This is a genomic window from Trichocoleus sp. FACHB-591, assembly GCF_014695845.1.
In the GTDB taxonomy this organism is placed as follows: Bacteria; Cyanobacteriota; Cyanobacteriia; order FACHB-46; family FACHB-46; genus Trichocoleus.
The window spans coordinates 1-56,923 of the sequence record NZ_JACJPA010000096.1 but is presented as its reverse complement, the minus strand read 5'-3'; the positions used below and the strand labels follow the sequence as shown (position 1 = coordinate 56,923).

Sequence of the window (56,923 nt, the reverse complement as noted above, 5' to 3'; positions counted from 1 at the left end):
CCGGAAAGCTGCTCCAGCACTTTCAGATCAAAACGCCACAGATTAGTTATCACGACCACAATCGCCTCAGCCGTCTTCCAGAGATGATTAGTCGGTTACAGCAAGGCCAAGCGATCGCCCTTGTCACTGATGCTGGGATGCCCGGAATTTCCGATCCTGGCTATGAATTGGTGAAAGCTTGCGCGGAGGAGGGGGTGCCAGTGGTGCCCATTCCTGGCCCCAGTGCTGCGATTACCGCGTTGAGTGCTTCTGGCCTACCGAGCGATCGCTTCGTGTTTGAGGGATTTTTACCGGCGAAAGGCTCAGAACGCCGCACCCGCCTAGAAACCTTAAAACCGGAATCCCGCACGCTGATTTTTTACGAAGCTCCCCATCGTCTGCAACAAACCCTCCAGGATTTCGCAGCGACCTTCGGCGGCGATCGCGAGATTGCTTTAGGGCGAGAATTAACCAAGCTCCACGAAGAAATCTGGCGTGGCACCATGACCGAGGCGATCGCTTACTACAGCACCCGCGAAGCTCACGGAGAATTTACGCTAGTGGTCATGGGTGCAGAGCCAACAGAACTGGTACTGACCGAAGACGCCTTAAAAGCAGAGCTACAAGTGCTAATTGGGCAGGGAATTTCGCGATCGCAAGCCAGCCGCCAACTTGCCCAACAAACTGCCTTACCTCGTCGCCAACTCTACCAACTAGCACTGACCATTCCAGAACCTACAGACAACGAAAGTGCTACTCAATCCTCGGTTTGAGCTGCTTTTGCTTCGTCTTCCAGCGCTTGAATTGCCAACAACAGCTCTTCTTCTTGAGCTTCAAAGTCTTCTTCCGACACTTCGCCCATATCAAAGGCTAATTGCAGAGTGAGCAGTCGCTTACTGAGGTTTTCTTTATCGTCCCACTCAGCATTCACTCGTTCTTGAATTTGTGAGCCCAGCCAGGTTATACCTGCGAGGGGACCAGTAATCGGTGCTAATAGTAAGTCAAAAAACATAGCCAGCCTAATTTAATTGGCAAGTTGGGCGAAGTTATAGGGAGCGGTGAAGTTGTTGTAGCGGATGCGTAACCGCCCCTCAAACTGCAAATCCAGTGCTTCTACTTTTTCACTAAATGCAGCTTCATCATCCCAAGCAATCAAATAAGCCGCGTTGTAGATCATGGCTTCTGTTAGCGGATCATTTTCCAGTGCGCTGCTAGCTAGAGGATTCAAGGTAGATCGAAATACTCGAATAATGCTTTGCTTGCGAGCTTCTACGGCTTGTTCGATCGCCTGACCAATCCGAATTACCTCATCCATACTGAGGGATTTACCTTCTAAGCGATCGCGCTCGGAGCGTAGCTGCTCATCTTGAGCTAACAGAGCTTGTACCTCAGCCTCAGCGTCCCAAAATATTTTTACACCAACTTCTCTGCGGCCATCAAGTTTGTGGAACAGTTGTTCTAATTGGGGCCCCTGAGTTGCAGTGAGTTGTTCTGTGACGGTACGCCAATCTTCTACAATTAAACCAAATTGCAAAGGGAGCAGGGTTCGGTGGCCTGTATGCATTGCTTGTTCTAGCACTTTCTCGTGGTCTAGCAAGTTGCGCCGGCTGGCTAAATAACGCTCTTGCTGGGCCTCGGAGTAGAGAAACGTGAATCCATCTAAAACATGGGTATGAACAGGCTGTTTATCTAAACCCTGGGCTTCTAATTGTTGGGGGCCAGGGGTGGGGAAAATTCCATACAAATACAATCCAGTTCCCATCTGTTTTACCTATTGCAATGTTTAAGGATTAAGTGCAATGAATACTATTTTTTATAGCGGCTGTGAGGTTAGCACTAGCTTGAGTTTGGCTTGAATTAAATTCAGTTGAGCCAGTCCTAAATCTACGCTGCCTTCAACGACCACACCTGTATTCAGGAGGCGATCTAGCAACTCTAGAATTGAGGGATTAGTAGAAGTCTCGCCCGGATAGTAGCCTCCAGCTTTAGGCAACAGATTGCCAATTTCTCCCAAGTCAACATTTAAGTCTGCGGGATCCACTTCAAAGATTTCGCAAAGGTGCACCACTTGTTCTTCTAACTTACGGAGACTGCCAGCAGCTCGGTCTAAATCCTCGTCGCTCAGGCGTCCTGCTTCCATCCGCCGAATCACCTGAGCTTCCATCAGTTGCCGCACTAGCTCGACCACAGTCAGCAGCAACGGCGCTAAACCAGCATCTTTAGTTGATCGCTGAGGCTCTAGCAATAAGGGGGGCGGGGGGTCTGATAATGGCATGGCTTGACCCTAAGGCTACGAGTTTAGTATGCCCAGCGCGATCGCCATCCTCCCATTTCACTCTTATCCACAAAACTCTTACCCACAAAAAAAGTGGGCATGAAGCCCACTCGGAGAGGGAGAGTCTATGGCAAAGGAAAAACTATGTTTTTAAGCGGGAGCTGTGGGTAATGCGGTGGGAGCGGTGCGTAAGGCTCGCAATTCTGTTTCTAGCCCCTCAATCCGCTGGAGGAGTTGCTGATTGGCCTCCATCAGGCTGTGGGTTTGGCTGCTGAGATGAGGATCGCTTTCCCACCAATTGATGCCAATCTCCTTCGCCTTGTCTACCGAAGAAATTAGCAAGCGAATCCGAATGCTCAGCAGTTCGGTAGAGCCAACTGAAACGGAAATGTCTCCCGCAATCACAATGCCTTTATCTAAAACTCGTTCTAGAACATCGGCTAAGGTTGAGCCTTGAGTAGCGGTGGCGATCGCACCACGGTTAGAACTGCTAGGGGCGGGCATTTGGGGGAAAGTAGTCACAGTGGGGCTTCCTCAGGAAGTGACGTAGAGGCGATTGTTGCGTTGAGCTAGGATTCCCTTTTGAGCTAGGGAACGTAACGCATTCACCGCCTGAAATCGATTCATGCTTAAAGCTGCTTCAATTTCTGAGACTCTTGCTCCCTCAGCTTGGCGCAGATAGGTATAGACTTCTGCCTCATCTAACCCCAGTTGGTCTTGGTCGTTAATTTCGGGTTCCGCGATCGCAGCGGCAGGTTCAGTTGCAGCTTGAGGAGCGGCCTGGGGTTCAGCAGCCTTTACGGTGGCTGGCTCGGCTGCAGCTGAGGTGGCAGCAATAGTCACGGTGCAATCGGCATACTCTGAGCGGGGTGGTGCAGTTACGGGTGTGGGTACGATCGCCTTAGGTTCGCGGCAAACGAGTTCGTTGAGGAGTTCCCAAAGCAGGGTGGTAGATTCTTGGAGGGGCAAACTGGTGCGAGAAAGCAGCACATCCATGCAGATATCGCGGAAGTCAGCATCTTCTGCCATGACAGGAATATTATGCTCTTGGCAAACTTTGGCGATCGTGATGCCAGAGCGTAAACCAGAAGATTTCTCAGCCCCTGATTTGAGGCGAAAAGCTTTGACCAACTGAGTGATGAGGATGGCACTTTCCCGCTCAATCTCGGTTTTCTGTACCAAAATCTCTTGCTGAGTCAGCTCATCGGGTTCTGGCATGTTGATTGTGACCAGACGATCCATCAAGGCATCTTGGGTGGAATGCACCCCGCAGTATTCTTCTGGATTGGAGGTGAAGATAGCCCGGAATTGAGGATTGACTCGCACATATTCAGGACGATTGCCGCTGGGTGGCAGAGCCAAAATCTTTTCTTCTAAAGCGGAAAGTAAAACGTTGTTGACTTCCGGGCGAGAGCGGTTGAACTCGTCGTAGACCAAGGTGAAACCTTCGCGGCAAGCTAAGGTGAGGCGAGAGTCTACCCAGTTTTGCTTGAGTTCATCCTCGACTTTAACAACGCTATGGATAAAGTTGTCTACAACTTTTTTACGGGTATAACCCAACTGATTACCAATTAGGTCTGAAGTCTTGAACTCGTCATCGCCAAAGACCAACATGATGGGCCGAGTCAAAAGATCAGCCAAGTGTAAAGCGAGAGTGGTTTTACCTGTGCCAGCAGGGCCACGCAGATGCACGGAAAATCCAGATTGCAGGTAGCGCAAAGCTCTAGCAGCCACACGCTCGACGGCGGGAGTGCTGACAAATCGACGGGGGCGGGCTTGTAGGACAGTACTCACAGGTTAAATTCCTCTTGGGTGTAATAGACGCGATCGCGCTGCGTAATTAAACCTTTGGTGATTAAGGAGCGGAGCACATCGACGGCCTGAATTCGATTGATCGTTAAAGCAGTTTCTAGCTCTGCTAAACGGGCTCCTTGAACTTGATGGATGTAGTTGTAAACTTCTTTTTCGATGTCTACAGGTGTGGGTTGAGCAGGGGGAATTGGAGCGCTAGTAGGCTCTGAATTTGACCTCTGCCCGTCTGTGGCCCCCCTCTCCTGTAGGAGAGGGGACGGGGGAGAGGTTTGGCTTTGAGTTAATTGATTTTCTAAATCTGCGCCCCAAACAGAAGTTCGCAAGTTGGTGCAATATTGCTGTAGTTCAGTGCGAAAGGTGGCGAAGCGTTGGAATAGAGCTGCGACACGGGCTTGGCGATCGCTTCTACTTTGGCTGAGGGTTTGTTGCATTTGTTGGGCTCGGTCTTCTCGCAGTAGCTCCAGCTCCCACAAATAGCTCTGCACATCAGCACTAAGTTTCTCGACAAAGGTAGTGAGTTCTTTTGCTTGTTGGGTTCGCATTAAAACCCGTTCATGCTGACTGGTTGATAAAAGCGCTTGAGTTTCTTGTTGCAGCGTAGAAACTCGTGTTTGGATCTCCTGGCGCAGCAGGGTAACACTGGCATTTAGCTTGGAGTGGAATTGGCATAGTTCTTGGGCTAATTGCTCAGCCATCAGCGATCGCTCTATGGCAGTGAGTGATAAAAACTCAGCCGTCTGCTGTTGGAGTTGCTGTACAAAACTATCTAGTTGCTCAGCTAGCTCCTCAGCTTGGATTTGACGCTCTAAGCGACTGTAAGCCAAAAAATTCTGGGTTTCTTGTTGCAACGCCTGAACTGATTGTTGCAGTTGCAGCCGGAACAGATGTTGGTTGGCTTGCCGAAGTTCATTCTCTTCAGTTAGATCAGCGCGAAATGCAGCGAGGTTGTGGTGGACCTGAGCTGCTCGTATTTGGCGTTGTTGCCGCGTTGCCGCTAAAGCTGCTTGTACTTGTTGCTGGCGCTGAGCTAGTTGCTGCTGGCGCTGCCGCCGCTGTTCTTGCCATAAGTTTCTCAGAGCAACCATTGCGAGTTTCCTTCCACAAGCCGAGAGATCAGCCGAAATAAAAATGGGCGAAGTGAAAAAAGGGGAGTCAGCAAGACCCCCCAAGCTAGCTACTAAGCAGCAGGAACCGCAGCTTGAGTGGTCAAACCCACTGCTTCGGCATACTTTAGGTAGGTTTCAACGGAAGCAATTACAACCCGTGCTTCGATTGCCAACAGTTCGATTCCTACTAGGGAAACGCGAACCCAAGCATCAATGACAATGCCTTTGTCGAGGATGCGATCAATTACTTCAGCCAAGCTAGAGGAGGAGTTTACTTTTTCAACAGCCATGATGATTTCCTAAGTGTATTAATTGGTAAATTTCTGGGGCTTGACACGCCACAGCCTTCTCATAGCAAGGGTTTGATGGAGCTGTGGGTACAAGGCTAGAATAAGTATTTAAGGTATTAAAAAGGCCAGCATAAACACGGAAAATCTGCCTTAGCAATTTTTGCTGTTGAGAGAAGTACTGAGGACAGTGCGTGAAGCTCGGAAAAGCTTTTGCAATGAGTTGATTCAGGGATGCGATCGCTCTTTAGCGCTCAATGCAGCAATTTCAACTCGTTGAATTGATTAATTTGGGAATTGTAAATTAGGGATTTATTACTAGAAAATAATCTAAACCTGCCAATATTTTTATTCATGTAAATTGATGATTAGTAGCAAATTGCAGGAAAAAGTTTGGCTTCTTCTGCGATCGCTAAGCAATACTGAGTTTTTGAATTGAGGGTTAAGCAATCGCCCCTACCCCCAACAGTAGGCAGCACTTCATTACTAAAATGCTGCCTGACTGAACATACTCGCCTAGAGGAAATTGCGCTCCATGCTCCTGAGGGGAAAGGGGGACGGAGTTGGTGTGAGGAGTTATGGAGTTTGTCTTTGGGTGGCGAGAGCTTGATAAGCAGCGGCAAACTCATCGTTACTAATCCGAATTTGGGTAGGATCGGCAGGTCCTGTGGCTCGGTAATGGCGAATGGCTTCTAAAGCGGCTTGATTACTCAGAAGGGATAAATCTGCACCGTTCCAGCCTTCCGTTTGTGCGGCCCAAGATGCTAGGTCTACACCTTGCAAGGGGCGATCTTGGTTATGTACTTGCAGAATGGCGAGGCGACTAGCTTGATCCGGTAGATCTACTTTGAGTTGCAAATCTAATCGTCCCGCTCGTAGGAGGGCAGGGTCGAGGGCATCTGGGCGGTTGGTCGCTCCAATCAGCAACACGTTGGGGCAGCCTTGCAAACCATCCAGCTCCGTCAGCAGTTGACCGACGACGCGATCGCTCACACCAGAATCTCCGTTGAAGCGGCCTCGTGCTGGAGCCAGGGTGTCAATCTCGTCGACAAATACAACACAAGGAGCCGCTTGACGAGCTTTGCCAAATAATTCCCGCACTGCTTGTTCTGCAGCACCGACCCAACGGCTCAGCAGCTCTGGGCCATTAACGGCGATGAAGTTGGCTCTGGCTTGAGAAGCTACGGCTTTAGCAAGAAGAGTTTTACCTGTACCTGGTGGTCCCCAAAGCAGAATGCCACGGGGCGCTTTGGCTCCTGTTTGTTGGTAGAGTTCTGGGTAAAGCAGTGCCCCTTCCACGGATTCTTGCAGCGTTTGCTTGAGGTCGTCCAAGCCGCCAATGTCATCCCAAGCCACGTCCGGCGACTCAATCTCTACCGAGCGCAGAACGGCGGGTTTGACTTCTTTGATGGCTTGCAGGAAGTCTTGCTGTGTTAAGGTCATTTCTTCAGGCAGGGGTTCGTCCAAAGACGGGACTAAGCGGCGCAAGGCACTATAGGCAGCTTTTTGGCAAAGGGCTTTGAGGTCTGCGCCCACTAGGCCAACTGCTAAGTCAGCGATCGCATCTAAATTAACCGAATCCTCCAAGGGCATCGACTGAGTGAGAATCTGCAAAATTTCTAATCGGCCATCGCGATCGGGCACTCGGAATTGGACTTCGCGATCGAAGCGACCGGGACGACGCAGCGCTGGGTCTAGATGATCCGGGCGATTGGTGGCAGCGAGGACAATCACACCTTCGGCTTTGGCGAAGCCATCCATGAGGCCCAACAGTTGTGCGACCAGACGCTTCTCAACTTCCCCTTCCACTTTGCTGCGATCGGGAGCAAGGCTATCAATTTCGTCAATAAATACCAAGCAAGGGGCTGATTTGGCGGCTTTTTCAAAAATGGCTCGCAATCGACCTTCGGCTTCCCCATAATATTTGCCCATGACTTCTGGGCCAACGATCGCAATGTAGTTGACTCCTAAGTCCTCGGCTAAGGCGCGGGCAGTTAGAGTCTTGCCCGTTCCGGGTGACCCTACTAACAAAACTCCCTTGGTAGGTTCTAATCCTAGACGCTGTAACAATTCTGGGCGCTTGAGGGGAATTTCTACTAGTTCGCGTAATTCCTTGAGGACAGGTGCTAAGCCGCCCACGGTTTGTAGCGGTGGAGCTTTGGGCTCGCGGGTCGGTGGCGTGACGGTGGCTTCGGGGGTGGAGGCTGGTGTCGCATCAGCACTAGGAGAAGTGACAGGCCCACGACGCACGCCCATACCTGAGGGGATGTTTCCTTGTCGGGGAATACTACTTAAACTGCGGGAGCGAAATTGAATATCTGTTTTGATTTCTCCCTGTTCCGCCTTTTCTTCCAGGGCTTTGGCAAGTTCTATCAGTTGCTCGAACCCTTTGAATAAGTTGTCCATGCGTGTGCTGCCAGTTGGGTGATGCCAGTTAGGTGATGCAAGATAGCGATCGGTTCCAGGCCCATTGATTCAGGTGTAACAATCTTTACGAGCCTATGCATCAGTATGATTCCCTGCAACTCGCTCTCTTTAGCGGTAAAGGGGGTGTCGGTAAAACCACGCTTTCTTGCGGTTTCGCTCGCCGCTGGGCCAAACAGTTTCCTGAGCAAACAATTCTTTTAGTTTCCACTGATCCAGCTCATTCCTTAGGCGATGTGCTGCAAATAAAAACCAGTAATACGTCTCATGCGTTAGCAGATTTACCTAACTTGCGAGTGCGATCGCTGGATGCGGCTGCTCTCCTGCAAGACTTCAAAGCTCGGTACGGTCAAGTCTTGGAGCTTTTGGTAGAGCGGGGTAGCTTTGTTCAGGGAGAAGATTTATCTCCCCTTTGGAACTTAAGTTGGCCCGGACTTGATGAGTTGATGGGCATTCTAGAAATCCAGCGTTTACTGCGAGAAGGTGAAGCCGATCGCGTGGTGGTGGATATGGCACCTAGCGGCCATACGATTAACTTGTTTAAGTTGATGGATTTCTTGGACGAGTTGCTGGCAGCCCTAGAACTGTTTCAAGAAAAGCATCGAGTTCTCAGCCAAAGTTTTACCGGACGCTACACCGCCGATGATGCCGATGCTTTTCTCCATGAGATGAAGGCAGAGCTATTGGCTGGGCGACAGCTTTTGCAAAACCCTGACTGCACCGCTTGTTTGGTAGTGGCGATCGCGGAACCCATGAGCTTTTTGGAAACCCAGCGGTTTCTAGAGGCACTGAACCAACTGCAAATTCCCCTGGGTGGATTGCTGGTGAATCACATTCTCACGCTGCTTGAGGATGGCGATCACTACTCTGAGCAGCAGGAGATTCTAGGGAAATTTCAAGCCCTGGGTGCTCAGCCGATTTTCACTGTACCTCAGCAACTTGAAGAACCTGTTGGCTCAGTCGCACTCGATCATCTGGTGGCTCAGATCGCGCCTTTAGAAGTTGTGGTTTCCACTCCGCCAGTGGTGGTGCAATGGCCTACCAAGGTTTCTCCCAGTTTCGAGGATTTTATGGCGGCAGGTCGGCAACTTTTATTCATTGGGGGCAAAGGAGGAGTGGGCAAAACCACAGTCGCCGCCGCGATCGCTTGGGGCATGGCTGAACAACATCCTGATCGCCAAGTGCGAGTGATTTCCATAGATCCCGCCCATTCCTTGGGTGATGCCTTTGGGCAACCGTTAGGACACCAACCGACAGCATTAACTTCCAACTTAACCGGACAAGAGATTGATGCCAGCCAAGTCTTAGAGCAGTTCCGGGAAGAGTATCTGTGGGAACTGGCGGAGATGATGAGTGGAGATAGTACCGAGGGCGATCGCACATTGAGTATTGCCTACGGCCCCGAAGCATGGCGACGGATTGCCGCTCAAGCGTTACCAGGCATTGATGAGATGTTGTCGCTAATTACAGTGATCGATTTATTGGAGCGGCAAGAGCAAGATTTGATTATTTTGGATACGGCTCCGACTGGACATTTGCTCAGATTTCTAGAAATGCCAACGGCTCTGGGAGATTGGCTAGCCTGGATTTTTAAGCTGTGGATCAAGTATCAAGACGTGCTGGGGCGAACTAAGTTTATGGGGCGTCTGCGATCGCTACGGCAACGAGTGATGCAAGCGCAAAAACGGCTTCAAGACCCGAAATATACCGAGTTTATTTTGGTGTTACAAGCGCAATCGGCCATTGTGGCGGAGGGCCAGCGTTTAGCTCAGTCCTTGGCGGAGATGGGGGTGCCTCAACGCTACGTGGTTCACAACCGTTTTGCACCAGAACTCCAACTGCCTGCGGATGCTTTACCTCAGCACACCACCATTTATCTGCCAGTCTTGCCTCGCTCGGTTACTCCCCTGACGAGGATTCAAGGTGCGGCGGAGTTATTGTTCTAAAGCCCAAGCTAGACAAAATGATAGGGAGGGAGCGCTTCGCTGAGAGTCAGTTCCCAGTGGGGACAGTGGATTTGCCAAGTTTGCAAGTGTTCGTAAAGTTGGGGGCCTTCCTGGGCGCTTACCAACAGATACACTCGTTGACTGCCATCTTGAGCTTCACCCAAGACTGGACCCGGATAGATTTGGGCGATCGCTTGCACTAAGGACTGCCACTCAGCCGTCTGTTGCTGTTGTTGCTCATACTGACTTTGGAAACGACGTTTTTTGGCTAAAAAATATTCTCGCCCCTGAGCCTCTGTGGGCAAGGTGGCTTCGATCTCTAAAACTAAGGGGATTAACTTTAGGGTGTATTCAGCTTTGCCAGTCACCCTTGCTAACTTCTCCAGATATTCCTGGCTGTGGGTTTGCAGATGGGCTAGCAATCCCTCAGTGGACAAAAACCGAGTGCCAAACCGCAGGGGCAGTAAAGCGGTCTGCTCAAACAATTCTCGGATCACGCGATCGTGTGTCAACACTGCTTGGACTAACTGAGCGTCATGATCTTGTAGCGTTTCAAAAGACAACTCAGGTTCAATTAGGGCAGAGAGGCGATCGCAAGTCACTAGCTCCAAAGCACTCACAATTCCAGACGGTAGTTCGATGGCACTTGTGGGTGTATTGAGGAAAGCATAGGTGTACATCGGCATCTAGGCGAGCTTGAAGCAGCCAGGTTACTTTGGGCAGGGCCGTGGGCAAAGGCGGCATTTTCCTGCTTTATTTATCCACTTTAAGCCCCTAGGTGACGGAATCTGAAATCAGCTCAAAACCAATTTTGAGTTGCAGGTGTCCGGCGGACCAATCATCGCTCACGGGTGGTTGTAGGGCGATGGGAGTGCCTTGAAGTAGCTGTTGCAGAAGTGGTGTATTAGCCTCAATCGGCTTAAGTAGTTGGGTGAGGAAGGTGGCTGCGGGTTGCAAGTCTTTCCCACCTACGCCGGAACTGACCCGAATTAAGGTTTGGGCCGCCAAAGCATTGGGAAGGGTTTTGAGCACTTGTCCAGTTGACAGATCGAATAGCCAGTTTAGGTGAGGAGCGCTGATTGCGAGTACGGCAAACAACCGCAGAGTTCCTGTCAGCCAAGGCTCATCAGGTTGCAGTACCTCCGCTGGTACGCCGCCTACAAGGTGCATGGTTTGATAAGAACTGCTGGTGAGCTGCCAAAGCAGTTGAGGGAGCCAGCCATCCACACAAATTTCTGGCTGAAGCGGCCCATCCGGTGCTAGCTCAGTAGCATTGGGTATCATCTTGGCGATCGCCTCAGCAGTTGCCACAATGCTGGGTAGCAGGACGCCAGAGAGATCAGTCGCTGCTGAATCGGCTTCAGGTGCAGCAGTTGCATGAGCGATCGCCACACTCAGGGGTTGTAGCTGAGTTTGAAAGTAGGCTTGCGCGATCGCTGGCTCGGTTAGCTTGACTTTTAAGGCTGTCCCAAACGCTGATATTCCGTTGGGAGCTGTGAGATCCGTCAGGGTTGTGCCCTCGGTAAATTCAAACGCAAACTGCAACTGTAAAGTGCCAGACTGCCAAGCTTGTCCAGATTGGAGGCAATCGACTGCGGTAGGCTCAGTAAAACGCTGCATTTCTGGCGTCACGGTCTGCATTTGCTGGAGCAACTGCTGGGTAAAGCGCTGTGCCCAAGTGGGTTGATTGCAGAAATTTTCGCCCTCAGTCTGAACCAGCGCTTGATGCGTCAGATTGTTGACAGGTGGCTGATTGGTGGCTAAATCTAATGCCCATTCTTCGTGGGGCAACTTCAGCGTTAGCAGGGCTACAAGACGTAAAGCTCCAGTTTGCCAACCCTGCCCAGGCTGAAACACTTTTGCCTCAACGCCACAGAGCAGGCGCATTAAGTCGTAGGAACTTTTGGCAATGTACCAAAGCCACTGCGGAATTAAGTCTTCAATCAAGAAATAGTCTGGTAGGGTCGCAGTTGCAGCGGGTGCGACTGGCCCAGAAGATGAACCTAGAGAGCTAGTTTGTAGCGCTTCCAAGACTTCGTAGGCTTCTTCTGTGACGTAGGGAATCAAGTTCTCAATTGTTGGCTCTAAGTCGCTCGGCCAGCCACTCTGGGGCGATCGCAACTTGGCGACAATTGCCACCAATTGCTGCATCGCTTCTAAAACGGGCTGAGCAACTGGCTGAGCTAAGACTAGTGGCTGCGAGTTGCCCTCAATGGCGATTGGCTCGCTCAACTTCAAAACTGTTTTGGCGATCGCGGCAAAGTCAAATGCGGGGTCAAACTCCTCGGTTTCAGCCACCAACTCTCCTTCTAGGCACTCGATTGCCTCAGAAGCTAGCATCGGTACCACTAGAGAAGATTGAGGTTGGATCATGGCTGTCTCTGCTGGAGTATCTAGAGGTTGAAGTGGCGCTGGAATCGCGGATCGAGATAATGCTGTTTCTGATGATTGCAAGGCAGACAGAGCGTTTGCAGGTTGCTAATGTCGTTAGACCCGCCTCGCGCCAGTGGAATAATGTGGTCAATACTGAGATGCACCTCTAATTGAGTCTGCCCACAGCTTCGGCATTGATAGCGATCGCGCTCAAACACATATTTCCGGACTTCTGGCGGAATCCGAATGCGAGGAGTTTTGCTCATAATGTTGTGCTTACGGCTTTGCTCACGAAGGATCTTGCCAAACATCGTTAGGAATCGCCTGACGAATATCATCCAAGGGTGACTTCATTTCATCGGGAAGAAATTCCAAGCTGACTCGGATTTTGCCTTTACGCCAACCCTGACCATCAAACTTTAAGGCTTCACATTCCATGCCTTCAGCAAAGACACTAATTGCTTGATCGGAAGGTAAAGATTTCTCGGCGATCGCTTCGATAAATTCAATCACTCTGAGAGTCCGTGGCAATTCCAAATAGTCCGAAATGTCCTCGGAGTAAATAGAAAGGACTTCATCATATTTCAAGGCTTGAAATTTATTGTTCTCGCTATTGTCCATAAGTTAATCGCGATCGCCCTCTTCTGACATCTGCTGACGAATATCATCAAGCGGTGAATCTGTTTCATCTGGACAAAAAACCAAGCCAAGCTTGATCTTCCCCTTTCTCCAACCTTTTCCAGGACTTAAAACCTCACAACTCATTCCCTCTATCAACCATTTTTTCGTTATTTCCTCGGCAATTCTCCCAAAAAAGCCTTCTTTTAAAACTTTGATAAATTCATAGACTTTGAAAGTTGTATGTGCAACAACCATTTGATCGGAACTATTTACAGAAACTACTTCTGAATCTTCCAACTTCTCGAACTGACTCATTTCAATACCTTTATTAACTAATCATTTGACGAATATCATCAAGGGATGATTTTGATTCACCGTTTAACGATTTGCCATCTTCGATTAGTTCTTCAGCTTCATCCGGGCAGAATTCTACAGAAACCTTGACTCGCATCTTGCCCTTTCGCCAGTTTTGTGATCCGAACCTTAAAGCCTCACAACTTAAACCTTCATTTAGAAGCTTTTTCCTTGCCGTAACATAAGAACTATCAAATTCTATTAATATATTTCTAATTCCCTGTTCTAACTCAGACTTCTTAAAGGTATGAGGCATCTTAAACATGCCTTCTTCATACACAATGCTTGTATCATAATCGTCATAAACATTTAAAGATAAGACCTCGCCTGAACTTAAAGGTTCAAATTTTTTATTCATACTCAACAAATCCTCTCTATGAGATTGGTACTAGAACTCAGATATTGCTGTCAATGTGCTCACGGATGTCATCTAAGGGTGAGTCTGATTCTGTTTTGTCGGGAATAAACTCAACACATATCCTGATTTTGCCTTTTCTCCAGTCAGCTCAGGTTGCAGGAGATCACACACTACTCCCTTTCCAAAAAAGTGATTGATTTCGGGTTCTGACAGACCATATGCAAATCCTTGCCTAATTTTTGCAAGTAAGTCTTTGACTATAAAGGTGTCAATATGAAACAAGCTCTTGTTTTCCTTGAAGTCCACATGCAAAACACCATCTTTTAGATTTTCCAAGAACAATCTTTTACTCATTCAAAAATAACCTCCTACTCAAGCTTTTCAAAAACCTCTTCTATTTCTAGTTCTCCTCGGCGATCGCTTGACGAATATCATCAAGTGGTGAATCTATAGCTTCAGACTCATCAGGATGAAATTCTATACTGACTTTGATTTTAATTTTCCCTTTTCTCCAGGCTTTATCACCAAGCTCCAAAACCTCGCAATCTATACCATTCCCAAACCAGTCTTTCGTAAATATCTTTAATTCATTCTGAGATGATTTTTGTGATATATTCTCACGTGTTAGTAGGACTTTTAATGCTTCTCTAAATCTACCTGCTTTATGTAAAATAGAGCCAAATGCGACTACGCTTTCATCACTGAAGCTAAACGAAAAATTATGGTTTTCCATGCAGTTTATTGCTCATAAAAGTTCCTAGAAGAGATCACCTAAAAAGTATTTAAGACCCTGCACTGGCCCCCTCAGTCCCCCAATACTGGGGGAAGCTAAGAGTCCAGTTCTCTACTTAGGGAAGGCTAAGAATTTAGTCCTCCCAAATTTGGGGGGCTAGGAGAGCCTTTTACACCTAAGCCAAGTTAGCGTTAGTTTCAGTGACACTTGGTTGCGTCCCATTACTTGAACCGAGATCAAAAGTTTCTGAGTTGTAAGTAGCAGGAACCGTTTGATCGAAGTCAGGGGTAGAGATAAGGGGAAGTTGGCGATCGCGTAATTGCATCGCTTTTAAGCAACTATTGATCGCTTCAACGGCTTGGTTATAGGTAGCAATATTGTGATCAACTTCTGTGAGGAGACGTTGATTGCGGAGGATTTTTTCTTCCGCTTCTTTCTCCAGTGTTTGCTCCAAATAAGCGCGAGCATGGTCATATTGCTGGAAAATTGCATCCGCTTGTTGCTCCGCCATTGGCAACAGATGAGTTTTCAGCGTTTGGTTGAGCGTTTGGCGGAAATTGCGGCGAATTGTGGCTGATACTTTGGGTTCAAAATCCAGCTTCAGCAATTGGCGAATCGCGGGTTCTGCCTCAGCCATACTTTCGCAGTCATACCCCTGAGAAGTTTGCTGCAACGTTTGCCGCAGTTGGAAAAAGAACGGCGAATCACCAAAAAACTGCGGAGTTTCGCGCACATAGCGATCGCACTCAATTCGAGCTTGGTTCGCGATCGCGTGTCGGACTTGGGCTTCCAAATGCTTTAGCTGTGTCTCAATGCCGCCATCGTTACCTAGTAAGCGGTAGAGCTTGCGGTAATAATCTGACTTGCGAACCTGCTCCGTCAAATATTGGAAAAAGGCCACAACCACCGCTTGCGAAGCCTCGACTAAAACGGTTTCTAGCTCATTCGCCAAGTAATAGAACGCCTCCACCAAAATTGCCATTAGAGGAGCTGTGGCATTGCGAGGATGGCTGAGCGTGGCGCGACTGTAAGCATCCGCCACCGAGAACGTATTCAGCAACTCATCCAAACGGCTGACCATCCGAGCTTTCAGCTTAATGAACGCTGCCTCAAATGTGGCGTTGGTGACATCTCCGGCGATCGCATTCACTTCCTGGGCGATCGCTTGAGAAAAATCAGCTCCAATTTGCTTCAGCTCATGCCCCAGATGCTCCAGTTCACGGGCTTTCATCGCATCGATCGCGCGGGGCTGGCTGTCTAGCTCCCACCGAGCTGCGAGATAGTGATTGCGGAGATTGATGCAGAGTGGTTGCAGATCATCGGCTAGGTTCGCGAACAGTTGGGGTCGCTTTTCTTCAGTCAAGTAGCGGGTGATCGCTGTGCGGAATTCCTCAATGCCGCTGTCTTGAATCAACTGCTCCACCAGAGGCGCGCCCGACTCTTGTAGAATCCGCACATAGTTCTCATTGGGTGTTTCGTAGCTGTTGACCGAAATCCGGAAGCGGCTAGAAGCCAGTTTGCCAGAGTTGGCACAGTAACGGTTGAATTCATTCACAAACTGCGGCGTTTCTTCCTGCCCATCCAAGCCCTTGATGCTCTCCGCAAAGACAGAATCGAGGCCAAAGCGATCGCCAACCCTAGTTTGCTTAATCTGGCTGCCATAAAAGCCCAGCAAACCACTGGTTTTGTAAACTCTGCTTGAATCTTGGAATTGGGCATACACCAAATCATCCAGCCGTTGCCGCAGTTGGCTGTTGTACCAAGTTTCATCAATGCGGTTAAACACATAGAAGACGCGATCGCGAATGCCAATATTGCTCCGCATCTTCTCTAGCAGTTCGGTTTCTTCGGTGGTCATGTCGCCCGCCGCCGCAGGTTTTAGGACACAAACCACGGCTGACGTATCGGAGTCTTCAATTTTGCGGTAGGTCAGCTCGGCATCCTTTTTCACCGGAGCATCAATTCCGGGCATGTCTACCAACACGTTGCCATCTTGCAACAGGGGGTGATGGCAGTAGTACTCGATTCGCCTCAGAACCGAGCTATTGCTACCCCGGCGAGCAAAACTGGCAGCTTCCTTGAGGCTGGAGAAGTTGAACTGCTCCATTGAGTAAGTCGCGTGGTTAGTGGGGTGCAGGCGATCGCGGTTAGCAGCAAATCCTTCCAGCAGCAAAATCAGCGCCTTGGCTTGCTTGGCCCGCTCTGACTTACTCTCACCACCTTCCTGCTGAATAATTGCCTGACAGCCTTGGTGCAGCAGACCCATTACTTCCGGCTGATCAATAGCGATCGCTGCCGTTAGCCCTAAGCGTTGGCAGAGTGCCTGAGCCTGCTCCCGAATCTCGGCTTCACTCAGAAACGTGAGCACCACTCGCTCCTGATCTGGCTCAGCATATTCGACATAGCACTCGGTTCCGGTGGCGTGGCCTTCAGCGCTGTAGAGCAACTCGCGTTCTAGCAGGGCGTTGATCAACATCGACTTCCCGGCACTAAACGCCCCCGCAAACACGATCTCAAATTTAGGGGCGATCGCTTTTTTCAGGGACGATTGAATGACGGTAACATCTTGCTGGGCACGTAACGATGGTTCGTGGTGCAACAGTTGCAGCAGAGAATCAACCTGTTCTGGCAGGCTGTGGCACTGGAGGGGCATTTGAGTCATGGTGGCAAGTACTGAAGAGGCAATTGCTGTGAACGCGGACTAGTTCTAAACTCAACCCCCAGAGTTCCCATTCCTTGCCGAGCAGACGCAGGGTAACCCTGCCTTTCGTGCGGTTATCCGTCCCTCAGTAACCAAGAAAATCAAGACCGCCGGACGGAGTTAGTCTAGATTCATAGCTCCCAAATAGCGCTGTAAATAAGGTGAAAACACCTCATAGATCAGCGTTAACGGCTGCCCATGATGCCAGAACAAATAGTGACGTCCCCAAAAAGGCCCCGTTTGCTCAAACGCAGCCTCTAAAACCGCAGAATGACCGTAATAAACTCCCTGCACATCCCGATATAACTCAGTGCGTAAGCGGGCCAAACTCGCCCAAATCGGCAGTGAGCGATTTTGCAGATACTCGTCTACATGGCTCGCTTCCCACCAAGAAGTCGCATAGGCCAGTCTTTGCCCGGAAGCCGTCCGCAACCAAACTTGTCGCCTTAAACGGGGTCCTGGAATCAGTTGGATTTGAGCGGGCGCTCCATCTGAGTCCATACCAATCAAGGACATACCAATCACATCTACTTCAGTAGGCTCACCCGTTAGCAACTGTAGATGTTTGGTCGGAGAACCGTCTCCCAACAAAAGCATCTGCCAAGCAGGAGCTAACTGAGCATGCGGCAATCCTTGTTGAATGCCCACGCCCTCATCCTGCCAAAGAGGATCTAGAGCATACCAGGGCGTTGGTAGAGTAACGCTTTTGTTAGGTTTAATAGTGGAAGTCAAAGCTCTTTACAAATCTTTTCATTCTTCCTCCGATCATAAACAGGAAATGCTTAGGAGGCAAAGAATCAAGAAATAAAGAGCTGAAACTCCAAAACACAGAATGGTTAAATATGCGGATGGCGAGACTCGAACTCGCAAGGCGTGAGCCACACGCCCCTCAAGCGTGCGTGTCTACCAATTCCACCACATCCGCGTGGTTTTAGAGGCTGCCAAGGTGCAAATGCCCTTGATTTCCTCCGGTTACCTAGAATAGCTCATAAACTGACTTTTAGATCAAAATTATTGGAGAACTCTGAAATATTTTCTTTAGAGGCGATCGCAACCCAATACGGATCAATGAAATGCAACTCTATCTTGAAGTTCTAGGCGCACTTCGCTTTAGTTAAGCTACCCCAGCGTGATACGATCAGTTTCCGGTCTGAGGTTTTCGTGTAAGTTCCTGGGTTTGGTTTCGCCGTCAAGGTGTCTTCCAGAGCGCCTCAGAAAGCTTTATTTTACTCATTTATTGACCTTAAAGCTGGAAGATGCTTTTTTCCAAAATTCTGATTGCAAATCGAGGGGAAATCGCCCTCCGCATTCTCCGAACTTGTGAAGAAATGGGGATTGCGACAGTTGCGGTTCACTCTACGGTTGATCGCCATGCGCTCCATGTGCAGTTAGCAGATGAAGCTGTTTGCATTGGCGAACCACCCAGTGGCAAAAGTTACCTAAACATCCCCAATATCATTGCGGCAGCTTTGACTCGAAATGCTACCGCCATCCACCCAGGCTATGGCTTTTTAGCAGAGAACGCCCGATTTGCTGAGATCTGCGCGGATCACCAAATTGCCTTCATTGGGCCTTCGCCCGAGGCGATTCGTTTGATGGGCGACAAATCTACTGCCAAGGAGACGGCTCAGCGGGCTGGTGTACCTACGGTTCCAGGTAGCGATGGACTTCTGACAGATGACCAAGAAGCCTTAGCGATCGCTCGCAAAATTGGCTATCCCGTCATGATCAAGGCGACTGCCGGAGGTGGCGGTCGGGGGATGCGACTAGTCCTTGAGGAAAGCGAGCTGAACAAACTGTTCATGGCTGCGCAAGGTGAAGCTGAGGCAGCCTTCGGCAATGGTGGAGTTTATTTAGAGAAATTTATTGAGCGACCCCGCCATATTGAATTTCAAATTTTGGCTGACAGTTATGGCAATGTCATCCATTTAGGCGAGCGCGACTGTTCCATTCAGCGCCGCCACCAAAAGCTGTTAGAAGAAGCACCGAGTCCTGCCCTGAGCCAAGAACTTCGCGAAAAGATGGGAGCAGCAGCGGTTCGGGTGGCTCAATCGATTAATTACGTGGGAGCAGGTACGGTTGAATTTCTCCTAGATCAAACGGGGAATTTCTACTTCATGGAAATGAATACCCGCATTCAGGTAGAGCATCCAGTTACAGAGATGATTACTGGACTCGATTTGATTGCGGAGCAAATTCGCATCGCTCAGGGGGAAAAACTCAGACTGACCCAAGAGCAGGTGGTACTCAAAGGTCATGCGATCGAATGTCGGGTAAACGCAGAAGATCCAGACTTTAACTTCCGTCCCAGTCCAGGTCGCATCAGTGGTTACTTGCCACCAGGGGGACCCGGTGTGCGGATGGACTCGCATGTGTATACAGACTATGACATTCCGCCCTACTACGACTCCTTGATTGGCAAGTTGATTGTTTGGGCACCCGATCGCCCCTCTGCCATTAGACGCATGAAGCGGGCATTACGGGAGTGCGCTGTGACAGGCCTACCCACTACCATCGGCTTCCATCAGCGAATTTTGGAAACCCCAGAGTTCAACCGAGGCGAGGTCTACACCAACTTTGTGCTTGATGTAATGCAAAACTCGAAGTAATAGACACACCCCTGCTCCATACACTCAATCCCTTTCGTTTCTTAGATAGAACGGTTGACTATGCGAAGTATCGCCCAAGCTATTTTGAGGCACCGATCGCTCTACTTTCCGGAGGTCTAGGTTTACAGAACCCTTACTAGTGCAGCATCATGGTCACGAGTCCTTGCTGGCCCAACAAGATTTCGCGCAGCAAGCTAAAAATTCCCACCCAAATAATCGGGGTAATATCTACTCCCCCAATCGGGGGCACAAGCTTTCTCAAAGGCAACAAGAAAGGCTCGGTGGGCCAAGCCACTACATTGAAGGGAAACTGATTCAAATTAACTTGGGGATACCAAGTTAGAACAATCCGAAAGATAAATAAAAAGATCATTAACCCCAATAAAGGGCCAAGCGTCCAGGTAGCAAGTGCAGCAGAAGTCATAAGCGCAGAGTTGAGTATAGGATTTTTAAGCTTTGTAACTAAATTCACTCCTTAATTCTACCTGTAGGTGAGCCCGTCTGAGGCAGCGATCGCCTCTACCAGAGTGCTTCTAGCTGATCCAACTGCTTCTAGGCACATTCTTAAACTGCTCAGAGCAAAGTGCCAAAAGCGGCGCGTGACTTCTCTAAGGTATGACAAACCATTACAATTATGAAAACTAACTCATGGTTGTAATCAAGGACGAGGACTCTCTATGACTCCTTCACTCGCTAATTTCTTATGGAGCCTGGTTTGGGGTGCTGCCATCGTAGTCATTCCCGCGACCGTAGGGCTGATCGTCATCAGCCAGAAAGATAAAATTCAGCGCTCTTAGTTGGCTGAACTAATTTGTAAAGCTAAGATTTCAAGCATTTTTTGAAACTTCTCTCACACTGCTTCAGCAGTTCAAGCTAGCCTATCTCAACCTCAGCCTTGTTAGAGGCAACTTTAAGTTGTCTGACGCTAACAGACTGAGGTTTTTTTATGCTCAGCTATGGATTACCTTAGAGATAACTAGTGCAATCTGGTGCGACATCGCACCCAATCTAGAATCAAGACAAGTTCGCTACCCTACGAGTGTTAGCCCTCAGCGATCGCTGGCAAGCCAAAATCAGCTTACCTAGCATAGGGCGGAGGTTTTTAGCAAGACTCGCTAACATAGGACTGACTTAGGAGAAAGGCAATGGTAAACGTCGGACTTAGCTGGAGCAGCATGGTGGGCATTGCTCTTGCTATCGCTGGAGCAGCGCTTTATTTTCTGCGCTCAGTACGTCCAGGTCTAGCCCGCGATCATGATATTTTCTTTGCCGCCGTGGGGCTCCTTTGCGGTGGTATTCTCTTTTTCCAGGGCTGGCGACAAGACCCAATTCTACAATTTGGTCAGTTTCTATTAGCCGGGACAACCATTTTCTTTGCTGTAGAGAGCATTCGGTTACGGGGTGTTGCGACTGAGCAAGCGAAACGCAGTACTCCGATTGTGGATGATGAGCGACCCGTGAGTCGGGTGTATCAAGCTGAGTTGGATGACGTAACGCAATTCGACGAAGAGTGGGCCAATCGTCGGCGCATTCGCGGCTCCAGAGACAGCTATGCGACTCGTGAAGATGAGTACGAAGATGATTTGCCTCGTCGTCAACCCATTCGTCCTAGCCGAGATGAGAGACTGGGTCCCGGAGAGCGTTCCCGAAGACCTCGCCCTCGTCCAGAAAGCCGACCCGTTGAAGACAACGACATTGCAGACGCTTCAGTAGATTTGGACGATCGCCCTGCTAGAAGGCCAACGCGCCCCAACAGCAACGGCTCCTCCCGTCCTGCCAATCGGGATACCAATGGAGGGCCAAAAACTCGTAGACCTCGTCCTCCGCAAAACTCGGGTGCTTCAAGACGCTCGAACGTAGATGCGGAGCCGAGCGATTATGTAGATTACCAACCCATTAACTTCCCAGATGATGAGGGAGATAACTCCTCCAACTTCGATTAAGCGACAGGGTTTTCCATTCCTGAATTAAATCTAATCAACCAGCCGTGAAGCGGGAGCCGTCACCATACTGCTCCCGCTTCACGCTATTTTGGTTACTACTGAACATTTTTAAGCGTTTCTTCAGGAGGAAGCAGCGGTGCCATTTCAGCGGCGATCGACAGGGGCAACCAAGCCATATTGGGCAGTACCTTGGCTGGCTCAACTGAGTGAGCGCAACCCCCTGACAATGTCTCGCTGGGTACTGCTATGGATGACAGTGGGTGCGGCTGGGGGCCTCTTTGCGGCACTCTACTGGAATGTTTTAGAACTCCTGACCCATGCCCTAGAGGTCTTCACAGGTCCCGTGCTTCTGTTCATCATGCCTCTGGCGGGTTTGCTAATTGGTTTGGTGATTTACTGGCTAGGGAATCCAGGTGAAATTGCTGTGATTGTGGACAATATTCACTTTCAAGGCGGACGCCTAGATATGCGCCGTAATCCTGCCATGATTTTGTCTTCTCTTTTAAGCATTGCCAGCGGGGGGAGTGCGGGGCCAGAGGCTCCGCTAGTGCAAGTAACTGGGTCAGTCGGGACGTGGCTGGGCGATCGCTGGCAGCTACAAGGCGAAAACCTTCGCACCATGAGCTTAGTTGGCATGGCCTCTGGCTTTACTGCTTTATTCGGTGCGCCTTTGGGTGGTGCCATGTTTGCCCTAGAAATCTTGCACCATCAGCACGTGGCGGAGTATTACGAAGCGGTTTTACCAGCGATCGTGGCTAGTTGCGCTAGCTACATTGTGTTTGCCGGGATCACCCATCTAGGCTTGGCTCCAACTTGGGAGTTTCCCCAGTACAACTTGGACCAAATTGACGATTTTGCTTTAGCCATTTTGTATGGCGCTATTGGCGCAGCAGCGGGATGGCTGCTAATCACCATTTTTCGGCTGTGTGACCAGTTCTTTGCCCGCTTAGGAGGACCGATCTACGTCCGCACGACTATTGCAGGTTTGGGACTGGGTGCGATCGCCACTTTGTTTCCCCTCACCCGCTTCTTTGGCCACCACGAACTCAGTGTCGTCATCACCACTGAATTCACCGCGACAGCACTCTTAGCCTTAGCCTGCGCCAAAATGGCCGCTATTAGCATTACAGTCACAGGAGGCTGGCGGGGCGGCTTCATTATCCCTATTTTCTTTACGGGCACCTGTATTGGCAAAGCGATCGCCTTGTTAGTTCCAGGTGTCAATCCAGTTTTAGCCATGATTTGTACGATGGCAGGCATGAATGCAGCTGTCACTCGCACCCCGGTCAGTACTGCGATCTTGTTGGCAAAATTAACCGGAGTTAGCACCTTGACCCCGGTGTTATTTGCTAGTCTGATCGGCTTTTTCTTGGCTCCTAAGGTTCCTTTGATTGCCTCACAACTCAAAACCAATCGTGAGGAGTTAGCTCATCCCTAAGCGGTTCCTCAGGACAGACAGAACAAGGAAGTCGCGATCATCTCAAGCCTAACCAAGTCCAAAAATCTTGATGCGTAAAAAACTCCAAAATTAGTAAGGCGACAAAGCCGATCATGGCAAATCGCCCGTTGATTTGCTCCGCATAGAAGGTCCAACCGAAGGCAGGCTCAAAGCGGTTATCAGCGTCTAGGGTGGGTTGGGGGGCAGTGGTCTGGGGGGGAGTAGAAGTTGTTTCGTTCATAGCAAAAATGTGATGAATCAGCAAATTAGGGCTGGGAATTAGCCTGCTTTGACTCTACCGCTAAATTTTGCACTGACTCAATCAGCGATCGCACTTGAGGAGCCCCAGCAGAAGCGTGGAACGTAAAGGGGAACTTGCCTCGCTGCACCATCCGCAAACCCAGTTTCCCCATCGTGACTAAACCTTGGAGATCCCGGAAGGAGTTGGTTACGACCCGCAGACCAAATTGGCGCTCATCTACCCAGCCTCCTTGCTTCACCAAATCAACCAAGGTGCGACGGTGCCGAATCGGGCGGCTATCTGCTACAGAAGGGTTGGCTAGAATTTCTCGCTTGATGTTCCCAATTTGATCCATTGGAGCCACGTCCATCGGGCAAACCGAGTTGCAGAAAAAGCAGCGAGTACAGCCCCACACGCCCTCTGTCCCCTGATTGTATTGTTCAAGGCGCTCAGCGGTCTTGTCGTCGCGAGAGTCTGCCAGGGTGCGGTATGCCTTGGCTAAGGCGTGGGGGCCAACAAAATCAGGATTGACGGTGCGGGCATTGCATTCGGAATAACAAGCCCCACAGAGGATACAGTTGCCCGTTTGGTCGAGGCGCGATCGCTCAGCCGGGGTTTGCAAAAACTCCCGTTCTGGGACTTGCCGAGCCGCAGTACTGACGTAGGGATCAACAGCTTTTAGGTTGCTCCAAAAGCTCTGCATATCGACCACTAAATCTTTCACCACAGGCATGTTGCCCATCGGCGCGATCGTAATTTCTGGCAAACTCTCAGCAGGCTGGGAGTTTAATGCTGCTGTGCTGGCAATTTGTTGCAGTCGAGCTAATTCATGACCCACATTTTCTTTACAAGCCAACGCCGAACGGCCATTAATTCGCATTGAGCAACTACCACAAATTGTATTGCGACAGTTTTTCCGAAAAGCTAAACTACCGTCTTGCTCCCATTTGATGCGATTTAAGCAATCAAGAATTGTCATGCCAGGATCAACATCAAGAGTGTAAGTCTGCACCCAAGCTGGAGCATTTTGGCTCTGTCGGTCTACTTTAAAGAGAACTTGCATGCTTAAAACCGAAGCCTTGAAATTTGCAGGGTAAAGTAAGAAATCACTGAAATTTAGAGTTTGGGCAAGAAGATTTCCGCCTGCTTCGTCACTTGCAGTTCACTACTTTGTTGATGAGTAGCTTTCCTGCCCTAACTCTAGTTTAATCCTGAACTTCTCTAACCTAGGCGACCCCAACAGTGCTTTACCAGCATCATGATCCGTAGAGTACCCTTACCTTTGCAATTTCTGCTCTAGGCGATGTGCATTCGACATTGCAAAGATAAAATTTTCCTGAGAAAACATAGTTTAGAAGTTTGTGACGAACTGTCCTTTCCTGCTAATTAGAGCGACTAGTGAGCTTTCCAGAGGAGAAGCAGGAGTCGGGATCATAACTTGTATAAACACTTCTCAGGTTGACAGCTCATTGAAATCGTGCATCCAATTATAAAATCTTCTAAAATACTCGTCATCGGAAATTTTGGCTGAGCAAAGGTTAAGCATTGACACAAAAATCTGTAAAGCGAACCTCCAAATATTAGTGATAAAACTAATTAGTAAAAGTCTTGTCAAAACATATAGATTAGAGGATATATTTTTTATAAAGCCACACACTGGCATTTCTTATTTACCCTCCTAGAGAGCAAAGGATATTTTGCAAAGTGATGACTGAAACTGAAACGCCAACAGCCCCATTGACGGGCAAAGCGCTACTGCAAAAAGTAAAAGAACTTTCTCACTTACCTCGGCGGGAAACGGCAAAGCGCTGCGGTTACTACACGGTCACAAAAAATGACCAGACTCGGGTTAATTTGACTGATTTCTATGATGCACTTCTGGCTGCTAGGGGTATTCCTTTAAGCCCTGAAGGTTCTAAGGATGGCCGTGGTAGAGAACCGACCTATCGCGTTAGTGTGCACAAAAATGGCCAAATTGTCATTGGTGCAACTTACACCCAGGCAATGGGATTAAAGCCAGGTGATGAGTTTGAAATCAAACTTGGTTACAAACACATTCATCTGATTCAGGTAGATGCCGATCGCAATGGTGGTAGGGCAGTCGATGATGATGAGCTAGACGAGGAATAAATACTTCTTCTAGTTTGCTTCAGGCATGAAGACAATTAATAGAGCGATCGCGGGAGTTAACAGGTAAATTTCTGCTTAACCCTGTCTGAGGTGTCAATTAATCAATGACATGAAGCCACTCAGACTTGGGGTTGCGGATCGAGAAACGTCAGGATTGGTAGTGCACAAGTCATTAAATTTAAGATTTCTGCCAATCTGTTAGCTTCATGAGCTTAAAAAATACATCTTTTTAACGATGGATTGAGACATTTACCTGTCATGCCCTTGCTCCTCACTAACGCTGAACTCCCAAGTTCTATTGTTTCTCTTCGTCGTGCCCTCTAGTTATGTTAGATCAAGCAACTCACCTGATGATTTCGTCTTTTATAGAAGCATCAGCAATCATTAAGGCAGTTGTTTTTTTTATCGTTTGGGTCGTGGTTTGGTTGCCCTTGGGAATTCCGCTAGCGATCGCGCTCAAGTGGCAACCTCCTCAACCCATTACTCCCTCACAAAAATTACCTTTACTCGCTCCCCTTTATTTAATTGCCCCTCTAATTCTCTGGGGGTTTGCTCGAATTCAAGGGGTGCCTTTCTCAGGTTATGGCTTAAATAGAACGGCTGCTTTCTTCGGCTCTTTAGGATTGGGGCTGATTTTAGGTGTTTTAGGCTTAGCAGTCTTGTTCGGATTCCAAGTAGCTTTAGGTTGGATTCAGTGGCCGCTATCCTCTCAAATTTCACGACAAAATTCTGTTTCTGAAGCTGGCAAAACTAGCAGCTGGAGTTGGCGCATCTGGCTACCAACGCTGGTATTAGGAATTTGGGTGAGTGTGACTGAAGAACTAATTTTTCGCGGGTTTCTTCTGAATCAATTGCAGCAAGACTACTCGCTTTGGCTGGCAGGCGCGATCGCTAGTGGCATTTTTGCGGTCCTGCACTTGGTTTGGGAAGGGCCTGAGAATATTCCCCAATTACCCGGACTTTGGCTCATGGGCATGGTGCTGGTACTGGCCCGCCAAGTGGATGGTGGCAGTTTGGGGCTCGCTTGTGGCTTACATGCTGGGTGGATTTGGGGCATTGCGAGCTTAGATGCGGCTCAGGCGATCGCTTATACAGGTAAGGGGCCAACCTGGATGACTGGGTTAGGCCAGCAGCCACTGGCAGGAGTGATGGGTCTATTGTTTCTGGTTGGAACTGGGGTAGGGCTTTGGTGGTTGGGTGCTGGAGGCTTCATTGCCAACCGCTACTAAGCAATGCGACTGACAGTGATTAAGGTGACTGGGTTGAGAGGGGCGAAGCGGGTGAGAGGACCGACGGGGACTGACCGCGAGAGTTGGACTTGTAGTAGATGATGCTGCCAAGCTGGCGGTTGAGTTGGGGCGTTTTGCTGCTCTAGCCAAGCCAGGGCTTGAGTCAAGTGCTCCAGGGTGGCTAAGGCTAGAACCAAAACGCCTTGAGGCACTAAACGGGCTGCACAGGCATCTAGAATTTGGCTCAAGTTGCCGCCACTGCCACCGATAAAGATGCGATCGGGAGCGGGGAGTGCATGCAATGCTGCGGGAGCAGGGCCGTGAATAACAGCGATATTTTCTAACTGAAAGCGATCGCGGTTTTGTTGCACTAGGCTAATTCCGATCGCAGTTTTTTCGATAGCGTAAATTTGAGCATCTGGGATGAGACGGGCGATCTCAATGGAGACAGAGCCTGTGCCTGCCCCAATATCCCAAATCACTTGTCCGGGTTGGAGGGCCAGTTCTGCGAGCACTAAAGTCCGCACCTCGCGCTTAGTCATGAGGTTGGGGCGATCACTAAAGCTGATAAATGCTGAATCTGGCAGGCCGAGCAGAGGTAAAGTTTTGAGGTCTAAAGGTTCTGTATGGCTTCCGGAGCGCAGCAAAATTACGACATTCAGGGGAGCAAAGGCTTCCAATCGCAACGCTTCTGGAGACCAGGCTTGCACTCGTTCTTCAAGGCTACCTAAGTTCTCACACACCCAAACTTGATAGCGCTGGGGCAGGTCGAGGCTTTGCAGCAGCTGGGCAATCGCGACGGGTGAATGAGTGTTGTCTGTTAAGACAGCAATTTTGGCTACGCCTTGTTGAATGGCTTGAGTTAGCTCCTCTAAGGAACGTCCGTGGGCGCTAATAATGCGAGCATCCTGCCAGGGAATTTTGATGCGATTAAAGGCAAGTTGGACAGAGCTGAGATGCGGATGAAACGTTAATTGCTCGGCTGGCAATTCAGCTAGCAGCAACCGCCCTAAACCAAAAAAGAGGGGATCACCTGAAGCCAAGACCACAATTCCAGGAAGAGGCGTTGCGGTTGCAGTTGCTGCTAAATGTTGGCGGATTGTGGCGATCGCTTGGGTAAAATCTCCCAGCTTCAGTTTTTCGCCTGAGTGTTCTGGAAAATAACTTAAATGGCGATCGCTTCCGACCAGCAGCGTCGCTTCAGCCACTATTTTCTGAACGGCAGGACTGAGACCAGCGGCTCCATCTAAGCCGATTCCGACTACATGGATGGGAGTCATTGGCTCGTTAATTAATGAGATTGGTTAGTCGAATGAGTCGGCAAGAGGGTGCGATCGCAGTTTGGTTCTAGCGGCTCCATAACGTGGCTTGGTTCTAGCGGTTTAGGCTGTTGCTCCCAAGCCAACACCAGCAAGGCATTTAAGATCGCTGCTGCAACCGGAGAACCACCTTTGCGGCCCTCCACACGAATCTGCGGGATCGGGGTGGCGGCTAGCGCTGCTTTCGACTCCACCACAGAAATAAACCCAACGGGGGCTCCAATCACCAAGGCAGGCGCTAAACCAGCAGTACCTGAGTGCGCCTGTAGCTGCTGACAAAGCGCTAGCAAAGCGGTGGGGGCATTCCCAATCACCACGATCGCCTGGGGAAACCGCTGCAAACATTCAAGCAATCCAGTTTCTGTGCGAGTTTTCCCAGGGGGAGCCTCTGTCACTTGCTCCACCGCACTGATCAATGGATTGCCGAAGGTTTGCGCCACCATATTAGCGACACCCTGTTTCACCATGCCGACATCAGTAATGATCGGGCAGCCCTGTTGAAGAGCCGCGATCGCAGTGGCAATGGCTCCAGGGCTAAACCGGAGCATTTGCTTGAAGTCGAAGTCAGCCGTACTATGAATCACTCGTCGCACGATCGCATATTCAGCCGCGCTAAAGCTGTGATCCCCGATTTCCTGGTCAATCACCGCAAAGCTCTGCTGCATGATGGGATGCATGGGCAAATTCATAGGTAGCTCAGTAAGAGGGCTAAATTACAAGGCTAAATTTCGAGGCTGGGCCAATCCGGTTCTCGATAATAGCGTGTCATGTTATCAAATTTTCGGAGTTCGGCGTGGTAGGCCCACATCTCCTGAGGCACACCTGTGATCCACTGCTGATTCAACTGGGTGAATTGCTCGCTGAGACGATCGCGGTCTAGCTCAGGCGGAATGCTGCCAAAGTAGCCTAGAGTCACATGGGCCGTGAAGTGATATTGCTGCTCGATTCCTAAAGCCATCAAGCCAGGATTTTGGTAGATCGCTCGGCGGAGTTGCAGTAGTTGCTCGTAGGCGACTTCTTCCTTGGGAACCAAGCCGACTCCAATCGCCCGTGGCATCACAATTAAGCCCACCGCTTGTAAGCGTACAGGGTGGGATTGCGGGTGCATCCGTTGGTACTGCTGAAAACTCTGAGCCATGCGATCGCAGAGTTGCTGCTCAAACTCTGGGTTTTTGGCCGCATCACGATAGGCATGATCCCAAATCAGGTCTGCCACGGTGAGGTGGAAGCTGTCCGGCGGTAGAGGCACGAATAGATTAGGATCAAGCTGCTGCTGGAGTTGCGCTTGGAGCGCCTGCAAATTAGCGTAGAAAGCCTGATTTTCAGTTTCTTCGCCCCCTGGCGGGGTGACTATGGTGTAACCCGGAAACGCTACTGCCTGCCGCTCGCCTCCCACTTCTTGCAGTTGGAACTTGGGAGACTCTTGAATATTTTGCAATTGAGATTTATAAGTCTCTGGCAGAGGTAGCCGTAGCACTCGATTCACATAAGTTTGATAATTATCGTCCAACTCTCGATCGCCTCGCGCGTTCAGGTGCTCTGTATGCCAATTTACCTCTATTGGGGAGAAGATGACTTTGCGATCGCAAAAGCTGTTACAACCCTGCGCGATCGCACCCTCGATCCAGATTGGACCAGCTTTAACTTCGACAAGATTTCAGCAGAGCAGAGCAATGCCGTTCTTCAGGCGCTCACGCAAGCAATGACACCCCCGTTTGGGATGGGGAAACGGTTAGTTTGGCTCGAAAACACTACCCTGGGACAGCAATGTCCAGAAACCGTTTTAGCAGAGCTAGAGCGCACTTTGCCTGCCATCCCAGATGCCTCAGTTTTGCTGCTGACAGCCCGCAACAAGCCAGACGGACGGCTCAAGTCCACCAAATTGCTCCAGAAATACGCCGAGATCAAGGAATTCTCGCCAATTCCGCCTTGGAAAACAGATCAACTGCTCCAGCAGATCCGCCAAGTGGCTCAAACAGTAGGGGTGACGCTAACGCAGCCCAGCATGGAGCTCTTGGCAGAGTCGGTCGGTAACAACTCCCGACAACTCTATAGTGAACTAGAAAAATTACGGCTCTATGCGGGCGATCGCTCTCAACCCCTAGAAGCAGAGGTCGTAGCCAGACTAGTCGTGGTTAATACCCAAAATAGTTTGCAACTGGCCGCCGCGATCCGCCAAGGTCAAGTCGGTGAAGCCTTGGAACTCGTGGCAGGTCTCCTCAGTCACAATGAACCAGCGCTGCGGGTTGTAGCGACTTTGATCGGCCAGTTTCGCACTTGGTTGTGGGTCAAATTGATGCAGGAAGCTGGGGAACGCGATGAGCGGGCGATCGCTCAAGCCGCCGAAGTCAGCAATCCCAAACGGATTTATTTTCTCCAACAAGAAGTGCGCAGCCTGTCCTCTCAGCAACTCCAGCAAACATTGCCCCTATTGTTGGAACTAGAACTGAGCCTTAAGCAAGGCGCAGAAGAGCTTGCCACTCTACAAACTAAAGTGGTTGAACTTTGTCAAATCTACCAGCGCTAAGCGATGCCATCCATTGGGTTTAATTGTCTGGTTTGTGAGGAGGCAACATTGCTCAAATGTCTATCCCACACCTGGAACTTAGCCTATATAAAATAGTTCAACAAGAATAGATTTGGGATTGTTCTAGTTTTTGTTCTGTCACATCGGATTATGATGAACTCTTGCCGTTCCCTCGTGCCATTTCACCCTCAAATGCTTCGTACCTTGACTGCTAAACTGCAACAGCCTCGGATGCAACTGGTTTCACAGTCCTTCGCGATTGGTTTCTTAGCCGCTGTTGGCCTTGCTTCTGGCTGGGTTCCTAGCTTATCAGAGCGCTCTCCAGAGCAAATGTTTAGTACGGCTGCTGTGGCTCAAGCGGCACCCAGTGCAGCAGAACTCAAAAGTTACGCTCGCGCTGTGTTGGCGGTAGAAGAAGTGCGCCAGGTCTCTTACAGAGACATTAAAAAACTTGTCGGCTCTAGCGGCATTCCGGCGATCGCTTGTCATAGACCCAAGAGCTTACAAGGATTGCCCCAAAACGTTCGCGGAATTGCAGTTGAGTACTGCAACAAATCTAAAAAAATTGTTGAGAGCAACGGCCTGACGATCGACAAATTCAACGCCATTACCGTGAATGTTCAGAGTGATCCAAATCTAGAGAAGCGAGTTCAAGCGGAGTTATTGGAGCTACAAAAGCCATCTAGATAAATTTTGAGCAGCAACAAAACTCACCTCTGCTGCATGACTTCAGAACGGCAAATGTTCACCCAGTTGATGGTTTAGATGTAGCGCCGAAGATGAACAATCTTTAGAGAGGGGATCGAGGCTGGCCTGAAGTCCGATCCCCTCCCAGCCAAAATTTAGCCCTTCCACCTGCTTCAGAAATCCTTAAGATAAACCTGGTTGATAACTGCATCAATTTGAGACTTAAAATGCTGTTCTCTGTCATAGAGGCGGCATTTTTTGATCAGTCAGAATGTCGATTAACCAGATCTCGATTGACTTTGTACCACCCCGAAAAAATGAGGGCAACGGCTCAAAGCAATCAACCTAGCGGTTTATAGTAAGCAGGAGTGAGGTTGATCTCCTGGAAACACTGTTCTGAGTCATGCTGACATTGACCCACCGTTTATCTGCTGATGTTGCGATCGCCGTTGATCTCACCCTAGCGCTCACCGCAGAGGAGCGTGCCCGCAGCCGCTATCAACTTGCTACAGAAGCGGGGCAGAGCGTGCGATTGCAGTTGCCGCGCGGCACAGTGCTACATCATGGAGATCTGCTGCAAGCCGAAACCGGGGATGTCTTGGTGCGGATTGCCGCTAAGCCTGAACCCGTCTTGACTGTGAAAGCGCAGACCTCTCTGGAGCTTTTGCGAGCAGCCTACCACCTAGGGAATCGTCATGTCGCTTTAGAGATCACGACGGATTATCTGCGTCTCTCTCCCGATCCAGTCCTCCAATCGATGCTAGAGCATCTGGGATTACAGGTAAGCGCAGAAATCGCAGCCTTTCAACCAGAAGTTGGCGCTTATGGGCACAGTGGACCTAGCCATGCCCATTAGTCTGCAACCTCAAGCACTACTGAGTTTGCTCCAACTAGCTAGTTCTGCTTTACCTGTAGGAGCCTACAGTTACTCAGAAGGTCTGGAAGCACTCGTAGAAGTAGGCATCATTAAAGACAAACTGAGTCTAGAACACTGGCTTCAACAAGAATTGCAAATGGGTGCCATTCGACTCGAAGCAGCAATCATGCTCCGCGCCTATCAGGCCACCCAAGCTGGCGATCGCCCTGCTCTGCGTCATTGGAACGCTTGGCTCTCAGCCACCAGAGAAACAGAAGAGCTGCGCCAACAAAGCTGGCAGATGGGCTACTCTTTAGGCCGCTTACTTCAAGAACTCCAGCCAGACTTAGCACCTGTAATTCAGGCCTGTGGCGAACCTTGTAATTTCGCGATCGCCTTTGGAATTGCCGCTGCCAGTTGGCAGATTGACCCCGAAGCAGCAATTTTAGGCTATCTCCACAGTTGGGCTACCAACCTGATGAATGCAGGCGTCAAACTAATTCCCTTAGGACAAACGGCGGGTCAGCGACTTTTAGTGGAGCTACAGAGTTGTTTGAGTGATGCCACAGGGGCAATTTTAGTCTTGAAGGATGAGGATTTATGCAGTTGTGGCTGGGGCCTAGCGATCGCCAGCATGGCACATGAAGTGCAGTACAGCCGTCTCTTTCGCAGCTAAAAGTTTGTCCAAGGGCCAACTTGGTTGTAATCAGTAATTTTCAGGGATCACTAGTAACGATTAGCTAAGACTAGGTACAAATTCAACAAGATTAGGAATTACTAAGTGGATATGAGCTGATGTAGCTGTCTGCTGGGGCTAACGCTGCCGACTCTCCTCAACTCTGTAGGACGACAAGGTAGGAGCTATGGATCTGCACAAACTTTCCTATTTGAAACAATGGGCGATCCGTTATCGAGGCATCCTGGGACTCCTCTTTTTGGTGATTGCGGGCTACCTCGGCAACTATTGGCGGTGGTCTTTTTTCTTCAATATCGACTTTTTGTTTGGCAGCATTGCCACTTGGATAGTCGTTTGTCTATATGGCACCATCTGGGGCACCGTTGCCGCTTTTGTGGCTAGTCTTTGCACCTATATCCTTTGGCACCATCCCTATTCCATCGTCACGTTTACTGCTGAAGCTTTATTTGTAGGTATCTTCTTTCATCGACGGCGACAAAACATTGTCTTACTGGACGCTCTCTTCTGGATGCTGATTGGCATGCCGTTGGTTTGGTTGTTTTACGGCAACCTCTTACAGTTGGATGCCATTCAAACCACCATCATTCTGCTGAAGCAGCCCGCCAATGGTATTTTCAATGCCTTAATTGCCAACTTGATCCTGACTCACTTACCAATTCATCGCTGGGTCGGTCGCCCCCAAGCCATTAGCACCCTCTCTCTCCAACAAACCCTCCTCAACTTATTAGTTGCCTTCGTTTTCTTCCCCACCCTGATGCTGATGGTTCTAGATGGCCGCCAAGTCATGGATAACATCAGAACCTCATCTGCTGCGGAATTAAGCGTTGCTTCTACTAATCTGGTGGTTGAGGTCCGAGCTTGGTACAACCAGCGCCTCACCGCGGTGACACAGCTAGCCCAACTGGCCGCCCGCACTCCTTTTGACGCTACGACTCCAGCTTTGCGGCAAAGCTTGGAACTCACGCAAGATATTTTCCCTGACTTTGTTAATTTGTCGCTAGTAGATCGGACAGGCATACCGATTCTGAGCACGCTCAGCGCTACAGCTCAAGTAGACACCACCTATTCTGCTCTGCCCCCCACGCTGTCGCTCAGCCAGCTTCAGGCTACATCTCAGCCTCAGCTTTTCACCCTTAGCGATCAGCAACAAACCCCTGGCAGCATTCACCTTTGGCTCTGTGCTCCCATTCAGCAGCGTGGCGTTCTCTCTGGGTTTGTCCTGGGTGAAATTGATGCTAACACTGGGGTGGGTGCCATGATTCGATCGCATGTGACCGAGCAAGGGCTCCAGGTGACCTTAGTGGATGCGGCTCAGAGCGTGGTTGCTAGCACGGATACCAGTCGAGTCGCCACACCACAGTTCAATCGGAAGCAGCAAGGAGAAGTGCAAGCGATTGGGCCTAGAACCTACCAGTGGTTTCCTGTCCTTGGCAGTCCTTTAGTCATGGTGCGGTGGAGCAATTCGTTCTTTGTGCAAGAAACTCCGATCGCCCTCCAACTGCCTTGGACCTTGATTGTAGAACTACCTGCTAAACCTCAAGTTCACCGGATTGAGCAAGTCCATACCCAAAATTTGACCATCTTATTACTCATTTCCGGAACAGGCTTAATCTTTGCCACCTTGATCAGTCAGAGCTTAATCAATCCCCTCTCAAAACTTGCTGACGTTACAACCAATTTGCCTTACAGGTTGCTGGAGAGTGAGTTGACTCGGTGGCCGCGTAGCTCTGTAACCGAGTTAGATTCGCTGGTGCAAAATTTTCAGTCGATGGCGGCGAGCCTCACTCAAAAATTTTGGGAAATCAAAAGCGCCAATGAACTGCTAGAGCAGCGAGTGCAGGAGCGTACCCAGCAACTCGTCGCCATTAACACTGAACTGGCGGAAGAAATTAGTGAACGCCGCAAAGCTGAAAAGGAACTGGGAACACTGGTAGCGAAGTTAGAGCAAAGCAACCGAGAGCTGCAAGATTTTGCCTCTGTCGCTTCCCATGACCTCCAAGAGCCACTCCGCAAAATCCAAGCGTTTGGCGATCGCTTGAAGCTGAAATGTGCTGATTCTCTGCCTCCCGAAGGTAAAGACTATCTAGAGCGAATGCAAAATGCGGCTCAGCGGATGCAAACGCTGATCAACGATTTGTTAGCCTTCTCACGAGTGACGACTAAAGCCCAGCCTTTCATTCCTGTAGACCTCGGCACCATCGTCCAAGAAGTTTTATCTGATATCGAAGTACAGATCCAGCGAGTTGGCGGATGTATCGAAGTTGACTATTTACCGACGATAGAAGCTGATCCCTTGCAGATGCGGCAATTATTCCAAAATCTGATTAGTAACGCCCTGAAGTTTCATCAAAGCGATCGCCGTCCGATTGTCAGCATTTCAGCTCAGCTCCTAGAGGCTGCCGACTCACCAACCCCGCTTCAGGCTCCTAATAGTCGGCTCTGTCAAATTTTCGTCACAGATAATGGCATTGGGTTTGATGAAAAGTACCTCGATCGCATCTTTACTGTGTTTCAGCGACTGCATAGCCGCAGCGACTATGAAGGTACCGGGGTGGGACTCGCCATTTGTCGCAAAATTGCTGAACGCCACCGAGGTAGTATCACGGCTAAAAGTAGCCTGGGCCAAGGCACCACCTTTATTGTCACCCTCCCGATTCAACAAACTCTATGAAGCAAGGCGCTAGCAATCTCCCCGGTAAACCCATCACCATCTTGATGGCCGACGATGACGAAGACGATCGCATGCTGGCGCGTGAAGCCCTAGAAGAATGTCGCCTCGCAAATAATCTCCATTTTGTTCAAGACGGAGAAGAACTACTAGACTATCTTTACCATCGGGGTAAGTTTGACTCCCAAACTCAGTCGCCGCGTCCGGGTTTAATTTTGCTAGACCTCAACATGCCGCGCAAAGATGGTCGGGAAGCGTTGCAAGAGATTAAAGCTGATCCAGAACTGCGCCAAATCCCCGTTGTAGTTCTCACGACCTCTCAAGCCGAGGAAGATATTTATCGCACCTATGATTTAGGAGCCAACTCTTACATTACTAAGCCTGTTACTTTTGAGTCGTTGGTAGAAGTGATGAAAATTCTGGGCCGATATTGGTTTGAAATTGTCGAGTTGCCCTCAGAAGACTAAGCTGCACCAGCTAGGATTGGGCAACAGCGTTAGCTAGAGGGCTTCGGTACTGCTTCTGGGTTGACTCGTAGCGCTTCTGGATTGATTCCAGGTAACGCTAAATTTGCCGATCGGCACAAGGCTGGATCGCGGTGGGTGTTTTGTCCCAACTCCGAAGTTAGGCATTCACAACTTTCAGACCACTGCTGCTCTGTCAAAATCAGTTTCTCTACAACTGCCTCCGTCAGGGGTTGGAAGAAGAAATAACCTTGGCCGTATTCACATTCCAAAGCCCGCAGTTGCGTCAGTTGTTCGGCGGTTTCCACTCCTTCCGCCGTCACATGGATACCCAGGTTATGCGCCAGGGTCACGATCGCCCGCACAATTTCGGCACTTTCATCATCGGCGCCCAGGCGCTTCACAAAAGAGCGGTCGATTTTGAGTTGATCAATGGGGAAGCGATGCAGATAGCTCAGCGATGAGTAGCCAGTGCCAAAGTCATCAATGTGTAGTTGCACACCCAAGGCTTTGAGCCTCAGCAGCATTTTAGTGGCAGATTCAGCGTTCTCCATCATCACGCTTTCCGTAATTTCCAGCTTCAAACTCCGCGCATCCAAAGCGGTGGCTTGCAAAATCTGCTCAATTTGCCCAATCAAGTCGGGCTGCGAAAATTGCTTTCCAGACAAATTCACGCTCATGGTGAGAGGGAAACTGGTAGAGAACTGTTTTTGCCACTTTTGTGCTTGCTGACAAGCTTCACGCAACACCCAAAGCCCCACGGGAACGATCAATCCTGTTTCTTCGGCTACCGGAATAAATTCGGCGGGCGACATTAAACCGCGCTCTGGATGCTGCCAGCGAATCAAGGCTTCAAAGCCATGAATTCTACCCGTGGTGAGCGACACAATGGGTTGGTAATGCAGCCGCAATTCTTGCCGCTCGATCGCCCGGCGCAAATCGGTTTCTAGATGGAGCAACTCTACAGCTCGCAAGTGCATGGTGCGATCGAATACTTTGTGGCAGGCGCGGCCCAGAGATTTAGCCCGATACATGGCAGTGTCGGCGTCTCGCAGCAAATCTTCCGGCCAGTCATACCCAGTTTCACTTAAAGCAATGCCAATACTGACTGAGGTGAAAACTTCCTGGCCTTGCAGATTGAAGGGAGATTGGAGGGCGTGATGAATGCGGTTGGCAATCCGAGTTGCGTCATCGAGATCGCTAATATCGTCTAGCAGAATGGTGAACTCGTCTCCACCCAAGCGAGCCACGGTATCTCCTCCCCGCAGACAAGCCTCCAGACGACGAGCGATCGAAATCAACAGTTGGTCGCCAATCATGTGGCCCAAGCTGTCATTAATTACCTTAAAGCGGTCTAGATCTAGGAAGAGGACAGCAAACAAGTTATTCCCTGGCCGCTTCGAGCGCTCGATCGACAGACCCAAGCGATCCATAAACAGGGCGCGGTTGGGAAGCCCTGTCAAGACATCATGGAAGGCGTCATGCAGAAGTTGTTTTTCAACTTGCTTGCGATTGGTGACATCGGTTTGAGACCCCGCCATGCGCGAAATCTTGCCATCGGCATCCCGCACAGCTAGTCCTCGGCTCAGCATCCAACGATAGGAACCATCTTGATGCTGCATCCGATGCTCGCTTTCAAAATGGGGTGACAGCCCTTCTAGGTGCAGATCGATCTGAGCCTTCAAGCGCTCTACATCCTCGGGATGAACTCGATGCAGCCACTCTTCTGGGCAACTGCCAATTTCATCTTCTTGATGACCCAACATCGATTTCCAACGGGGGGAAAAGTAAATTTCATTGGTTTTCAGATTCCAATCCCACAAGCCATCGTTGGCTCCCTGAACTGCCAGGGCATAGCGCTCTTGGCTTTCTCGTAGGGCTGCTTCGGCTTGCTTGCGGCCAGTGACATCATTTTGTAAGCCAATGAAGTTGATCAGTTTGCCATCAGCATCAAACACGGGGTTGATGGTGAGTTCGTTCCAGAAGGGAGTGCCATCTTTGCGGTAGTTCAGCAACACCTGCGTAATGGAGCGATGAGTAGCGATCGCCTGCCGCATCTCATCGACATGAACTGGATTGGTGTCAGCGCCTTGCAAGAACCGACAATTACGGCCCAAGACTTCCTCAGGGGTGTAGCCCGTCATCTTGGTAAATCCGGGATTGGCAAAAATAATTGGGTTTTCGGGCAAGTTGGGGTCTGTAATCACCACCCCAATCGTCATATTGGCGATCGCAGAAGCCAACTGGCTGTTTTCCCGAACAATTGCCTTGAGGGAGGCTTCGGCTTGCTTTGCCTCGGTAATGTCAATGGCCATGCCATCAATACGATCGCCTTGGCTGCCTCCGTCGTAGACTACATGCGCCCGGTCATGAATCCAGCGCACTCCGCCTGTAGGCTGGAGAATTCGGTACTCTAAATTCTTGAAACCCACTTTGAGCAGATGCTCTGATGCGGCTTTGACCTGCTCCAAATCCTCTGGATGCACCACTTCCAGCCACAGCCGGGGATTTTGGTAAAACTCCGCTACAGGACGACCGTAGAGCGCGGCAGCCGCAGGACTAATATAGATGGTTTCAAAGGTTGTAGCCGAAACCGACCAAACTACATCTTCGAGGGAAGCTAAAATTCCTTCCAGACGCGACTCGCTGGCTCGGAGGGCTTCTAGGGTGCGCTTCCGTTCAATCGCGTAACGAATGGCTCGCTCTAATAAAGCAGCATCAATTCGACCTTTCACCAGATAGTCCGCCGCACCAGCTTGCATCGCCGCTACATCAATTTCTTGATCACCTTGTCCGGTGAGCAGGATAATGGGAGCGCGGCAACCTTGAGCGATCGCCGCCTGCAACAGCTCTAGGCCATCATGAAGCCCTAAGCGGTAGTCAATTAAATAAATACTATGCCGATGCTGCCCCATCACAGTCAGCGCCGCTTCATAGGTCTGGACCCATTCCAGGGTAAACTTATCACCCTCAATTTCTGAGAGGAGCGATCGCGTGAGAACGTAGTCGTCCTCGTCATCTTCAACCAACAGCACTTTGATGGGGTACTGATACATATGGTTATCTAATATACAAATTAACCTTATCTTAAAGTTTTGGTCGGTTACCGACATTGCCCAAATTTTGCTCTCATGTACATAAATGTGCCCTGATCTTAAATTTTTGATGCCGGAGGATTGAGATTAGAATTCGTGCTGCAAAATTTAATGCGCCTCAGAAGTTTTTCAGCCATTTCTGACTGGGTGCAGTCACAATTCGCAACGACAGAAAATACTTAGACCAAATATTTAATTTATCTAGAGAATATAATTTTAATCTGGCTAGGAGAATTCCAGATGAGTACACTACGGGTTGGGATCGCAGGTCCGGTAGGCTCTGGCAAAACTGCTTTGGTAGAGACGCTGTGTAAAGCTCTACGTCAGCAATACAATATTGCGGTAGTCACCAACGACATTTACACCCAAGAAGATGCGCAGTTTTTGGTCAAGCATCAGGCGCTAGAGCAAGAGCGCATCATTGGGGTAGAAACTGGAGGGTGCCCTCACACCGCGATTCGAGAAGATGCCTCGATCAACTTAGCGGCGATCGCTCAACTAGAGCAGCGCTTCCAGAGCTTAGATTTACTGTTCGTGGAGAGCGGGGGCGATAATCTCGCGTCTACCTTCAGCCCCGAATTAGTTGATTTCACCATTTACGTAATCGATGTGGCCGCAGGAGACAAGATTCCTCGCAAGGGAGGACCAGGAATCACTAAATCAGATTTATTGGTGATTAACAAAATTGATTTGGCTCCCTTCGTCGGGGCTGACCTAGGCGTCATGGAGCGAGACGCCACAAAAATGCGAGGTCAGAAGCCCTTTGTTTTCACCAATCTGAAAACTCAGACGGGGTTAGAGCAGGTGATTAATTTTATTACAGAGAATATGTAGAAGTATGTAGAGTTTGGCGATCGCTTTGAACTTTCCATCATGGGGGTATTTTGACTCAACCCACGCAAAGATTAGGGTTTGAGACTAAGAACATTTATTGCCATCGGAATTTTGTATAAGCTAATACAATTAGCCTCAGAAGCTCCGCCATAATATCTCACTTTAATCATGTAACTTCCGACACCGGTTAGCAGATTGAGTGAGGAGAATAATAACAACATGGCAAGGCAGTTTGGGCGGCGCAAGTTTCTGATTTACGGCTCAGCCACTTTTGGTACTAGCATTCTGCTAAAAGCTTGCGCCAACAATCCCACCCCTCAAGCAGGCGAGAGTGCTTCCCCTACGACAGCAGCTTCACCTGCCGCCGCTGGTAGCGGCAACACCATCAAGGTTGGGATTCTCCATTCGCTAAGCGGCACCATGGCCATTAGTGAAAAGAGCGTGGTAGATGCTGAACAATTAGCGATCACAGAAATTAATCAAGCAGGTGGTGTTTTAGGCAAACAAATTGAAGCGATCGTCGAAGATGGTGCTTCTGATTGGCCCACCTTCGCTGAGAAAGCAACTAAACTAATTGACCAAGATAAGGTCGCGACTATCTTTGGCTGCTGGACCTCTGCCAGCCGCAAAGCAGTTTTGCCTGTCTTTGAGCAGAAGAATCATATGCTCTGGTATCCAGTGCAGTATGAAGGGCAAGAATGTTCCAAAAACATCTTCTACACTGGAGCCGCTCCCAACCAACAAATTGAACCCTCGGTCGATTGGCTGCTGGAAAACAAAGGCAAAGAATTCTTCTTGGTGGGATCTGACTATGTTTTCCCTCGCACCGCCAACACAATTATCAAAGCGCAGCTAGAAGCCAAAGGTGCCAAGGTTGTCGGAGAAGACTACCTGCCTCTAGGTAGCACGGAAGTTACACCGATTATTGCCAAAATCAAGCAGGCATTGCCGAACGGTGGCGTCATCTACAACACGCTGAACGGAGACAGCAACGTGGCCTTCTTCAAGCAGTTGCAGGGCGCAGGGATGGGACCAGACAAATATCCCTCTATGTCCGTCAGTATTGCGGAAGAAGAAGTCAAGGCGATCGGACCGGAATATCTCAAAGGTCATTATGCCGCTTGGAACTATTTCCAAACCGTAGACACTCCTGCCAACAAGAAGTTTGTGGAGGCGTTCAAAGCCAAGTATGGCAGCGATCGCGTCACCAACGACCCGATGGAAGCAGCATACATCATGGTTTACATCTGGAAGCAAGCGGTTGAGAAGGCCGCTACAGCAGATGACATGGAGAAGGTACGGGCTGCTGCGATCGGCCAAACCTTTGATGCTCCCCAAGGACAGGTCAGCTTGGCTGCCAACCATCACTTGTCTAAAGTGGTGCGGATTGGTGAGGTGCGGGACGATGGCCTGTTTGAGATTGTCTCCTCTACTGACAAAGCCGTAGCTCCTGTGCCTTGGAACCAGTATGTAGCTGAAACTAAGGGCTTCGCTTGTGATTGGTCTGACCCAGCCAAGGGTGGCAAGTACAAGACCACCTAGAGATTGAGATTTTAGATAGCACTACGTGCCACTTCGCTAAAGGATTCTGGAGCTGAATTAACCAAGTTCTTCTTCAGAATCCCAGCTCGCAGGAGGGAGAGATTTGCTGACGGGATTGGTAGATGGGATTTTGGGTGGCATTGGCATCGGTTCGGTGTTGTTGCTAGCAGCACTGGGACTCGCCATTGTGTTCGGCCTCATGGGTGTGATCAACATGGCTCACGGGGAATTGATGATGCTGGGGGCTTACACCACCTTTGTGGTTCAGAATGTGTTCAAGAGCCTGGGGGGTGACTGGCTAGAAACTTACATTCTCTTTGCTCTCCCTTTAGCCTTTTTAGTCGCAGCTTTAATGGGACTAATTTTGGAACGAGGGGTGGTGCGGTATTTATATGGCCGTCCTCTGGAAACTTTGCTGGCTACCTGGGGCGTGAGCCTGATCTTGCAGCAGTTTGTGCGGAGCGTGAATTGGGTGCTGGTGATTGGTCTAACCCTCTTTTGCCTCTTCTTTTTCGGTGGAATGTGGCTGCTGTCTCGTCGTGCTGATTGGCACCGTCTGCGGGGTTGGGCGATCGCGCTACTGTTGCCGATTTCGTTTGGCATTGCGGCGGTCACAGGCAATATCCTCAGCCAAACTTATAAGCTGGCCGTGACTAAACCTTGGTTTGGGGCACAAAACGTAGATGTCACCGCGCCTAAGTGGCTTCGCAGTGGTTTCTCGTTGGGGAGCTTTCAAGTGTCCTCGGTGCGTCTCTTTATTGTGGCCTTGACTATTTTCTGCGTCGTTGCCATTTATCTATTCTTGCAGCGATCGCCTTGGGGGCTGCGGATTCGAGCCGTGACGCAGAACCGTAGCATGAGTGCTTGCTTGGGCATTCCCACTCAGAAAGTAGATGCGCTCACCTTTGCGCTGGGGTCTGGGCTAGCAGGTGTGGCGGGCTGTGCCCTGAGCTTACTTGGTTCTGTGGGTCCTAACACTGGACAGAATTACATTGTGGATACGTTCATGGTCGTCGTAGTAGGTGGTGTTGGCAAGTTGGTCGGCAGCATTGTGGCGGCAATGGCGATCGGCACCTTAACTTATCTGATCGGCTCCGATGCATTTCGTCCTTTGTTGACAGCGGTGCCCCCATTGGCTGACTTTTTCACTTTCTTCTCTAGCACCAGCATGGCCAAGGTGATGGTTTTTGCGCTAATTGTGGTGTTTCTGCAAGTGCGTCCAGCAGGTCTGTTTCCACAGAAGGGACGAACGGTGGACGCATAAGGAGGAAGGATGAGGGAGGAGGGATGAAGGAAATGGCCCCCTCAATCGCGGATTGATATGAGGCAAGAGGGAGAACGGTGGAGACAGCAATTGGGAATCGAGGGATAGATTGGCGCAGGCATCGCAAGCTGTTGATGGAAATCGGCATTGTGGGTGCGATCGCGCTGGGCCTGATTTTGGTGATGCCGCTTTTACTGACTGGTTTCCGGTTGAATTTGTTAGGGCGATTTTTAGCACTAGCGATCGCAGCTTTAGGCATTGACTTGATCTGGGGCTACACAGGTCTGCTGAGCTTGGGGCATGGAGTATTTTTTGCTTTAGGTGGCTATGCCTTAGCCATGCACTTAAAGTTGCAAATTCCACCCGATGCCAGCATCCAGTTACCGGAATTCATGAGCTTGTATGGCGTCACCAAGCTTCCTGTGTTTTGGCAACCCTTTTATTCATTTCCCTTTACAGCATTCGCGATCGTGCTGATTCCGGGGTTGCTGGCAGCGGTACTGGGATATTTGGTTTTTCGCAATCGGATTCGGGGTGTCTACTTCTCGATCCTCACCCAGGCCGCTACGATCATCTTTTTCAATCTCTTTAACGGTCAGCAGAAATTTATTAATGGCACCAATGGCCTCACAGACTTCCGCACTTTGTTTGGAGCTACAGTCAGCGCTCCACAAACTCAGTTTGTCTTCTACGTCCTGACGGTTCTCCTATTGGTGACCGCTTACGCCCTCTGCCGTTGGCTCACTACAGGTCGCTTCGGTAACTTGTTGGTGGCGATTCGAGATGACGAGAGCCGGGTGCGCTTCTCTGGCTATGATCCCACCGGATTCAAAGTTCTGGTTTTTGCAGTTTCCGCAGGTCTGGCAGGCTTGGCGGGAGCTATGTTTACCCTGCAAACGGGCATCATCTCCCCGAAAGCAATGGATATTGCCTTCTCGATTGAGATGGTGATTTGGGTTGCCGTAGGAGGACGCGCTTCTCTAGTCGGTGCTGTACTGGGTGCTCTCCTCGTTAACTATGGCAAAAGCTTATTGAGCGAACGCTTTCCGGATATTTGGCTCTTTTTCCAAGGAGCTTTGTTTCTCCTGGTAGTGATGGTGCTGCCCAACGGTTTGGTCGGCTGGTTGCGCCACCAAGGCATGCAACAACTGCGATCGCTCTTAGGCCGCCGCCCCGCTGTCATGACCTATCCCAGTCTGGAAACCGATCCCGACGTTGAGCAAGAACGTCAAAAGCTTAGCAAACATGATTAGGCGCTATCCATCTAGACCTACCCCCCAGCCCCCTTCCTTATCTCCCACCCAACACTTCCATGAACAGCAAAATTCTGGAAATTGAGAATCTCACCGTTAGCTTTGATGGCTTCAAAGCTCTGAAGCAGCTTAACTTCAGCATGGACACTGGCGAACTCCGAGTGGTGATTGGCCCCAACGGTGCGGGTAAAACCACCTTTCTCGATGTGATCACAGGTAAAGTCAAACCCACTGAAGGGCGAGTGCTATTTAAGGGCCGCAACCTGCGATCGCTCTCGGAGCATCAGATTGCCCGTTTCGGTGTGGGTCGCAAGTTCCAAACTCCCCGCATCTACCTCAATCTGTCGGTGCGAGATAACTTAGCGATCGCGGGCAGTCGGGCCAAATCTGTTTTCTCAACTTTGTTTGGGCGAGCTTCTACCGCAGAGCGGCGTAGAATTGGCGGGTTGCTAGAAACCATTGGCTTAGCAACCAAGGCCGATGGCTTAGCGGGGTTGCTTTCCCACGGTGAAAAGCAGCGCCTGGAAATTGGCATGCTCGTGGCGCAATCGCCAGATTTGTTGTTAGTGGACGAGCCTGTGGCAGGTCTGACCGATGAAGAAACTGCAAATATTGGAGATCTACTGTTGGCATTAGCTGAAAGCCATTCGATTTTGGTGATCGAGCACGACATGGAATTTGTGCGCCAGATTGCTCGGCAGGTCACCGTTCTCCATGAGGGCTCGGTGCTTTGCGAAGGCACCATCGAAGAAGTACAAAGCGATCCGCGTGTGATTGAAGTGTATCTAGGCCAACAGTCAGAGATGCCTGCTGAAGCGGTTAAAGAGGAGATCAGCGCCACATGATGAATTCAGCTAACACCGCGATCGCCCCAGAAATCGCCACAACTCCGTCTCCCATGCTTCAGGTTGCGGGCCTTAACGTCTACTACGGCGAGAGCCACATTCTGCGCCAGGTTGATCTTAGTGTTCCAGTGGGCAAGATGGTTTGCTTGATTGGGCGCAATGGTGTGGGCAAAACCACTCTGCTCAAGACCGTCATGGGTTTGCTGCCACCACGTAGTGGCAACATTTATTTAGCGGGAAATGTGATTAACTCCAAATCCCCCGACCAAAGAGCCAGACTCGGTATTGGTTATGTGCCGCAAGGACGGGAGATTATTCCTCGCTTGACCGTGAAAGAGAACTTGTTGTTGGGTCTAGAAGCTTGTAGCGATCGCAAAACTCGACAGCAAGTAGAAATCCCTGCCGAAATCTTTGAGCTGTTTCCCGTACTTAAGACCATGCTCTCCCGACAAGGAGGAGACTTAAGTGGCGGTCAACAACAACAACTGGCGATCGCCCGTGCCTTGATGGGCAAACCCCGCTTACTCGTTTTAGATGAACCTACTGAAGGCATCCAACCCTCGATCATTTTAGAAATCGAAGCGGCAGTGCGGCGGATTATTGCTGAAACTGGCATCTCGGTGCTGCTAGTTGAGCAACATCTGCACTTTGTCCGTCAAGCTGACTGGTACTACGCCATGCAAAAAGGTGGCATTGTGGCATCTGGCTCCACCCAAGAACTCAGCAACGATGTAATTCAGCAATTTTTGGCCGTGTAAGCCAAGCTCCTCAATCTAGACGACGCAGATCCTCCTCAGGCTGGCATGATCAGGCATGGGAAGAATTTATGTGTTTGAGGGAAAAAGCCAGATGGATGCTGTGACACTGCTGGGTCTCGTAGCTGCCGCCTTAACGACTACCGCTTTTCTGCCACAATTGCTCAAAACTTGGCGCTCTAAATCTGCCAAAGATGTTTCGCTATGGATGCTGATTACGTTTTCCACCGGAGTTTTTCTTTGGTTGATCTATGGTGTTTATATCCAGTCTTTGCCTGTGATTATTGCTAACTCGGTCACTTTTGTTTTGTCATCAATTAACTTGATTTTGAAAATTCGCTACGAATCCTAAAAGCCATCAACTTACCGAATTAGCCTTGACTCATTCCAAGATTTGACTTTAGGCTTGGCTTAGCTTTCACCCTTTTTCGTGAGTTGCGGGTTGATCAGTAGGAGTACAGTGTGGACGGAAAGTTCTGAAACATCTAGGGCTTACGTAGTCAGATGCTCCATAGGGTGAAGTTGTAGGTACAGGGTGTGAGTCGTGGAAGTTTATTAACAATTTGTCAGCCGTATTCTTCAACACATTTAAGTAAATTGCTATTTTCTCGACTCAAACAAGCTGAATCCAAATGGGTGGAGAGACTGCATCACCTCCAACCCAAAATTTTGGTGTTTACCTTTGGAGCCTCGCTAGTTCCCGTCATCTTTCTAGTAGGTGCTGCTTGGCAATTTGGGCATCAGCCACTCAAGGATTTAGAGAAAGTGCGGTTGAATGATCAAGTCCAAGCCTTTCGAGGTTATACCGCCGCTAGCGAAAAAGGATTACAAGATTTATCCGCAGGTTATGCCTTCTGGACTGACTTGTACGATGCGGTACAACAGCGCAACCGGGCTTGGATCACTAAGGAAGTTAGTGACCAATTGGTTTTCTCCACGGACGTAGATGCGGTAAAAGTTACAAGTCAAGCTGGAGATGTTTTAGGCAGTCGGGGGGCAGAGTTACAGTTGCCTGCGGTGCAAGAGCGCATCAGTCGTTTGGTTAAAACTGGAAAAACTACCCAAGACTTAATTCAGACTGATGTAGCGCCTGAGGCGCAGAGCAATTCTGCTGCAAAGCTAGGCCCTCAACGTCAAGTGTTGATGCTGTCTGTCGCGCCTATTTATCAAAGTGATGGTAAGGGAGCTTCACCTGGCACGCTAATTGTGGGGCAAGTTCTGGATGCGGCTTGGTTACAGAAATTTCTCACGTATTCTCAACCAACCACCAAGCTGAAGATTTTCTCGCTGCAAGGTCAGCCTGTCGTCGCAAGTCATAGCGATCTGAAGCTAGATGTTTGGGAAGCCAATCATTTCAGCACCGAAGTTTTGCCCAAAATTCGCCAAGGTCAATCTGTCTATCGCATCGAGCCTCAATCAGGACTCAACACGGTTTATGCACCGCTGATGTCGAGCAATCGGCCTGTGGCGATCGCCAAAATTCAGATTGTTTCTGGTTACTTTAGCCAAGCCCTCACGGCCCTCAGCCAGTTGCTTTGGGGTGGGCTAGGGTTGGCAACATTGCTCTCGATCGCGATCGCTCATTTCCTAGCCAAACAAATCAGTCAACCGATCAAGCAACTAGCAGAACGCAGCCAAACTCTAGCCGCTGGGGACTTAAGCAGTCCCATTCCAGGCATGACCGCAGGCGGTGAAATCGGCCAACTCGCCTGTTCTTACCAGGAGATGGCTGGCTCGCTCAAAACCTTGATTAATGACCTAGAGCACCGAGTAACCGAACGCACCGAAGAATTGGAACTGGCGCGGCAAACTCTCGAAGAACGAGTACAAGAACGCACCGAAGAAGTGCGGCAACAACATCAACAGTTGCAGCAAGCCCACGATGAATTGCAGCGGTTGAACACCGAAGTCACCGCCAAAGCTGAGCAACTCAGCATCGCTTTACGCAATTTGCAAAAAGCCCAAGCCCAGTTAATTCAAACGGAGAAGATGTCTAGTTTGGGGCAGTTGGTGGCAGGAGTCGCCCACGAAATCAACAACCCGATCAATTTCATCTACGGCAACTTGCCTTACATTAGTCGTTACAGCCGCGATTTACTCGATCTGGTACAACAATACACCCAGCGCTACGGCCACGATCCAGAAATTCAACAACGAAAAGACGCGATCGAGTTTAATTTCATCACCACGGATCTGCCCAAGATTCTCACTTCAATGGAAACGGGAGCCGATCGCATCCGCCAAATTATTTTGTCTTTACGCAACTTCTCGCGGCTGGACGAAGCGGAGATGAAACCAGCCAACCTCCACGAAGGCATTGACAGCACCTTGCTGATTTTGCAGCATCGCCTGAATGAGGAAGCGCATAACCTAGACTCGATTCAAGTGATTAAGCAATACGGCCCGCTACCGCCAGTTGAGTGCTATCCTCGACAGCTCAACCAAGTTTTTATGAATCTCTTGAGCAATGCGATCGATGCGCTGGAAAGCTGCTCTCGCGCAGACAAGCAAATTGTGATTCAGACGCAAATGTGTCCCGATAATCAAGTACAGGTGAGCATCCGCGACAATGGCCCTGGTATCCCGTCAGAAATCCAAGAGAAGCTATTTGACCCCTTTTTTACCACCAAACCTGTGGGCAAAGGTACAGGTCTGGGCTTGACTGTGGCTTATCAAATTTTGGAGCGGCACCAAGGCGAAATCCACATCATCTCTGCTCCTGGAGCAGGTACAGAAGTGACGATTGATCTACCCCAGGCAGCCACATCCTTGCCGATAGCGGTATGATTTTCGCTAAGCCGTTTCGATCTAACACCGCATGACTGCTGATGCTGCCCCAGGACAATTGAATTTGAGTGCAGGATGGCAGGGCAGCCTGGAGTTAGAATTTGCCTTTCGCGATCGCGCTACCCATCTCAGCTATAGCCGCAGTCAAGCCCCCTTGAAGCTGCAACGCCCTTTCTATCCGGAAGGGCCAGAGGTTTGTCATTGCGTCCTGTTGCACACAGCCGGAGGTGTCGTGGGGGACGATCGCCTCACCTTAAATCTCCGCCTACAACCCCAAGCCCATGCCTTAATCACCAGTGCCGCTGCCAGTAAGGTTTATCGGAGTAATGGCTTAGTCGCGCAACAAACGGCGCAAATCCAAATTGCCGAGGGCGCTTGCTGTGAATGGCTGCCGCAAGAAACGATTGTGTTTGATGGCGCAAACTACCAACAAAATCTCCGAGTGGAACTAGCACCCAACGCCACCTGGATTGGCTGGGAAATCACCCGCCTAGGCCGCAGCGCTAGGGGCGAACAATTTCTCAGCGGCAACTGGCGATCGCGCACCGAAGTTTGGCGGCAAGACCAACCCTTATGGATTGACCCCCAATGGATTCCAGGCAGTCCAGTGATCGTGAACAGTCCGCATGGCCTAGCAGGACATCCGGTGATTGCCAGTTTTGCTTTAGTAGGAAAAGCGGTAGAACTAGAGCTAATTACCCAGGCGCGATCGCTGTGGCAAGCAGGCGGGTACCCTGGCGAAGCAGGAGTCACCAGCCTCACCGAAGGCTTACTCTGCCGTTATCGCGGGCCTTCTAGCCAAGCGGCCCGTAGCTGGTTTATGCAAGTCTGGCAACTTCTACGCCAACTTTACTTAGGCCGTTCCGCTTGTCCACCGCGAGTTTGGCAAATCTGAAACGGAGATCGCATGCAACTGTCACCACAAGAAAAAGATAAACTACTAATTTTTACTGCTGCTTTGCTCGCAGAACGCCGCAAAGCCAGAGGCTTAAAGCTAAACCACCCGGAAGCAGTTGCCTACATCTCAGCCGCCATCCTAGAAGGAGCCCGTGACGGTCGCAGCGTGGCTGATCTAATGAGCTACGGGGCCACCCTCCTGACTACAGAAGAGGTCATGGAAGGCGTACCCGAAATGATTCACGAAGTACAAGTAGAAGCTACCTTCCCCGACGGCACCAAACTCGTCACCGTCCACAATCCCATCCGATAAATCGGGTTCGCTGAGGCAAAAGGAGATCAAGATGATTCCAGGAGAACTGTTGGTAGAAGACGGAGACATCGAGCTGAACGCGGGTCGTCCTACCATTAAGCTTAAAGTCGCCAACACAGGCGATCGCCCCATCCAAATAGGATCTCACTTCCACTTTTATGAAGTCAATCCTGCCCTGAGTTGCGATCGCGAACAAGCCAAAGGCATGCGCCTTAATATCCCCGCCGGAACCGCCGTCCGCTTTGAACCCGGAGATGAGCGAGAAGTAGAACTCGTCCCTTTCGTGGGCAGTCGCCAAGTCTACGGCTTTAACGCCAAAATTAACGGTCCCCTAGATAGAACCTGACTCCCAGCCCTTTTCTTTCACGGAGGGGAGAGATAGGCAAAAGCTTAACTTTTCCTCTTTAGACAGGATGTATATCAAACCAGCAACGATTCCCCTGCTTAATCATCACCATGTAAGAGCATTGCTATGAAATGGCCAGACAATTCACTTGTAATTTATTCCAACTTGCCAATTCGTATTGAGAGTTGGGCTCCGCCCTCTGTGAAGACAGGGGTTGGCGGTAGTGAGGAGGCAGTCATTTATCTAGGGCAAGAACTTGCAAAATTAGGATATCAAGTAACCGTTTTTAACTCATGCGGTGATATGGAGGGAGAGCATAATGGTGTGCTCTACCAAGCTGTTGAAAAGTTTAATCCTCACGATCACTTTAACGTCTTAATTTTTCATCGAAATTGGCTCCAGCCCATGATGATGAAAGCTCAGGCAAATAAAACCGCTGTTTGGATGCATGATAATCCTCACATTCTGCCTCAAGTGGATGAGATAAAGCATAGTGATTTCTTAGCTAGCTTCGATAAATTATTTGTGTTGTCTCATTTTCATCAGTCTCTTCTGCCAGATTGGATTCCTAAAGATAAAATTTTTATTACCAAGAATGGCATTAATCTACCTGATTTTAATGTCGATCAGCCCCCAAGAAATCCTAAGCGATTGATATATATTAGTGATTATTTGCGCGGCATTGAGCATCTTTTAAATCAGTGGCCAGATATCCTAAAGGAAGTTCCTGATGCGGAACTACATCTCTTTTATGGCTGGCAAACCTATGATGCCTTAGTTCAATCACCACTAATCGAGAGATTCCCACAATTAAAAGGTAAAAAAGAGCAAATACTACCACTACTACAACAAGAAAATGTGTATGAGCATGGCAGGATAGGACATACTCAACTAATCTCGGAGCTGTACAAATCAGGAATTTATGTTTATCCCTGTCATTTTCCTGAAGTTTTCTGTATTTCAGGGTTGAAAGCACAAGCCTGTGGTTGTGTTCCGGTTGTTACCAATTATGCAGCTCTTGCTGAAACGATCCAGTCGGGAATTAAGATTGATGGCTGTGGCGGGGAGCCAGATGTTAACAAAGCCTTTGCAGCAGCAGTGATTGATTTACTCAAACATCCTGAGAAGCAAGAGTCAATGCGCCAAAATGTTATGGCATTAAAACCATTTTGGGGTTGGGATCAAGTCGCTCAACAGTGGCATGACGAGTTTTTGAAAAATTAGTTATGGCAAAGTATTTTGACTATCTTTGGAATTCTCAAAAGCTAGAATTAGCTTGCTTAAATTTTATGTTTAACTTCAAGGATTAGAATTATGAGCTATCGCATGAATCGTCGGGCTTATGCCGAAACCTTTGGGCCTACAGTGGGCGATCGCGTGCGATTGGCAGATACCGAGCTGATCATTGAAGTAGAGCGAGACTTTACCACCTACGGAGACGAAGTTAAGTTTGGAGGTGGCAAAGTCATTCGGGATGGCATGGGGCAGTCTCCCATCACTAATGCCGATGGAGCCGTGGATTTAGTCATTACCAACGCACTAATTCTGGACTGGTGGGGCATTGTCAAAGCCGATGTGGGCATTCAAGACGGGCGTATCGCCAAAATTGGCAAAGCAGGCAACCCCTACATCCAAGATCATGTAGACATCATCATCGGTCCTGGAACCGAAGTGCTAGCGGGAGAAGGGATGATCCTGACCGCAGGGGGCATCGACAGCCACATTCATTTCATTTGCCCCCAACAAATTGAAACCGCGATCGCCTCTGGTATCACAACCATGATTGGCGGCGGCACTGGACCTGCGACAGGAACCAACGCCACCACCTGCACCCCTGGCCCTTGGAACATCTATCGCATGTTGCAAGCTGCTGATGCGTTCCCGATGAATTTGGGCTTTCTGGGCAAAGGTAACAGCAGCAAACCGGAAGGCTTGCGGGAACAGGTGGAAGCGGGGGTGATGGGACTAAAGCTGCACGAAGACTGGGGCACCACCCCTGCCACCATCGACACTTGCCTGAGCGTAGCGGATGAATATGATGTGCAGGTCGCTATCCATACAGACACCCTCAACGAAGCGGGCTGCGTAGAAGACACGATCGCGGCCTTTCAAAATCGGGTGATTCACACCTACCACACCGAGGGCGCAGGGGGTGGGCATGCTCCAGACATTATTAAAGTGTGTGGTGAAGCCAATGTGCTACCGTCTTCCACCAATCCCACTCGTCCCTATACGCTCAATACCTTAGACGAGCATTTGGATATGTTGATGGTTTGCCATCACCTCGACCCCAGCATTCCCGAAGACGTCGCCTTTGCTGAATCGCGGATTCGCCGAGAAACGATCGCGGCTGAAGATATTTTGCATGACTTGGGAGCTTTCAGCATGATCTCTTCCGACTCTCAGGCAATGGGTCGCGTAGGGGAGGTAATCATCCGTACTTGGCAAACAGCGCACAAGATGAAAGTGCAGCGAGGACCGCTCGATGGCGACAGCGATCGCAACGATAACTTGCGGGCGAAGCGTTACATTGCCAAGTACACGATCAATCCCGCTATTACTCACGGTGTTGCGGCTCACGTCGGCTCTATTGAAGCAGGCAAGCTAGCCGATCTTTGTCTCTGGCGGCCCGCTTTCTTCGGCGTCAAACCAGAAGTCGTGGTTAAAGGTGGCCTGATTGCCTGGGCTCAAATGGGCGATGCCAATGCCAGCATCCCGACTCCACAACCTGTCCACATGCGTCCGATGTTTGGCAGCTTTGGCGGGGCGATCGCAGCGACTTCACTCACCTTTGTCTCACAAGCTGCGTTTAATAACGGCATTGCAGCCCAACTTGGCTTACAAAAATTTGCGGTTGCAGTCTCTGGTACCCGCACTCTGAGCAAGCGTGACCTCAAACTCAACGATGCGCTCCCCCGGATGGAAGTAGACCCTGAAACTTATGAAGTGCGTGCAGATGGTGAGTTGCTAACTTGCGAACCTGCGACCGTTTTACCGATGGCGCAACGGTATTTTTTATTCTGAGACAAACTTGGGACTCCTCCTCTTCAACTTGCTAAAAGCATCAGCATAATAAGCTTGCTAAGAATTCAGACATAAGTTAGTAGCCTAATAGGTTACTTTTTCTCCTCTTCTTTAAGAGGAATGCGTATCTCTTCAAAAGGCCCTGATGCAATAGTTGCAATCGACATAGCCAAGATAAAAATCAAAAAGCTTAGAAAATTAGAAACACGATCTGCATGGAATAAATTCACTAAAACAAATTTCAATAAGAAAAGGATTAGAATAAGAGATGATTCAAAACCTATATTTTTAAAGGCATTATTTCTTTTTAGATTAAACTCTTTGAATTTCTGATTATACTTTGTCTCTGTCTCAAGCAAGTTAGAGTTTAGCTTCGCATTACATTCTTGCTGAATTAGCAAGTCCTTTTGCAAATCTTCTTTGTTTATTTTGATTGTTTCTAAATTTTTGATCTGTTCAAGCTCAAGTTTCTTTTGCTCTTGCAGATTGGATTGTAATAATTGAACTTCCAACTTTAGGCTGGCAATCAAAAATTGATACCCATGAGTACTCCATATCTTGTTATCTGTCCATTTCAAAACCTTTTGTAGATTAGTGCCTCTTAATAGCTTGGTTTCATCTTGTTTATTGGAATCTAACCATTCTCCTAGCTCTACAGAGCAGGGTTGTAATTCAGCTATTTCTCTGTCAACCCATTTCTTATCGAAGACAAAACTATAGATACGGTTATAAACTTGCAGCCTATTTTGTCTTTTGATGATTAATCCTGACAAAATCAGATTTATTTCTTCAGAATTGTTTTTTGCTTTTATCTTCTTTCTAAGATTTGAGCGAATCTTTTGGTACATGCTCAACAAACTTATAACCTGTTGATCATTATTTAATATTCGATCTCGAATCGCTCTAAGATGTACTGGCTCATCTTGCGACTCCCAGTTTTTGATTATTCTTGATCTAACTAGATTTTCAATCCATTTCCTTTCTTCTCCCTTAGGGCAGTAAGAATCGCTATTAACAATGATTTGGCAAATTTTTTGGGTTAGAAAAGGTTGACCACCAGTCCACTTGAGTATTTCAGATAAAGCCAGCCTAGGATTAACAATTTTTTCCGAAATCCCTTTCACTAGTGGCTCAACTTCATTTGGTTGAAAACCATTCAACTCGATTGCTCTTCCAATATTAAACGGAGTGCGATTCTTATCCTGAATCAAATCAGAAGGAGTAGCCACACCCAAAAGAGCAAAAGTGATTCGTCTATAAGCTATTTTATTAGCTCTTTCGTTATGACAGTTTCGGATGAATTCAAAAAAATCATCAACTGAAAACTTGAGGCTTAAAACACTATCAATCTCATCCACAAAAATAAAAATGTTATTAGGAATTTCAACTAATACAACCTTTTCGATGAACTCACACAAGCGCTGTATAGGAGAAAAATCTTCATATTCTCGAAGCCAGCTTCGCACATTTATTTTGCTAACCAAGTTTAAACTGCCGACACAACTTAGGATAAAACCTGAGTACCACTGATCTGGGGTAAGGTGCTGACTGCCTGTTCTCGTGAGATCAACAAAACCACAAATAATTCCATCAGTTTGTAGTTTTTGCATTGTTCGCACTCTTAGGCTAGATTTACCCATCTGCCTAGAGTTCAGTACATAACAAAACTCTCCTGATTTTAACCCTTCATAAAGCTTTCGATCGGCTTCTCTTTCAACGTATGTCTGATATTCGGGTGGTACACTTCCACCAACATAGTATTCATATATACCGTTCTCACTCGTAATCATCGAATAGTTCTCAAGCGCTCGTGAAAGTACTGACGATATAAAGTGTTGCGGGGATAAACTTCATTGCCTTGCAGATGAACTAAACCCATACTATTTAATTGAAATGCTAGCAACGACTCTAACTGAACTGGCTCATCAGTAGCCACAATTCTCTTCATTGCTTGGACTAGATCAGAATTTTGCTCCAAATTCCATAAATGCCTTCGTAGATGGTCACCGTATAATCCAGCTTCGGTAGGTGCTGTTTTCAATAAAGTTTCGAGCGTAGTAAAGTTTCGAGCTATATGGTAGAGCGCAACTCTTACAAGATAAGGATGACCCTCTATCATAAACATGAGTTTTTTGACTTCTATTTCAGTCCAATTAAGCCCATGACGTCTAGATAAATCATGTACTTGGATAGCATTTAATTCTGGCAAGCCTATAGGCAATCCGACATTGAAAGGTGACTGATTGATATTCATCGGAATGTAGACTTCTGTGGAATGCACCACAATTAAGCGCAGCTTTTTCCAAATGTCACGGTTTTTTGCATCCTCGTGCCAAGCCCGTAGTAATCCGAAGAAATCAGCTGCGATTTCTGGATACTGAAATACGAGATCTGCTTCATCAAGCCCCAAAGTCAGTGGCTTATCAATGTTTGCCAACAAATACTCTTCAAAGTAGACCGTGCAGTTGTCCTTACTGCCAAAAACTTCATCCCAATAGTCAGCTAGCTTGTTGGATAGTTGTAATCGCCGTCCCACGCTGACACAGAACCAGCGCAAGAACAAATCCAAATCCTTGAATACTTTTCCATCGGCTAACTGAAAGCTCAAAGGAACAGTCAGGTAGCTCAACTCTCCTGCCTGATGAAGAATTCGCGCCATTAAAGAAGTTTTGCCCATTTGTCTGGGCGCTTTAATGCGAATCAATGCTCCAGGTTTTGCGATCGCTTCGTAACACCGAGCCTCAATGGGTGGTCGCTCTACATAAAAAGTTGATGCTAAATCTACTGACCCGTCTGGCAGCTCTGGGTCTGCAACGGGCGATGGTGGCTGAGTAGAATTAATAACTGGAAGATGAGGAGTGATCGGTAAATCTAACTCATCAACCCTTTCTACAGGAGTTTCATCTCCTAACACACTTAGAATTTCTTGCAGAATTACAGGAGTATCATCAGGCGACCGCCACTCTCGCTGTTGAATTCGTTGCAGATATCCCCGTAGGTCATAGTTCAGAGGCGAACTTATAGGGAAGTTCACCCGAATCGGCAAAAGGATAGGCTTTGGCTCTGCTCTCTCGTCGTGCAACTCTTTAGCGTGTCGCACCTCTTCCGTCACCATCTCACTCACTGCCGACTGTTCTGATAGCAATAGCAAGAAATAGTCACAAGCCTGTAACTCTTGGTCGATCCGGTGTGACCAAGTTTCACCGATCCGAATACTTGCGCCTGCCATAAAAGGCTGGTGTCCTGCCTGCTTCAGTGCTTCATAAAACTCCTGAGCCAATGTCAGGTCAGGATCGCGGCTGCGATAGCTGATAAATACCTTGGCACTTTTCTTAGCAGCAGTCATCACAGGTTTTGCAGCAGGTTCAATTAACTGCTTGAGGCCAGACCACTTCTCTTGAACCGTTTGCAGCGGTACTGCTAGCGCTCCTTCCTTGTGGTCATAGGCTGCAACAATTCCAATTACTCGCTGAGTTTCAGCATCAAAAACTGGAGAGCCACTATAGCCTCCCTCTATTTGTTGGGCATCCGCCATCACCCGTAGGCGTAGCATTGGTAAATTGCTGTAGTTGCTGTGAGGATTAATATCTGTGATGGTGCCATCAATCGAAGCACCTTTTGGAAAATCAGCCCGCCCATAACCAATGGTGAGAAACCGATCCATTGGGCTAAAATCTAGCCCTAGGGGTGCAGCTGTTTCCCCAGCATAATTAGTGACACGTAGGACAGCAAAATCATCCAGGATGTAACTACCTAAATAGACCAGATTTACTGACTGCCCACTGATGCGAATCTGCTCCCAACCTCCTGCCGCTTCCACCACATGGGCACAAGTGAGCAGATGGCCTTCTGAAGAAATGAAAAAGCCTGTGCCTTTGACGCTGCCATTAGGGGTGGCGATTGCGACAGTAGAGCTTCTGACTAGATTCCAGCTCATGTAGTAGGGTTACGACTAATCTTTGTTAGGCTGCAAATCCCAAGTCACTTTCACTTTAAGGGATGCTTGTCCAGAAGACTCTACAACATAAACTGAGCCTTTAGCTGTAAAGTTAATGCCAAACCTCAGATCTTGCACCTCGTAATCTGAACCTCCCACCCCTGCTGCTGTAACAGCATGCGCTTTTGCTCAACTTCCTGAAGCAACAGGGCAACAACCACCTCGCCTAGGCAGGCTCCGAGCACGGTTGTCGC

The 56,923-nt window shown here is 49.2% G+C and carries 56 protein-coding genes and 1 tRNA gene (1 of these 57 cut by a window edge); 27 read left to right on the top strand and 30 right to left on the bottom strand.

The annotated features are described in order from the left end of the window. Positions 1 to 752, top strand: partial view of a 16S rRNA (cytidine(1402)-2'-O)-methyltransferase gene (rsmI, locus tag H6F90_RS18340; protein WP_190553745.1) — the 3' portion only. It extends 127 nt beyond the left edge of the window; 752 of the gene's 879 nt are visible here — the last part of the coding sequence; the start codon falls outside the window, past its left edge; it ends in the stop codon at positions 750 to 752. Here rsmI and H6F90_RS18335 read toward each other — a convergent pair. The 8 genes from H6F90_RS18335 to H6F90_RS18300 all read right to left on the bottom strand — a co-directional run bounded on the left by H6F90_RS18335 (position 737) and on the right by H6F90_RS18300 (position 7,865). Then, positions 737 to 991 (bottom strand): gas vesicle protein GvpG, encoded by a 255-nt coding sequence (locus H6F90_RS18335; protein ID WP_190432669.1) that lies wholly within the window; start codon positions 989 to 991, stop codon positions 737 to 739. The two genes, rsmI and H6F90_RS18335, sit on opposite strands and share 16 nt — an antisense overlap. A 12-nt stretch (positions 992 to 1,003) precedes the next feature. Continuing rightward, positions 1,004 to 1,741, bottom strand: coding sequence for a GvpL/GvpF family gas vesicle protein (locus H6F90_RS18330; RefSeq protein ID WP_190553744.1), 738 nt, complete (start codon positions 1,739 to 1,741; stop codon positions 1,004 to 1,006). 51 nt (positions 1,742 to 1,792) lie between these two features. After that, positions 1,793 to 2,254, bottom strand: a complete 462-nt coding sequence (locus tag H6F90_RS18325; protein ID WP_190553743.1) for a gas vesicle protein K — start codon at positions 2,252 to 2,254, stop codon at positions 1,793 to 1,795. Between the two features lie 150 nt (positions 2,255 to 2,404). Then, a complete protein-coding gene (locus tag H6F90_RS18320; protein WP_370527453.1) occupies positions 2,405 to 2,776 on the bottom strand; it encodes a gas vesicle protein in 372 nt (123 codons plus the stop codon). Positions 2,777 to 2,788: 12 nt separating this feature from the next. After that, entirely contained in the window at positions 2,789 to 4,048 is a 1,260-nt protein-coding gene (gene gvpN / locus H6F90_RS18315) for a gas vesicle protein GvpN (protein ID WP_190553742.1), read from the bottom strand. Then, positions 4,045 to 5,151 (bottom strand): gas vesicle protein GvpC, encoded by a 1,107-nt coding sequence (gene gvpC / locus H6F90_RS18310; RefSeq protein WP_190553741.1) that lies wholly within the window; start codon positions 5,149 to 5,151, stop codon positions 4,045 to 4,047. The genes gvpN and gvpC overlap by 4 nt, the downstream gene beginning before the upstream one ends. Before the next feature lie 92 nt (positions 5,152 to 5,243). Continuing rightward, positions 5,244 to 5,462 carry a gas vesicle structural protein GvpA gene (gene gvpA / locus H6F90_RS18305; protein WP_190553740.1) on the bottom strand — a complete coding sequence of 73 codons (219 nt, stop codon included), beginning with the start codon at positions 5,460 to 5,462 and terminating at the stop codon, positions 5,244 to 5,246. A gap of 573 nt (positions 5,463 to 6,035) precedes the next feature. Then, complete coding sequence (locus H6F90_RS18300) at positions 6,036 to 7,865, bottom strand: AAA family ATPase (protein WP_190553739.1); 1,830 nt, start codon at positions 7,863 to 7,865, stop codon at positions 6,036 to 6,038. 95 nt (positions 7,866 to 7,960) lie between these two features. Between H6F90_RS18300 and H6F90_RS18295 the strand changes: the two genes are divergently transcribed. Next, positions 7,961 to 9,829 carry an ArsA family ATPase gene (locus tag H6F90_RS18295; RefSeq protein ID WP_190553738.1) on the top strand — a complete coding sequence of 623 codons (1,869 nt, stop codon included), beginning with the start codon at positions 7,961 to 7,963 and terminating at the stop codon, positions 9,827 to 9,829. Positions 9,830 to 9,837: 8 nt separating this feature from the next. Here H6F90_RS18295 and H6F90_RS18290 read toward each other — a convergent pair whose 3' ends face one another. From H6F90_RS18290 to H6F90_RS18240, 12 genes are all read right to left on the bottom strand, one after another. Continuing rightward, complete coding sequence (locus tag H6F90_RS18290) at positions 9,838 to 10,515, bottom strand: GvpL/GvpF family gas vesicle protein (RefSeq protein WP_190553737.1); 678 nt, start codon at positions 10,513 to 10,515, stop codon at positions 9,838 to 9,840. Between the two features lie 88 nt (positions 10,516 to 10,603). Continuing rightward, complete coding sequence (locus tag H6F90_RS18285; RefSeq protein ID WP_190553736.1) at positions 10,604 to 12,202, bottom strand: hypothetical protein; 1,599 nt, start codon at positions 12,200 to 12,202, stop codon at positions 10,604 to 10,606. Positions 12,203 to 12,222: 20 nt separating this feature from the next. Then, on the bottom strand, positions 12,223 to 12,468 hold the full coding sequence (locus tag H6F90_RS18280; RefSeq protein WP_190553735.1) for an HNH endonuclease: 246 nt from the start codon (positions 12,466 to 12,468) through the stop codon (positions 12,223 to 12,225). A gap of 22 nt (positions 12,469 to 12,490) precedes the next feature. Further along, a complete protein-coding gene (locus H6F90_RS18275) occupies positions 12,491 to 12,823 on the bottom strand; it encodes a KGK domain-containing protein (RefSeq protein ID WP_190553734.1) in 333 nt (110 codons plus the stop codon). Positions 12,824 to 12,826: 3 nt separating this feature from the next. Then, entirely contained in the window at positions 12,827 to 13,138 is a 312-nt protein-coding gene (locus tag H6F90_RS18270; protein WP_190553733.1) for a KGK domain-containing protein, read from the bottom strand. Positions 13,139 to 13,151: 13 nt separating this feature from the next. Beyond that, positions 13,152 to 13,535, bottom strand: a complete 384-nt coding sequence (locus H6F90_RS18265) for a KGK domain-containing protein (protein WP_190553732.1) — start codon at positions 13,533 to 13,535, stop codon at positions 13,152 to 13,154. A gap of 37 nt (positions 13,536 to 13,572) precedes the next feature. Then, positions 13,573 to 13,641 (bottom strand): hypothetical protein, encoded by a 69-nt coding sequence (locus tag H6F90_RS31595; protein WP_370588055.1) that lies wholly within the window; start codon positions 13,639 to 13,641, stop codon positions 13,573 to 13,575. Continuing rightward, positions 13,608 to 13,889 carry a hypothetical protein gene (locus tag H6F90_RS30780; RefSeq protein ID WP_242024529.1) on the bottom strand — a complete coding sequence of 94 codons (282 nt, stop codon included), beginning with the start codon at positions 13,887 to 13,889 and terminating at the stop codon, positions 13,608 to 13,610. The genes H6F90_RS31595 and H6F90_RS30780 overlap by 34 nt, the downstream gene beginning before the upstream one ends. 46 nt (positions 13,890 to 13,935) lie before the next feature. Next, entirely contained in the window at positions 13,936 to 14,268 is a 333-nt protein-coding gene (locus tag H6F90_RS18255; protein WP_190553731.1) for a KGK domain-containing protein, read from the bottom strand. 175 nt (positions 14,269 to 14,443) lie between these two features. Beyond that, entirely contained in the window at positions 14,444 to 16,930 is a 2,487-nt protein-coding gene (locus tag H6F90_RS18250) for a dynamin-like GTPase family protein (protein ID WP_190553730.1), read from the bottom strand. A gap of 159 nt (positions 16,931 to 17,089) precedes the next feature. Next, positions 17,090 to 17,701, bottom strand: coding sequence for a chorismate lyase (locus H6F90_RS18245; RefSeq protein WP_190553729.1), 612 nt, complete (start codon positions 17,699 to 17,701; stop codon positions 17,090 to 17,092). 111 nt (positions 17,702 to 17,812) lie between these two features. Continuing rightward, a tRNA-Leu gene (locus H6F90_RS18240) sits at positions 17,813 to 17,894 on the bottom strand. A gap of 331 nt (positions 17,895 to 18,225) precedes the next feature. Here H6F90_RS18240 and accC point away from each other — a divergent pair. Continuing rightward, positions 18,226 to 19,578 carry an acetyl-CoA carboxylase biotin carboxylase subunit gene (gene accC / locus H6F90_RS18235; RefSeq protein ID WP_190553728.1) on the top strand — a complete coding sequence of 451 codons (1,353 nt, stop codon included), beginning with the start codon at positions 18,226 to 18,228 and terminating at the stop codon, positions 19,576 to 19,578. A 136-nt stretch (positions 19,579 to 19,714) separates the two neighbouring features. On the opposite strand, the gene H6F90_RS18230 is transcribed toward accC, so the two are convergent. Then, positions 19,715 to 20,002 carry a YggT family protein gene (locus tag H6F90_RS18230; protein ID WP_190553727.1) on the bottom strand — a complete coding sequence of 96 codons (288 nt, stop codon included), beginning with the start codon at positions 20,000 to 20,002 and terminating at the stop codon, positions 19,715 to 19,717. Positions 20,003 to 20,255: 253 nt separating this feature from the next. Here H6F90_RS18230 and psbX point away from each other — a divergent pair, with 253 nt between their 5' ends. The 3 genes from psbX (at position 20,256) to H6F90_RS18215 (ending at position 22,959) form a co-directional block, all read left to right on the top strand. Continuing rightward, the gene (psbX, locus tag H6F90_RS18225; RefSeq protein ID WP_190432648.1) at positions 20,256 to 20,375 is read left to right on the top strand and encodes a photosystem II reaction center X protein; all 120 of its coding nucleotides are present in this window, start codon (positions 20,256 to 20,258) and stop codon (positions 20,373 to 20,375) included. Positions 20,376 to 20,723: 348 nt separating this feature from the next. Further along, positions 20,724 to 21,521 (top strand): Ycf66 family protein, encoded by a 798-nt coding sequence (locus H6F90_RS31590; protein WP_190553726.1) that lies wholly within the window; start codon positions 20,724 to 20,726, stop codon positions 21,519 to 21,521. Positions 21,522 to 21,657: 136 nt separating this feature from the next. Further along, positions 21,658 to 22,959 (top strand): chloride channel protein, encoded by a 1,302-nt coding sequence (locus tag H6F90_RS18215; RefSeq protein ID WP_370588045.1) that lies wholly within the window; start codon positions 21,658 to 21,660, stop codon positions 22,957 to 22,959. Positions 22,960 to 22,996: 37 nt separating this feature from the next. Here H6F90_RS18215 and H6F90_RS18210 read toward each other — a convergent pair whose 3' ends face one another. Together H6F90_RS18210 and H6F90_RS18205 are read right to left on the bottom strand one after the other, a co-directional pair. Beyond that, positions 22,997 to 23,200, bottom strand: coding sequence for a chlorophyll a/b-binding protein (locus H6F90_RS18210; RefSeq protein WP_190553725.1), 204 nt, complete (start codon positions 23,198 to 23,200; stop codon positions 22,997 to 22,999). A gap of 25 nt (positions 23,201 to 23,225) precedes the next feature. Continuing rightward, positions 23,226 to 24,263, bottom strand: a complete 1,038-nt coding sequence (locus tag H6F90_RS18205) for a succinate dehydrogenase/fumarate reductase iron-sulfur subunit (RefSeq protein ID WP_190553724.1) — start codon at positions 24,261 to 24,263, stop codon at positions 23,226 to 23,228. A 644-nt stretch (positions 24,264 to 24,907) separates the two neighbouring features. Between H6F90_RS18205 and H6F90_RS18200 the strand changes: the two genes are divergently transcribed. Together H6F90_RS18200 and H6F90_RS18195 are read left to right on the top strand one after the other, a co-directional pair. Then, complete coding sequence (locus H6F90_RS18200) at positions 24,908 to 25,330, top strand: AbrB family transcriptional regulator (RefSeq protein WP_190432641.1); 423 nt, start codon at positions 24,908 to 24,910, stop codon at positions 25,328 to 25,330. Positions 25,331 to 25,656: 326 nt separating this feature from the next. Next, the gene (locus H6F90_RS18195) at positions 25,657 to 26,559 is read left to right on the top strand and encodes a CPBP family intramembrane glutamic endopeptidase (protein ID WP_190553723.1); all 903 of its coding nucleotides are present in this window, start codon (positions 25,657 to 25,659) and stop codon (positions 26,557 to 26,559) included. On the opposite strand, the gene cbiE is transcribed toward H6F90_RS18195, so the two are convergent. From cbiE to H6F90_RS18180, 3 genes are read right to left on the bottom strand one after another with little or no spacing between them, the layout of a single operon-like run. Next, positions 26,556 to 27,839, bottom strand: a complete 1,284-nt coding sequence (gene cbiE / locus H6F90_RS18190) for a precorrin-6y C5,15-methyltransferase (decarboxylating) subunit CbiE (RefSeq protein WP_190553722.1) — start codon at positions 27,837 to 27,839, stop codon at positions 26,556 to 26,558. The two genes, H6F90_RS18195 and cbiE, sit on opposite strands and share 4 nt — an antisense overlap. Before the next feature lie 11 nt (positions 27,840 to 27,850). Continuing rightward, on the bottom strand, positions 27,851 to 28,567 hold the full coding sequence (locus tag H6F90_RS18185; protein ID WP_190553721.1) for a cobalt-precorrin-8X methylmutase: 717 nt from the start codon (positions 28,565 to 28,567) through the stop codon (positions 27,851 to 27,853). 32 nt (positions 28,568 to 28,599) lie between these two features. Continuing rightward, the gene (locus H6F90_RS18180; protein WP_190553720.1) at positions 28,600 to 29,388 is read right to left on the bottom strand and encodes a DUF1868 domain-containing protein; all 789 of its coding nucleotides are present in this window, start codon (positions 29,386 to 29,388) and stop codon (positions 28,600 to 28,602) included. A gap of 33 nt (positions 29,389 to 29,421) precedes the next feature. Between H6F90_RS18180 and holA the strand changes: the two genes are divergently transcribed. From holA to H6F90_RS18150, 6 genes are all read left to right on the top strand, one after another. Continuing rightward, complete coding sequence (holA, locus tag H6F90_RS18175) at positions 29,422 to 30,405, top strand: DNA polymerase III subunit delta (protein WP_190553719.1); 984 nt, start codon at positions 29,422 to 29,424, stop codon at positions 30,403 to 30,405. A gap of 150 nt (positions 30,406 to 30,555) precedes the next feature. Then, positions 30,556 to 31,095: a DUF4168 domain-containing protein gene (locus H6F90_RS18170; protein WP_199296008.1), complete on the top strand. Its 540-nt coding sequence runs from the start codon at positions 30,556 to 30,558 to the stop codon at positions 31,093 to 31,095. Positions 31,096 to 31,495: 400 nt separating this feature from the next. Beyond that, positions 31,496 to 31,948, top strand: coding sequence for an urease accessory protein UreE (gene ureE / locus H6F90_RS18165; RefSeq protein WP_190553718.1), 453 nt, complete (start codon positions 31,496 to 31,498; stop codon positions 31,946 to 31,948). Beyond that, a complete protein-coding gene (locus tag H6F90_RS18160; RefSeq protein ID WP_242024528.1) occupies positions 31,917 to 32,624 on the top strand; it encodes an urease accessory protein UreF in 708 nt (235 codons plus the stop codon). Before ureE ends, H6F90_RS18160 begins: the two co-directional genes overlap by 32 nt. Before the next feature lie 187 nt (positions 32,625 to 32,811). Next, positions 32,812 to 35,316 carry an ATP-binding protein gene (locus H6F90_RS18155; protein WP_190553717.1) on the top strand — a complete coding sequence of 835 codons (2,505 nt, stop codon included), beginning with the start codon at positions 32,812 to 32,814 and terminating at the stop codon, positions 35,314 to 35,316. Continuing rightward, entirely contained in the window at positions 35,313 to 35,780 is a 468-nt protein-coding gene (locus H6F90_RS18150; RefSeq protein WP_199296007.1) for a response regulator, read from the top strand. The genes H6F90_RS18155 and H6F90_RS18150 overlap by 4 nt, the downstream gene beginning before the upstream one ends. 29 nt (positions 35,781 to 35,809) lie before the next feature. On the opposite strand, the gene H6F90_RS18145 is transcribed toward H6F90_RS18150, so the two are convergent. Then, the gene (locus H6F90_RS18145) at positions 35,810 to 38,833 is read right to left on the bottom strand and encodes an EAL domain-containing protein (RefSeq protein WP_190553716.1); all 3,024 of its coding nucleotides are present in this window, start codon (positions 38,831 to 38,833) and stop codon (positions 35,810 to 35,812) included. Positions 38,834 to 39,112: 279 nt separating this feature from the next. Between H6F90_RS18145 and ureG the strand changes: the two genes are divergently transcribed. The 13 genes from ureG (at position 39,113) to ureC (ending at position 52,732) form a co-directional block, all read left to right on the top strand. Further along, entirely contained in the window at positions 39,113 to 39,706 is a 594-nt protein-coding gene (gene ureG, locus H6F90_RS18140; protein ID WP_190553715.1) for an urease accessory protein UreG, read from the top strand. Between the two features lie 219 nt (positions 39,707 to 39,925). After that, positions 39,926 to 41,248, top strand: coding sequence for an urea ABC transporter substrate-binding protein (urtA, locus tag H6F90_RS18135; RefSeq protein ID WP_190553714.1), 1,323 nt, complete (start codon positions 39,926 to 39,928; stop codon positions 41,246 to 41,248). A 103-nt stretch (positions 41,249 to 41,351) separates the two neighbouring features. Next, complete coding sequence (locus H6F90_RS18130) at positions 41,352 to 42,512, top strand: branched-chain amino acid ABC transporter permease (RefSeq protein WP_190553713.1); 1,161 nt, start codon at positions 41,352 to 41,354, stop codon at positions 42,510 to 42,512. Between the two features lie 77 nt (positions 42,513 to 42,589). Beyond that, positions 42,590 to 43,765 carry an urea ABC transporter permease subunit UrtC gene (gene urtC / locus H6F90_RS18125; protein ID WP_370588044.1) on the top strand — a complete coding sequence of 392 codons (1,176 nt, stop codon included), beginning with the start codon at positions 42,590 to 42,592 and terminating at the stop codon, positions 43,763 to 43,765. Positions 43,766 to 43,824: 59 nt separating this feature from the next. Then, the gene (gene urtD / locus H6F90_RS18120) at positions 43,825 to 44,610 is read left to right on the top strand and encodes an urea ABC transporter ATP-binding protein UrtD (protein WP_190553712.1); all 786 of its coding nucleotides are present in this window, start codon (positions 43,825 to 43,827) and stop codon (positions 44,608 to 44,610) included. Beyond that, positions 44,607 to 45,368: an urea ABC transporter ATP-binding subunit UrtE gene (gene urtE, locus H6F90_RS18115; RefSeq protein ID WP_370588043.1), complete on the top strand. Its 762-nt coding sequence runs from the start codon at positions 44,607 to 44,609 to the stop codon at positions 45,366 to 45,368. Before urtD ends, urtE begins: the two co-directional genes overlap by 4 nt. A gap of 55 nt (positions 45,369 to 45,423) precedes the next feature. Beyond that, positions 45,424 to 45,717 carry a SemiSWEET transporter gene (locus H6F90_RS18110; protein WP_242024527.1) on the top strand — a complete coding sequence of 98 codons (294 nt, stop codon included), beginning with the start codon at positions 45,424 to 45,426 and terminating at the stop codon, positions 45,715 to 45,717. Positions 45,718 to 46,001: 284 nt separating this feature from the next. After that, complete coding sequence (locus H6F90_RS18105) at positions 46,002 to 48,152, top strand: ATP-binding protein (RefSeq protein WP_199296006.1); 2,151 nt, start codon at positions 46,002 to 46,004, stop codon at positions 48,150 to 48,152. Positions 48,153 to 48,183: 31 nt separating this feature from the next. Further along, a complete protein-coding gene (locus H6F90_RS18100) occupies positions 48,184 to 49,047 on the top strand; it encodes an urease accessory protein UreD (protein ID WP_190553711.1) in 864 nt (287 codons plus the stop codon). A gap of 12 nt (positions 49,048 to 49,059) precedes the next feature. After that, positions 49,060 to 49,362: an urease subunit gamma gene (gene ureA, locus H6F90_RS18095; protein ID WP_190432612.1), complete on the top strand. Its 303-nt coding sequence runs from the start codon at positions 49,060 to 49,062 to the stop codon at positions 49,360 to 49,362. A gap of 31 nt (positions 49,363 to 49,393) precedes the next feature. After that, on the top strand, positions 49,394 to 49,708 hold the full coding sequence (locus H6F90_RS18090; RefSeq protein WP_190553710.1) for an urease subunit beta: 315 nt from the start codon (positions 49,394 to 49,396) through the stop codon (positions 49,706 to 49,708). A gap of 126 nt (positions 49,709 to 49,834) precedes the next feature. Next, positions 49,835 to 50,932: a glycosyltransferase family 4 protein gene (locus H6F90_RS18085; protein WP_190553709.1), complete on the top strand. Its 1,098-nt coding sequence runs from the start codon at positions 49,835 to 49,837 to the stop codon at positions 50,930 to 50,932. A gap of 90 nt (positions 50,933 to 51,022) precedes the next feature. Beyond that, positions 51,023 to 52,732: an urease subunit alpha gene (gene ureC, locus H6F90_RS18080; protein ID WP_190553708.1), complete on the top strand. Its 1,710-nt coding sequence runs from the start codon at positions 51,023 to 51,025 to the stop codon at positions 52,730 to 52,732. A 92-nt stretch (positions 52,733 to 52,824) separates the two neighbouring features. Here ureC and H6F90_RS18075 read toward each other — a convergent pair whose 3' ends face one another. The 3 genes from H6F90_RS18075 to H6F90_RS31585 are packed head-to-tail and all read right to left on the bottom strand — an operon-like array spanning position 52,825 to position 56,807. Continuing rightward, the gene (locus H6F90_RS18075) at positions 52,825 to 54,522 is read right to left on the bottom strand and encodes an AAA-like domain-containing protein (protein WP_190553707.1); all 1,698 of its coding nucleotides are present in this window, start codon (positions 54,520 to 54,522) and stop codon (positions 52,825 to 52,827) included. After that, on the bottom strand, positions 54,519 to 56,669 hold the full coding sequence (locus H6F90_RS18070; RefSeq protein WP_190553706.1) for an AAA-like domain-containing protein: 2,151 nt from the start codon (positions 56,667 to 56,669) through the stop codon (positions 54,519 to 54,521). Before H6F90_RS18070 ends, H6F90_RS18075 begins: the two co-directional genes overlap by 4 nt. A gap of 15 nt (positions 56,670 to 56,684) precedes the next feature. Then, entirely contained in the window at positions 56,685 to 56,807 is a 123-nt protein-coding gene (locus tag H6F90_RS31585; protein ID WP_370588042.1) for a CU044_2847 family protein, read from the bottom strand. Positions 56,808 to 56,923 lie beyond the last annotated feature (116 nt).

What these genes read in the sequence shown, in the direction of transcription:
- H6F90_RS18335 (WP_190432669.1), bottom strand. Translation starts at nt 991, where the DNA reads ATGTTTTTTGACTTACTATTAGCACCGATTACTGGTCCCCTCGCAGGT.
- H6F90_RS18330 (WP_190553744.1), bottom strand. Translation starts at nt 1,741, where the DNA reads ATGGGAACTGGATTGTATTTGTATGGAATTTTCCCCACCCCTGGCCCC.
- H6F90_RS18325 (WP_190553743.1), bottom strand. Translation starts at nt 2,254, where the DNA reads ATGCCATTATCAGACCCCCCGCCCCCCTTATTGCTAGAGCCTCAGCGA.
- gvpC (WP_190553741.1), bottom strand. Translation starts at nt 5,151, where the DNA reads ATGGTTGCTCTGAGAAACTTATGGCAAGAACAGCGGCGGCAGCGCCAG.
- gvpA (WP_190553740.1), bottom strand. Translation starts at nt 5,462, where the DNA reads ATGGCTGTTGAAAAAGTAAACTCCTCCTCTAGCTTGGCTGAAGTAATT.
- H6F90_RS18300 (WP_190553739.1), bottom strand. Translation starts at nt 7,865, where the DNA reads ATGGACAACTTATTCAAAGGGTTCGAGCAACTGATAGAACTTGCCAAA.
- H6F90_RS18295 (WP_190553738.1), top strand. Translation starts at nt 7,961, where the DNA reads ATGCATCAGTATGATTCCCTGCAACTCGCTCTCTTTAGCGGTAAAGGG.
- H6F90_RS18290 (WP_190553737.1), bottom strand. Translation starts at nt 10,515, where the DNA reads ATGCCGATGTACACCTATGCTTTCCTCAATACACCCACAAGTGCCATC.
- H6F90_RS18285 (WP_190553736.1), bottom strand. Translation starts at nt 12,202, where the DNA reads ATGATCCAACCTCAATCTTCTCTAGTGGTACCGATGCTAGCTTCTGAG.
- H6F90_RS18280 (WP_190553735.1), bottom strand. Translation starts at nt 12,468, where the DNA reads ATGAGCAAAACTCCTCGCATTCGGATTCCGCCAGAAGTCCGGAAATAT.
- H6F90_RS18275 (WP_190553734.1), bottom strand. Translation starts at nt 12,823, where the DNA reads ATGGACAATAGCGAGAACAATAAATTTCAAGCCTTGAAATATGATGAA.
- H6F90_RS18270 (WP_190553733.1), bottom strand. Translation starts at nt 13,138, where the DNA reads ATGAGTCAGTTCGAGAAGTTGGAAGATTCAGAAGTAGTTTCTGTAAAT.
- H6F90_RS18265 (WP_190553732.1), bottom strand. Translation starts at nt 13,535, where the DNA reads ATGAATAAAAAATTTGAACCTTTAAGTTCAGGCGAGGTCTTATCTTTA.
- H6F90_RS30780 (WP_242024529.1), bottom strand. Translation starts at nt 13,889, where the DNA reads ATGAGTAAAAGATTGTTCTTGGAAAATCTAAAAGATGGTGTTTTGCAT.
- H6F90_RS18255 (WP_190553731.1), bottom strand. Translation starts at nt 14,268, where the DNA reads ATGGAAAACCATAATTTTTCGTTTAGCTTCAGTGATGAAAGCGTAGTC.
- H6F90_RS18250 (WP_190553730.1), bottom strand. Translation starts at nt 16,930, where the DNA reads ATGACTCAAATGCCCCTCCAGTGCCACAGCCTGCCAGAACAGGTTGAT.
- accC (WP_190553728.1), top strand. Translation starts at nt 18,226, where the DNA reads ATGCTTTTTTCCAAAATTCTGATTGCAAATCGAGGGGAAATCGCCCTC.
- H6F90_RS18230 (WP_190553727.1), bottom strand. Translation starts at nt 20,002, where the DNA reads ATGACTTCTGCTGCACTTGCTACCTGGACGCTTGGCCCTTTATTGGGG.
- psbX (WP_190432648.1), top strand. Translation starts at nt 20,256, where the DNA reads ATGACTCCTTCACTCGCTAATTTCTTATGGAGCCTGGTTTGGGGTGCT.
- H6F90_RS31590 (WP_190553726.1), top strand. Translation starts at nt 20,724, where the DNA reads ATGGTAAACGTCGGACTTAGCTGGAGCAGCATGGTGGGCATTGCTCTT.
- H6F90_RS18210 (WP_190553725.1), bottom strand. Translation starts at nt 23,200, where the DNA reads ATGAACGAAACAACTTCTACTCCCCCCCAGACCACTGCCCCCCAACCC.
- H6F90_RS18205 (WP_190553724.1), bottom strand. Translation starts at nt 24,263, where the DNA reads ATGCAAGTTCTCTTTAAAGTAGACCGACAGAGCCAAAATGCTCCAGCT.
- H6F90_RS18200 (WP_190432641.1), top strand. Translation starts at nt 24,908, where the DNA reads ATGACTGAAACTGAAACGCCAACAGCCCCATTGACGGGCAAAGCGCTA.
- H6F90_RS18195 (WP_190553723.1), top strand. Translation starts at nt 25,657, where the DNA reads ATGTTAGATCAAGCAACTCACCTGATGATTTCGTCTTTTATAGAAGCA.
- cbiE (WP_190553722.1), bottom strand. Translation starts at nt 27,839, where the DNA reads ATGACTCCCATCCATGTAGTCGGAATCGGCTTAGATGGAGCCGCTGGT.
- H6F90_RS18185 (WP_190553721.1), bottom strand. Translation starts at nt 28,567, where the DNA reads ATGAATTTGCCCATGCATCCCATCATGCAGCAGAGCTTTGCGGTGATT.
- holA (WP_190553719.1), top strand. Translation starts at nt 29,422, where the DNA reads ATGCCAATTTACCTCTATTGGGGAGAAGATGACTTTGCGATCGCAAAA.
- H6F90_RS18170 (WP_199296008.1), top strand. Translation starts at nt 30,556, where the DNA reads ATGATGAACTCTTGCCGTTCCCTCGTGCCATTTCACCCTCAAATGCTT.
- ureE (WP_190553718.1), top strand. Translation starts at nt 31,496, where the DNA reads ATGCTGACATTGACCCACCGTTTATCTGCTGATGTTGCGATCGCCGTT.
- H6F90_RS18160 (WP_242024528.1), top strand. Translation starts at nt 31,917, where the DNA reads ATGGGCACAGTGGACCTAGCCATGCCCATTAGTCTGCAACCTCAAGCA.
- H6F90_RS18155 (WP_190553717.1), top strand. Translation starts at nt 32,812, where the DNA reads ATGGATCTGCACAAACTTTCCTATTTGAAACAATGGGCGATCCGTTAT.
- H6F90_RS18150 (WP_199296007.1), top strand. Translation starts at nt 35,313, where the DNA reads ATGAAGCAAGGCGCTAGCAATCTCCCCGGTAAACCCATCACCATCTTG.
- H6F90_RS18145 (WP_190553716.1), bottom strand. Translation starts at nt 38,833, where the DNA reads ATGTATCAGTACCCCATCAAAGTGCTGTTGGTTGAAGATGACGAGGAC.
- ureG (WP_190553715.1), top strand. Translation starts at nt 39,113, where the DNA reads ATGAGTACACTACGGGTTGGGATCGCAGGTCCGGTAGGCTCTGGCAAA.
- urtA (WP_190553714.1), top strand. Translation starts at nt 39,926, where the DNA reads ATGGCAAGGCAGTTTGGGCGGCGCAAGTTTCTGATTTACGGCTCAGCC.
- urtD (WP_190553712.1), top strand. Translation starts at nt 43,825, where the DNA reads ATGAACAGCAAAATTCTGGAAATTGAGAATCTCACCGTTAGCTTTGAT.
- urtE (WP_370588043.1), top strand. Translation starts at nt 44,607, where the DNA reads ATGATGAATTCAGCTAACACCGCGATCGCCCCAGAAATCGCCACAACT.
- H6F90_RS18110 (WP_242024527.1), top strand. Translation starts at nt 45,424, where the DNA reads ATGGGAAGAATTTATGTGTTTGAGGGAAAAAGCCAGATGGATGCTGTG.
- H6F90_RS18100 (WP_190553711.1), top strand. Translation starts at nt 48,184, where the DNA reads ATGACTGCTGATGCTGCCCCAGGACAATTGAATTTGAGTGCAGGATGG.
- ureA (WP_190432612.1), top strand. Translation starts at nt 49,060, where the DNA reads ATGCAACTGTCACCACAAGAAAAAGATAAACTACTAATTTTTACTGCT.
- H6F90_RS18090 (WP_190553710.1), top strand. Translation starts at nt 49,394, where the DNA reads ATGATTCCAGGAGAACTGTTGGTAGAAGACGGAGACATCGAGCTGAAC.
- H6F90_RS18085 (WP_190553709.1), top strand. Translation starts at nt 49,835, where the DNA reads ATGAAATGGCCAGACAATTCACTTGTAATTTATTCCAACTTGCCAATT.
- ureC (WP_190553708.1), top strand. Translation starts at nt 51,023, where the DNA reads ATGAGCTATCGCATGAATCGTCGGGCTTATGCCGAAACCTTTGGGCCT.
- H6F90_RS18075 (WP_190553707.1), bottom strand. Translation starts at nt 54,522, where the DNA reads ATGATTACGAGTGAGAACGGTATATATGAATACTATGTTGGTGGAAGT.
- H6F90_RS18070 (WP_190553706.1), bottom strand. Translation starts at nt 56,669, where the DNA reads ATGAGCTGGAATCTAGTCAGAAGCTCTACTGTCGCAATCGCCACCCCT.